Origin of the sequence: Algibacter sp. (assembly GCF_039977455.1) — a bacterium.
Taxonomy (GTDB): Bacteria; Bacteroidota; Bacteroidia; order Flavobacteriales; family Flavobacteriaceae; genus Algibacter_B.
On record NZ_JBDWDG010000016.1, the window covers coordinates 403701 to 450262 of the forward strand.

The following is a 46562-nucleotide window of genomic DNA, read 5'->3' on the forward strand; positions in this document are numbered from 1 at the left end:
CCAAAATAAAATGTCTAAGATGCTTTAGACATAAAAAATCATTTTTTAAAAATAAAGTTTTTGCCTTTGTAATACATGCCATAGGTTTTTTATTAAGGAGTACTACACTAAAGCTTATAATATAAAAAATGCTGTTGGAAAACTAAAAGTTTATCCAAGTTTACTACAACGTTTTAGTCGTATTTCTTCTTAAGATTAGCATAAACTTAATATAACCGAACGTTTTTAATATTATATTTACGAAAATTAAAATAAGTTATGGCGGTTCACAAACTTATTCTTGATGATGCTTTTGATGATGCATTATATACCTTAATTGCAATACATTGCAGGCTTGAAGACTACCGATTAGCGTATCTTCTAAATAAATATTTGGGTATAGTGCTATCTAGAAAAGCATCGGATTTGGACTTTAAAAACGGACAAGTTTCTTATTCAATTTACGAATGGGAGGATCAAAAACAATTAACAGTTTGGAGTTTAGTGTCTAATATTTGTAAAACCACCGAGCTTAAAAAATCAGATAATACGTCGTTATTCGACAACCAAGAAAAAATAACTAAAACATTTCAGTTATTACCAGAGTATAAAACTGTAAACTTTTTTTTAAAAATAGACAGCGAAATCAGTTTAAGCAAGGAAAAATATATTATAGATAATATATTAAACATTCCTCAAATTGCAACCGCTTACAGTGTAGATTCTAGTGAATTGAAATCAAAAGAAAATTTAATTTTTAACTAATGTCAATAGATAAAAAAACTAAAATAGTAGCAACCTTAGGGCCTGCTACCAGTACCAAGGAAGTTTTAAAAGGGATGCTTGAAGAAGGAGCAAACGTATTTAGAATAAACTTTTCACATGCAGATTATAATGATGTAAAAGAACGTGTGGAAATGATACGTGAGCTAAATGAAGAATATGGTTTTACGGCTGCTATTCTTGCCGATTTACAAGGTCCTAAGCTTCGTGTTGGTGTCATGAAAGATGAAGTAATTGTTAACCCAGGCGATGAAATAATTTTTGCTACTGGCGAGCGTTTTGAAGGAACAAAAGAGCGTGTTTACATGACTTACGATAGGTTTCCACAAGATGCAAAACCAGGAGAACGTATCCTTTTAGATGATGGAAAGCTACTTTTTACAGTGGTTTCAACTGATGGAAAGTCTGAAGTAAAGGCTAAAGTTGTTCAAGGTGGACCGTTAAAATCTAAAAAAGGAGTAAACCTTCCTAATACAAATATATCGCAACCTGCATTAACAGAAAAAGATATTGAAGATGCTATATTCGCCATCAGTTTGGATGTTGATTGGATAGCACTTTCTTTTGTACGTCATGCCGAAGATTTAATGCAACTACGAGATTTAATAGCAAAACATGGTGATCATAAAATTCCAATTATTGCTAAAATCGAAAAACCAGAAGCTGTAGAGAATATCGATAAAATTGTTGCGCATTGCGATGGTTTAATGGTAGCACGTGGCGATCTAGGTGTAGAAGTTCCAGCAGAAGAAGTACCACTTATCCAAAAGCAATTGGTATTACGCGCAAAAAGAGCAAGAATTCCAGTAATTATTGCAACGCAAATGATGGAGACTATGATTGATAGTTTAACGCCAACAAGAGCAGAAGTAAATGACGTTGCCAACTCGGTAATGGATGGTGCCGATGCTGTAATGTTATCTGGTGAAACATCTGTAGGTCAATATCCTGTTCAGGTTATTAAGAAAATGTCCGACATTTTAAAAAATGTTGAAAATTCGGAATTAATTAAAGTACCGCAATTACCACCGCATATTCGTACTAACCGTTACATAACAAAATCAATTTGTTATCACGCGGCTAATATGGCAAACGAAATTAATGCCAAAGCCATTTCAACACTTACAAATAGTGGGTATACAGCATTTCAAATTTCAGCTTGGAGACCGTCATGTCATATATTAGTGTTTACTTCAAACCACCGTATTTTAACACGTTTAAGCTTACTTTGGGGCGTTCGAGCATTCTATTATGATAAATTTGTAAGTACCGATGAAACTATTGAAGATGTAAATGCTATAGCTTGTAAAAAAGAATATTTAAACGTTGGCGATATGGTTATTAGTTTAGCCGCAATGCCAATGAAGGATAAAGGTATGGTAAACACACTACGTGTTACAGAAATAGAAACTTGTAACTTTTAGTATAACACATATTTGGGCGGCTACCTCCTTGCTAGCAGGTTACTAAAGTGTCCGCTTTACATTATATCTATTAAACATAAAAAAGGCAGGTTTTATAACCTGCCTTAATTGTATATTTATATACGTTGAGTTTTTACCAAGTACCAATAAAGTGGCTACCAGTTGCGTTAACTAACTCTGCACCTTTAGTTACAACACCTGTTTCGGTATCTACAATATAAATATTACCGTTTTTACCAACAGGAGCTTGCGTTAAGTAAATTTCATTTCCATCAACTGCAAAACCTTGGTATTGAAATAATTCGAAATCAACTTCGTAAGGAATATCTGTTATTTTAGTAGCTGTTTCAGCGTTTAAATCCACTAGAGCAAAAAAGCTTTCACCTCTTCCTGCTAAACCTTCTTGAGAATCGTCGTGACGAAAAGCTAATACAGCTTTACCATTTGCTGCTAGTCTCCAGGCTAAAACGTAAGCCCCGGTAACACCTAAAGCATCATCTAAATTAAAATCGTAAGAATCATCATATTCATTGTCATCATCTATTTTTAAAATGTGAGAGCCTTCAGGATCATTTTGGTTTGCTTGATAAACAGATCCGTTATATTCAAAAGCATTAATACTACGGTAACCATTTGTGTCACCATGTCCAACTGTTGAAGTGATAATTGTTGGGTTTAAAAGTGATGGATAGTCTAAAACAATAGTTTTCGACCCTAAAATTTCGAAGTCGCTATCGCTTTCAAGCGTACTTGTATTAACTTTACTTAAACGTGCACCAATATATAATTTATCGCCAGCGCTATTTAAAGTAGGCATATCAATTCTAGAAATATAGTATCCGTTTGCAGCATCTGCATCGTTTAATGTAATGGTGTGTTCTTGGAAGTTTTTAATTGAAGAGTTAACCAAGTCTAAAGTAACAACCCCAATTGTAGAATTGGTGTGTGTATAAGTATCATCGGTAACATCATCGGGAGTTCCATTGTCATCTACTTGATGTTCTGTAGATACGTAAACAGCAGAACCTGTTTGGTCGCCATCAAATAATTTTATCCATCTTGGAGCTGTACCCACATAAGGTGCAATACTAATTTCCGAACCTGTTTGTTCAAAGCTGTTACCACCATTAACCGTATATTTAGTGTAATTTCCACCAGTATCTCCAGCGTAGCTAATGTTAAAAACAGTACTTCCATCTTCAGAGGCTTGAAGTCTTGCCGTTCTGTTTGAAGGTGCAACAAATCCATTATTAAATGGGTCTATTTGTACGGTTTCGTCTTTGGCGTCTTCTTTACTTACCGAGTATATTAATGTACCTCCGTTTCCATCTCCAGGATCGGTTCCCATTAAAGCGCCAGCAACGGTAATCCACCTGCTGTTATCTTCAATTTCTTCTTGTATAATATTTGTAGGATTGTCCTCGCTACAGCTAAAAGTTAATAGTAAAGAGCTAATTACTACCGCTACGGTTTTTAAGTTAAAATTAGGTTTTTTCATTTTCAGAATTGTTTAAAATTTATTGATTGAATAATTGAGTTTTAAATAAAATGCACGACCTGGTTTTTGTACCGATCGGTTATCGTATGCGGCTTTGTTAAACATGTTTTTAACATCGAAACTTAGCACAAATGCTTTATTGGGAAATGAGTAACTACAACCAAAATCTTGGATAAATTGACGTGGTATAACAAACTCGTCGTAACCGGTATTATTGGTTCCTGGAGTGTTTAAATACAAAAATTCGTCGGTAAAATAGTTGCTGTAAAAAAGGTTTAAACGCGATTTGTTTTGAATTACGTTTTTAAATGAGTAGCGTAGGCTACCATTCATGGTAAATAAAGGCGTATTTGGGATATCTACGGTGTTACCAAATCTGTTTGTTGTTTCTAAGGTTAAACGCGATAAATTAAAGTTTAAGCCAAAGTTTTTCTTGAAATTATAATTAAGTTGAAACTCTAAACCTTTGGATGTTGTTTTTTCATTAAAGTTGGCATACTGTACGAGTTCGTCGTTTTCCCAACTGTCTTCACTACTTGCAGGAAGGCCAATTAAATTTTTAATATTTCTTGCAAAAAAATTACTAGATATGGTAAAATCATGTTTTTTAATAGTGAATTTACCTAAGCGGAATCCTAAATTAAAATTTTCGCTTATTTCTGGTTGTACCGTTAGATTTGCAATAACATTTTCTCCGGCATCACCAAAAACCTCAATTTCACTAGGTAACCTTATAGCTTTTTCGGCAGATGCTAATAAAGTAATGGTTGGGTTAATAGTGAAAGACGTTGCAAAACCATAGCCATTATAGCTTTTGTCACTTTTATAAACGTCGTTTACAACGGCAGTCTCATCATCGTTAAATTCTGGGGCGGTATTGAGTACTTTTTGGCGATAATGTTTACCAAAAACATTTAATTTTAATTTATTATTGAACGTGTTTAACTCGTAACTTAATGACGATATATTTTTATATAAATCGCTAGTTTGTTCAAACGTGTTTTCAAGTAACGTTACCATCTGGTCGCTGTCTTCACGATCTGTACCACTATAAAAATGGTTTAATAGAATTTTATGATTGTTGTTAATTTTATATGACGTGCCGGTTCTAAATGAGGACACTATTCTTTTAATGTGAAGTAAGGTTGGTCCTTGCTCACTCTGCGAACCCCAGGTATATTCGTATTCATCACCTTTGTAATCTGTTGCTCGATCTCCGGTCCAACTATAGGCAATGGCAGTGGTGTCGTTAACAATTCGATTGCGTTTACCAAAAAGTCCGGTAATATTAATATCTAGTCCTGCTACAAATAAATCCTTTTTAATATACGACAGGTTTGCAAGGATAGCATCCGACTCTAAAAACCGTCCTTTATATGGTATTTTATTAACAAAAGCACCATGTTGAACTTGTTTATAGTCATCGGAAGCAGTAACACCAACAAAAAACTGATCTGCCCATTTAACATCGGTATATCCAATATTAAACATTCCTCCGGTAGAGCGATAAGCATCGTAAAAGCGTTGTGCGGTTATAGGTGTTTCGGTTCCTCCAAGACCAATATCTACTATGGTTGGACCCCAAACTTTATAATCGTTATCCGAATAATTATGAAATGCTGAGGCTTTAACTGTAAAACCAGTTTTTTCAAAACGATATAAACCATTAAAATTAGTCTGAAATGTATTGAAAGAGCCATAGGATACCGATGCGTTAAACATTGTTTTTGTACCCTTTTTTAGTACAATGTTTATAGCGCCACCAAGAGCATCGTCTGCTAAGTGTCCTGGAATAACACCTTTATAAACCTCAATGTGTTTTATCATTGATGGCGGGATGCTGTTTAGGCTAATTGACGAACCATACATTGACATAGGAATACCATCAATAAAAATGCTTACAGAGTTGCCGGATAAGCCATTTAAGCTATATTCTACATTAGAGCCTAACCCTCCATTTTGCCTTAGTTTTACCCCTACTGTTGTATTTAATAATTCGTTTGTTTGTATATTTCTAAGGCTCGCTACTTTGGTTTCTATTACATTAACCGAAAAACCTTTGTCTTCAATTTTTCTTTTTTCTGTTTTACCATGAAGATTTACTTGTTGTAAACTCTCAATTTTTTCAGTTAAGGTAAAATTTAAATCTAGGTTTGTTCTTCCTTTGTTACCTACAATATGTATTTCTTTAGATTCAGAGGTTAACCCCATGTAGGACGCTTTTATTACATGTTTTCCGTTAGGCACATTTTTTAGCCTATATATTCCATTTTCATTGGTAATTGTTGCTTGAATATTTCTATCAATAGTAACAGTAGCACCAAATAAGGGCTGCCTTGAACCATCTGTTATTTCTCCCGAAATAATAGTTTCATTATTTTGAGAGAACGCAGATACAGAAATTATAAGGGCTAATAAAAATAATCTTACTTTCATTTATTTAGACTGGATAAAAATAATACATTTGCAAAAGTATATTGTTTAGAATAATTCTTAATAACGCAAAAAGAAATAATTATAACGTAAAAAGAATAAATGGAGTTTCGATTTAAAAGTTCAAAATTAACTAGTGAAGAATTAGTTCGGCGCTTTAATAAGGATTTTGAAACTTCCTGTTTGTCGGAAAGAGAATTTACAGGGTTTAAGAAAGGGGTTAGCGGCTCGATTAAAGAAATACATTTAAATAATGCCTATGTGTTTTTTCAGGATTTTGACAATGATGCCAAGGAACATCATACATTACAGGTTATAAATTATCAATCGGTTTTTTTACTGCAATTTGTAATACATGGAGATGTAACTTTTTCCCTTAGTGATAAATCAAATAAGTCATTCAGTTTAAATCAAAACATGTATAACTTATATTATATTCCAGCATCAGAATATTTATCTAAATATCTTAATCATAAAAAACAGGTTTTAAATATTTTTTTTACCGAGCCTTATTTAGTTAGCAAAATGGGAGCTTGCTTTATAGTCAATTCAAAAAAGTATCAGAAATCAAAAAAAGAAAATCAGATTTGGTCCTTTTTTAATGGTGGTTTGTTGATTAATGGACAACTTAGGGCTATTATAAATGAATTTCTAAGTTGTTATTTTGATGGTATTACGAAACAATCGTATTTAGAATCGAAGTTAACAGAGTTGGTTTTAATTGCATTAGCTACTAACGATTCAAAACCAGAAACCAATAAGTTACGAAAAGGGGATCGTGAGAATTTGATGAAAACAGAACATTATATTCAAACACATTTAAAAGAAGAGCTTAGTATAGAGAAATTATCCCTTTTAGCAGGTTTCAATACTTCAAAGTTTAAAAATGATTTTAAACAGGTTTATGGTATGCCAGTTTTTAAATATATAACTGCTTTAAGGATTGAAAAAGCAATAGTTTTAATATCGAAGCATAATTATACCATTGCTCAAGCCTCATATGAAGTAGGCTATAAAAACCCTCAACATTTTACTGTAGCCTTTAAAAAGAAATTAGGGTATCTGCCTAGTAAGTTATTCAAAAAATAAGTGCTATTTGAGTTTTTAGAACCCAAAACGTAATTGAACATTAATACTTTTATTGAGGACGGGGTTTGCTTTTTTTTCCGTATTTAAATTAGACATAGAAATGCCTAATAATCGCACAGAATTGTTTAATTTTTCTTGATATAACAGGTCTTTTGCTGTTTCTAAAATAACAGCTTTATCACGGACAAAATAAGGTAAGGTTTTGCTACGCGTTTGCAAGGTGAAATCACTATACTTGATTTTTAAAGTTACTGTTTTACCTGCAACTTTACTTTTTAATAGCCTACGCGATACCTCGTCTGCAATGTGATTTAATTTTTCTAGCATAAATATTTCCGACGATAAATTTTCGTTAAATGTGCGTTCGGCAGCTAAACTTTTTCTTATTCGATCTGGTTTAACCTCGCTTTCTTGTATTCCTCTTACAATGTAATAATAGTATCTTCCTGATTTTCCGAAGTTCTCATCTAAATATTCTAAAGACTTATTTTTTAAATCTAAACCCGTAAAAATACCTTTTTGGTACATTTTTTCGGCGGTTACTTTTCCAACCCCGTAAAATTTCCGAATATCCAATTGTTCTAAAAACACTAAAACCTCTTCTGGGTTTACTGTTTTTTGTCCATTTGGTTTATTATAATCACTAGCTACTTTAGCAATAAATTTATTAATAGAAATACCTGCAGAGGCCGTTAACCCGATCTCATTAAAAATTCTAGCTCTAATTTCTTTAGCTATCAACGAGGCACTAGGGTTTCCTTTTTTGTTTTTTGTAACATCTAAATAGGCCTCATCAAGAGATAGCGGTTCAACCAAATCTGTATAGTCGTGAAAAATTTTTCTAATTTTTTTAGATATTTCGGTATACCGTTCAAAATTGGTTTTTACAAAAATAAGATGCGGACATAGTTTAATAGCCAAAGAGCCAGACATAGCACTTTTAACTCCAAATTTTCTAGCCTCGTAGCTAGCGGCACTAATAACACCGCGCTTTCCTCCACCTCCAACAGCAATTGCTTTTCCTTTAAGATCTGGGTTATCCAATTGCTCTACAGAAGCATAAAATGCATCCATATCCACATGAATTATTTTTCTTAATGGTAAATTGGTAGACATACCGTAAATTTAGGCATTAAATGCCTGTTTATTAAAATAAGAATCGGATAAAAATGATAGAAATTGAACGTAAATTTTTGGTAACTTCAAATGCTTTTAAGGCAGAAGCTTTTAAAGCTACACGGATTATTCAAGGCTATTTAAATTCTAATAAAGAAAGAGCAGTTAGAGTAAGACTTAAAGGCGAACAAGGTTATTTAACAATAAAGGGCGCATCTTCAAAAAATGGATTATCGCGTTTTGAATGGGAAAAAGAAATACCTAATAATGAAGCTCAAGAATTGTTAAATTTGTGTGAGCCAGGAGTTATTGATAAAATACGTTACGAGGTAAAAGTAGGTCTACATATTTTTGAAGTCGATACTTTTTTTGGCGATAATGAGGGATTAATTATAGCTGAAGTCGAATTAAAAAATGAAAATGAAGCTTTTGAAAAACCAAATTGGTTAGGCGAAGAGGTTTCTGGACAAATAAAATATTATAATTCACAGTTAAGTAACAATCCGTATAACACCTGGGATACTACCTGTGAAAATTTATAAATAAACTAAAACTTATGAAAAGAGCCCTAGTAATATTTACGCTTAGTTTAATGCTATTGGCGTGTAAAGACAATACAAAAGCATCACAAATAGAAAAATCGGTTAGTGAGGTTTCTAAAGTTACAAAAGATTCTTCAGTAGCTAATAAAATGGATTTAAAACCAGTAGCTCCCAAAACCATAAAAGAAATTAAAGATGAACTTACGGCTAAAGGTTATAAGACTTTTGATTATGTTGATGAATCCACGCAAGACACAATAATAATGCAACAATATTTTATGGCGTTTTTAAAAAAAGGGCCTATTCGTATGCAAAATGAAGAGGAATCTGCGAAACTCCAAAAACAACACTTGGCCCATTTAAAAAAAATGTACGATTTAGGTTATGCCGATATTTCTGGTCCTTTTGGAGATGATAGCGATATGCGTGGCGTTACTATTTACAATGTTCCAACTTTAAAAATGGCCGATAGTTTAGCCAATTCAGATCCTATGGTTATTGCGGGTCGGTTAGTAATTGAAATCCATCCTTGGTGGGCTGCCAAGGGCTATTTATTACGATAATGCTAAAGTTTTTTAGAGGGGGTTACCTCATTTTAAATATTGTAATTATAGTAGTCCTATTGGTTATTCACTTTGTGGTTAAAGAAAACAGTCATCAAAGTTCGCTACTTTATTACATGTTACCTTTACCCATTATAATTTTTGCAGTTTTAATTTTAAGTGTTTTTCTATCCAGAAAATACAGAAAGTTTAATCTCATAATAGCAGGATTGCTTCTTGTAATTTGGTTCGGCCGAAGTTTTAAAATTAATAGTCCCGAAGACGCTCAAGAAAACGATTTAGAGGTTGTTTTATGGAATGCATCACGAGAAAATAATTTTAAGGAAGCTTTTATTGAAAATGAAAATGTTCCTGATGTTTTTGTGCTAGTTGAAGCGCGAAGAATGCATATTGAAAGACTTCAGCTAGATTTTCCTGATTACCATTTTTATTTTTCTGGTGAAGAGATTTCTGTTTTTTCAAGAACTCCTATTCAAGATATTGAAGTAAAACGAAATAAATTCAAAACAATAATTGTAAGCTTTAAAGTGAAAGATATTCATTTTTATGCTGTGGATGGGGTAGGAAGTTTGGATGTTCCTAGAGCATGGGGCTTAGATTTTATGTATTCGCAAATAGAAAACAAGGATCATGTTGTTTTGTTAGGTGATTTTAATGTGCCTTATGAATCGAAATTTTTAAAAACGTTAAAATCTAATTTTAATCATGCCTTTAATGAGAAAGGTAATGGATTTCGAGAAACTTGGTTTTGGAATATTCCGTTGCTTTCTTTAGATCATATTTGGGTTTCAAAAGACTTAGAGGTTATAGCCACAAAAAAAATAAATACTTTTAAAAGTGATCATTGCATGATTAGAACAACAATAAGACGGTAGTTATTCTGATATTTCAAATCTTCGCTTTGCCTCATTTCCAAAGGCATCAACAACAGTAATAATATGTTTTCCTTTAATTGGCTTAACAGCTATCTCATGAATATCTTTTGTGCTTCCAACAAATGTTTCATCAACATACCAAAACACCGTAATTTCTGGTTTTGAATGGGCAATTTTTAAAATAAGGTCGTTGGTATTCCCGTCAAAATCTTTGGGTAAAAAAACGCTATTATTGGCTTTTGGGTAAATAAAATCTAAAGACACACTGTTTTCTCCCAAGCAATCGCTTCTAAATTTTGGTAATGTTTTATAAAACGGGTTTTTAGTTTTATAGTAATAGGCCATTAGTGGTGGCAGAACAAACCAGGATTTATGATTAATATTACTTAAATCCTCACACGAGGTGTTTACTTGAAAAGTATCGTTGTTATCCAAATGGACTAAAACATGGTACGGACAGGGTTTAGTTTTTAAACCGCTGATTTGAATGTGTTTTTCTTGGGTGTCAATGCAATTTGGTGAGGCTCTATGTCCGCTTTGTTTACATATGATAACGTTCTGCATCTCATCAAACGGTTTAGCAAACCAATCGGAATTTGGTAAGGCATTAAAAACATCAAATAAAATAGGGGCTGCGGTTTGCACGCCTACTAATCCTGGTCGCCCTTCGCCATCGGCATTTCCAACCCAAACACCAACTACATAATCTTTTGTGGTTCCAATAGCCCAAGCATCTCTAAACCCAAAACTGGTTCCTGTTTTCCAAGCTATTTGTTTCGAGCCATCAAAAAACTCCCAACTTTCATCACTTTCAGGTCGGTTTACTTCTTTTAAGCTTTCGTAAGTTAAATAAATAGAAGCGGCATCAAAAAGGGTTTTATCAGTTGTTTTATTTCCAAAATCAATTACTTCAGAAATCAAAAAAGTAGGTTCGCAAAATTCATTTGAAAAGTAATCACTAGAATGTTCAGAAAAATGATTTAGGGTTGAAGATAATGCGGCATAGCTTTTACATAAATCCCAAAGGTTACTTTCTGCACCGCCTAAAACTAAGGATAACCCGTAATGATGGGCATTATATTTTAAATCCTTAAGATTAAGTTGTTTTAAATAATGGTAGAATCTATCCAAACCAAAATCTTGAAGCATTCTTACGGCAGGCACATTTAAAGATCGTGATAAAGCACGACTTGCAGGAACGGCACCATCATAGGTTTTGTCGTAATTTTCAGGGTTGTAGCTACCAAATTGAGTGGGCACATCGGCAACTAAGGTATTAGGGAGTAAATCGCCTGAATCTAACATTGCAGCATATAAAAAGGGTTTTAAAATACTACCTGTGCTTCTAGGTTTATCAATAATATCCACATCCTTTTGATGCGCTTTATCTGTTGGTGTATTGCCAACATAAGCTAAGACCTGTCTCGTTTTTACATCTAAAATTAAAACAGCGGCATTGTGAATTTCATTTTGACTAAGTTGATTATAATGTGTTTTTACAATGCGGTTTACACGGTCTTGAAGTTTCGTGTCTATGGTAGTTTGGATGCGTTTTCCATGATGCTTTTGTGTTACTTTTTGCAGTAAATGAGGCGCTATTTGAGGCAGCGGATAAGGCTTTTGTGGTAAACCTTCGGCAATAGAAAGTTTATAGGTAAGTGAATCTAAAATCTCATTATCTAAGAGTTTTTTCAGCAGGCGATTTCGTTTCTTTAATAAGCGCTCTTGGTTTTTCCCGGGATAAATTAAACTAGGTGCATTGGGCAAAACCGCTAATGTGGCACTTTCTGCCCACGATAAATTGTTTGCATGTCTATTAAAATAACGCCACGAAGCCGCTTCGAGTCCTACTACATTTCCCCCGAAAGGGGCATTACTAGTGTAATAGGCTAAAATATCATCTTTAGAATCTCGTAATTCCAAACGCGTAGCTAGAATAATTTCCTTTACTTTTTCAAAATACGTTCTAGATGGTCCTTTTCTAGATAGGCGTATAACCTGCTGTGTTAAGGTGCTTCCACCGCGTTTAATGCTTTTAGATTTTAAATTATCTCTTATAGCTTTTAAAATAGAAATAGGATTAAAACCCGGATGTTTATAAAAATACTCATCTTCAAATTGTATAATACAGGTTTTAAATTTATCGGGAATAGAATCGTTATACGGAAAACGCCATTGCCCATCATTAGCTATTTGCGCACCCAAAAGTTCATTATTAGAACTTGTAATTACAGTGGCCGTAGGGTCTTTAAAAAGCTGTTTTGGTAAGCAAAAAACATAAGCAATAATTAGCACAGCAATAATTGCCGTTTTAATTTTATGCTTCTTTATGTAGTTTGTAAGTCTTGTCATTAACCCTTCTGTTTTCTTGACACCGCCCCTTATAAAGGGAAAGAATTGTGCAGGGATTCAATTATAAATTTATTATTAAGATTCCTGATTTCCAAGATACTCATACTCGCGTTCTACTTTACAAATTCTTACCTTATACCAACTGTACCAATCTTGTCTTCCTTTTTGTTGCGCTTGTAAATGCTCCGTTTGCTGTTTCCAGTTTTTAATGGCTTCAATGGTTTCCCAATAGCTTACTGTAATTCCTATATTATCTCTTGCACTTTCCATTCCTAGAAATCCTTGTTGGTGTTTGGCTAGATGTTCCATTTTATCGGCCATTTCTGCGTAGCCTTCTATATTTTCATTTTGAGTGGATGTAAAGATTACCGCGTAATAAGGTTTAAAGTTTTTTGTCATTTTACAGCATCATTTAATTAATTGCTAATTTCTTCTTATCCCATGTTAAAACTTGTACGCCAGAAGAGTATTGCACTCTATCTGGTTGGTTATTTATTAAGTGATTAAATCGCGTATAGTTCAATTCCAAACTATTAATGTCGATTTTTTGCATAGGCCATTCCACATGGTGCACATCGTATTCAATAATATGGTTTTTATAATCTTGAAAAACTGCATAGCGTTCGGTAAGCCATAGGTCTGTATCATCTTTTTTAATGGGCTCTTCAGTTAAAGTGTACGCCATATTAATACCATCATTAAAGGTTTTATTTTCAGATTGAAATTTAAATTCACTTCTTTGCATCTTGGAAGGTCTATAAGGAAATTTAGAAAGCGTTTTTAAAATCTTGCATGATGATTTTTTGCTGCCTTCCATACTCAAAAAATAAACACTTGGCTTACCATTACAAACCACATAAACTCTAATGTTTATTTCTTGAAAATCTGAGATATGAGGTAGTTTAGGAAAGCTTCTAACTCCTATATTGTTCATATCAAAGGCTACTAAACTTACCCATGTTTTTTCGTTAATAGTATCTAGTTCTATATATTTAGGAAGTAGTGGTTTAATTAACTCTGGGTTAACTTCCCAATGTAAAAAAATAGCCTTATTCCATTCTTGATAAAACATCCAAGAGCGTTTAGGGTATTTAAATGGCCGGTGTGTCTTTTGTCTTAAAATTTCCTTTGCTTTCATTTTATTTCTCTACAGTAACCCATTCCCCTTTAGTTCTAACCAAAAACTCATTATCATACATAGCTTCTGCTTGTACCCCAGGTAAATAATAAGTGCCTAAATACGATGCGTTTAGCATGATGTTAAATGTTTTGGTGCTATGTTTTCCCTTTTCTGGTAAATCAAAATAGAAATTCACGCGGTCGTCTCTAATATCGGTATGTCTTGCTGCGCTTGTTATGGTGCTTCCAAAGGTTGTAAAACGGGTATTTACAATTTCCCAACCCGATGGGAAAATTTGGGTTAATGCCACATCATTTACCGCTGAGGTTCTTAAATTACTTACGCTAACTGTAGCCATAAAATCTTGACCTTGCATGAGCTTAGAAATTTCAATTGGATTTCCTTTTAAATCTTTGTATTTAACAGATACGGTTAAACCACGTTGCTCTACCCATTCCTGACCGAGCGGTAATTTTCCAGAATTTAAAATTCTAACATAAACTACATTGTCTTTGGCGTTTGCAAATGCTAAATTGTTAGTACCTTCAACAACGTTTATTTCACGTTGGGCAATGGCGCTTTTGGTTTCTATGCTTTCCGTTTTTCCGTTTATGGTGTAATTTACTTTTAATGCTTTTCCGCCATTGGCATTAACCATTTTAGACATAGCCAATAAGCTGTATGCTGAGGTTTGTGTACTCATCCAACGGTTGCTCGATAAATCTTTGGCAATAGTTTCGGCTAGTTCTCGCATTTCAGAGTTTTTGGTTAGCACCATTGTTTCTAAGGCCATGGCTCGGTTTCTATCGGCAGAACCATAGGTATAATAATTATAAGACTGAGGTTTAAAATTAATATTTGCAGATTCCGAAATCTTATTGCTCGCTTCTTGCTGTCCAACTAAGGCATAAGCCGCTGCCAATCGCCATTTAGCTTCGTTTGAAATTTCAGAGAACTCTCGAAGTCTGTTCATGCTCCCCAATTCCGGACTTCCAGCCAACGCCAATGTGTAAAGTCTGTAGGCTTGAGCCAAATCAGAATTATAGGTTTTATAACTTGGGCGCCAATTTCTAGCTGCTTGCTTTTGGTATTTTAGCCAATTGCTTTTAAACGTTAGTGGTAGCACATAACCTTTCTTTTCGGCTTCTATCATAAAATGACCCGCATAACTTGTTCCCCAATCATTAGCGTTAGGTTCTCCAATCCAATAACTAAGTCCGCCATGTGCACGTTGAAAATGTCCTAGTCGTTTAATGCCATTTTCTACATTACTTTGAATTTGTTTCTTATTATTAGAGGTCAAATCAAAAATATCAGCTAAAAATAATTGCGGAAATACACTCGAGGTGGTTTGCTCTACACAACCATGCGGATATTGAATTAAGTATTGCAATCTGCGAGAAAAATCCATGGGAGGTAAGGTCGAAAACTCAATAGTTGCAGTGTTTGTTCCTGCTACTCCAAAGGTTGTGAAATTAAGAGTTTCAGAGGTGTTTGCTGCCAAGGTTTTATCTAGAACTTTTGATGTTATTGGGTTGGTGTTTAAAACATCTAACTCCACTTTGAAAGTTGATCTCTCACCATTTCCAGTAGCAATCACTTCAACGGTGTTAAAACCTTTAGCTTTACTAACATCCAATTTAAAATAAGCCATTTGTTCGTCGGGTTGGGCAAAACTCAATGTCTTTGATGTTTCTCCAACAATCGAAATACCATCACTCAATTTTAAACTAATGTTTACGTTTTTCACTTTAGGTTCCATAGCAAATACGGTTACGGGCAAAGTTACTTTTTCACCTGGGCTCAATTTCCGCGGAAGCGTTGCTAAAACCATAAGCGGTTTTTTAACTTCTATGGCTTTATCGGTACTTCCGTACGCTTCATTTACGTTGTTTCCGGCAACCACCATTGTGCGAACCGAGCCTATATAATTAGGAAGTTTAATTTGATGTGTTTTTGATTGTCCTGCATCCAGTTTAAATGGGCCTAAATAAGTGACTACAGGTTTAAAACGGTTTGCTTTTTTATTTTTTCCACCACCAGCACTTCCATCGCCACCAATAGCAAATACTTGGTCTATGCTACCAGAATAGGCACCAATAACATCATCGAAAACATCCCAGGTTTTTACACCTAAAGCTTCACGTTTATAAAATTCATCCCAGGCATTTGGGGTTTTAAAGCGTGTTAAATCAAGTAAGCCTTCTTCAACCATAGCAATGGTATAAGTCATGGCTTTCTTGTTTTTTTCAGATATTTTAACCTCAAAAGTTTGCTTTGGACGTAACTTTTCTGGCATTTGTAATTGGGGCTCCAATTTGGTGTTAGGGTCTTCAACCATAATTGGAATTACGCCATACAAACGAATTGGTAAATCGTTACTAGTAATTGCATGAGGTTGTAATAATGAGATGTTTACAAAGACATTTGGAGCCATGTCGCTGCTAATTGGAATATCAACCATTGTTTCACCTTTCGTTGTTTTTACCCATTTATAATCTAAAACTTCAGTGCCATTTTCTATGCTAACCAAAGCGCGACCTTCACTTCCTGAGGCAAACGATACTTTAGCTGTTTCGCCAACATTATAGTTTTCTTTATCTGCAGAAAAGACTAACATTTTAGCTGCTTCTTTATCGCTAGATGGGGCTTTTTGCCACCAGTTTTTATAAAAATAAGCGGTTCGTCCTGTGGCATGTCCACTTACAGGATCGGTAACTCTTATTAAATATCGGCCTTTATCATTATCAGGAACCTTAATGTTAAAAGTCGCTTTTCCCTTAGCATCTGTGTTTATTTTCGTTGTGGTGTATGGCCTGTGATAGTTGCTAGATACATAGCTTGATAAATTATCGTAAGATGAATTCCACCACCAACGCCATTCTATTTTATAGATTTTAACTTCTAGATTATTTCGTTTTATAGGTTTGCCATTTTCATTGACTAGAACGACATCAAAAGTTTGATTTTCGTCTGTAAAAAATGAACCGTATGCATTGCCTTTTGGAGAGCGTAATCCAACAAAAGACTCGTAAGGCGCGTATTGTTTAATAAAGGTATCCATTGAGAAGTCGCCACCATTTTCGAAGGCACGTACTAAAAACTGAACGTTTAGCATACCTGGTGCGTTTTTACCAATACTCAGTTTTTTATTAATTGTTGCTAAGCCTTCTTGATTTACTTTGCCTTCAAAAACATTTATTTCTTCGGTTTGAAAGTTTCGTGTTGGGTCATTAAATGTATATTCTTTATAGTTGTTAAAGGCAGTATTAGCGGTACTAAATTTAGCTTTTACTTCGGCTTTTAAATTTTTTCCTGGAGCGCCATGAAGCCATTTAACATCTAAGTTGCCTTTAAGTGGTGCTTTGTTAGAAAGGATTTCATTTTCAAAATCGACTTTAATTTTTAGGCGATTGGGTTTTACGGTTTCAATTTTTAAAGTTTTATAAAATGTGGCACCTCCAACAGATACTTTGGCGTTATAATTTCCTGTTTTATCTTCGGTTGAGGTGGTTACAGTAAACTTGTAAAAATTATCAATTGAATTGGTGGTTACGTTTTTATGGACCAATTTGCCATTTGGATCCGTAATTTCAAGTTTAACTGGATGGTTTTTTGGAAGCGGATTTGCTCTATCATTCAGCATAAAGGTTAGGTGCAACGTGTCCCCCGGTCGCCAAACACCACGTTCGCCATATATGTAACCTTTAAGTCCGCGTTGTAAACGATTTCCAGAAACATCGAATTTGCTTAATGATAACGAGTTACCGTCATGAAGTTTCACATAGGTTCTGTTTTTTCCTTTCGAAACAATAGCAAAAGCCGCATTTTTATCAGAATCTATTAAGGTTAAACCTTGCTCGTCTGTATTTCTACTTGCTAATTCTTGCTGCTGAAAATTATAAATAGCCACCTTAGCTCCCGCTTCTGGATTTGTGTTAAGGATATTGGAAACCGCAAAATAATAGGAATTGTTTGCACCTTGTTTAGCTATAACTCCCAAGTTTGAAGCCAATAAATTTTGGGAAACTATTTTATTTTCACTGTAATAGGCATCATGACATGGATTTTGTTCTTCGCGCCAATTATAGGTGTAGTTTTTGTAACGATATGCTTTGTTATCCCAATAAGCCTCCTCTAGTAATTCTTCATCGTCACTATCTATTTCTAGGTGATCGCCTTCATAATAGTCGTCTTCGTAATACTCGTCATAATCATCATTTTCAGAGTTTGAAGTTGCTGTATTAGCTTCGCAATCGTATAAAGAATAGTTTTTATTAAAACTTAATTCTACGCGGTAAATGGCCCCAGCGTCTGCGTTGAAATATTGAGATAAATCTATGCTATAAGCTTTCCATTTTCCAGAATTTTCGGCTGCTGTTTGTAATGGTATAGTTTGTTTTGCAATACGACGGCCAACCTTTTTTATATCGTAAGTATTGTTGCTGTTTAAATTATTGTCTTGTAGAAATTGCAGAATATTGTCTTCGAAAATTTTAATAATACGAACATCTATAGTGCTTAAATTAACAGCTTCAAAATTGAATTTTAGTTGTTCGGAATTTGGTAGAATGATGCCGTTACTAATTAATCGAACTTGTGGTTTTAAAGATTCGAAAGCTATGGTTTCAGAAAATGGTTTTTTCAATTTAAAGTCATCGGTGTTTTTTATACCTTGAAATACATCTACTTGTATGTTGCCAACTAGTTTAGTATTTGGATAGACTTTTAACACATTTCCATCCACAACATATTTTGGGTTGTTCACTTTTTGAATAGTTACTAAACCATCAAAATTTTGTTGCTTTTTTAATGGGTCTGAGAAATTTAAAGATAAATATTGTTCCGGCGATTGAATGACATCTACATTTACAATACTAAAATTATTTATACCGGGAATAGCCATTGTATTTTCGCCTTCGTTTGATGCTTTTATGGCTTTACCGTTCCATTTTATAAGGATTTTATCATCTTCAACCTTACGGTTAATGCTGTCAATTTTAAACTCGAAGTACTTAGAAGATGTGTTGGCTTCATTAAAAACAATGGATAAGTTTTTACCATTTTGAGACGCATTAACTAAAGTTTTGGCATCTTTAATAGCGATGACATCGGCCAATTTAATAACGCCTTCCAAGTATTGCCAATTTTTGCTATACGATTGTAAATGGTTGGTTTCAATGTTAAAACTTGGTGTTATAGTTTTAAATTGAAAGGTGTAATCTTTAAAACCTTTTGGTATGTTTTTGTAAATGTCGGCAAGTTTTATGGTTACTGTGTATTCGGTGTCTGGTTCTAGATTTTCATCGGGTGTAAAAAGGAGTGTGTGTGTATTTCCAGCGGTTAATTTGCCATCGACATGTGGTTTGATACTAAAAATGTTATCTGTGATTTCTTGGTCTAATTCCCAACCGTCAACTTCGTTAGCTAAATTAATTTGGATAGGATTTGCAACCGATGTTATGCCTGAAGTTGTGTAACTTATGTAAGCTCGATACTTAAAAAGGTTGTCGGTTTCTACGATTTTATTTTTACAAGAAACTACTAATGAAAGTATAAAAACTAAGGCGATAAGCTTTTTCGGTATCATGGATAGATGAATTTAAATGAACAAAATTAGTTTAAAAAAGAAAGCGTAGGGAGTTTCTCGTTAATAAAGTTACGTTCAAAATTTGGTGTTTGGGCTGTTATAAAACGTTAAATAAGTCTTAAGGTTTAAATTTAATCCAAAATGTAATGAATAAATTAGGCTTAAGGTATTGGGTAAAACGATAAGTTATTTGAATGATTTTATTTTTTAATTTAAACACTAAATCATCCATTTTATGATTTGTAAATTTCAGTAAAAACGACTTTTAATTGGTATATTCGTAAAGATTGTTAGTATAACTCATAACTCAATAATTAATGAAAAATAATGAAGCAAATTTTGGTATCGATAACGCACTTAAAATACTTGGAGTCACAGGAGTAAATAAAGGCTCGTCTATAGGATTAACTAACTTTTCTTCTGGTGAAATTATTGAATCTTATTCGCCTGTAGATGGATTATTGGTTGGTAAAATTGAACAGACTACTAAGGCAGATTATGAAAAAGTATTGGAAGCTGCTACATCGGCTTTTAAAACTTGGAGAACTATACCCGCACCTCAACGTGGAGGAATTGTACGTCAGTTTGGTGATAAACTACGCGAAAAGAAAGAGGCATTAGGGAAACTAGTTTCTTATGAAATGGGAAAAAGTTACCAGGAAGGTTTGGGAGAAGTGCAAGAAATGATTGATGTCTGCGATTTTGCAGTAGGCTTATCACGTCAATTACATGGTTTAACTATGCACTCTGAGCGCCCAGGACATCGCATGTACGAACAATATCATCCGCTAGGTGTGGTTGGTATTATTTCGGCTTTTAATTTTCCTGTGGCCGTTTGGGCATGGAACACGGCTTTAGCTTGGGTTTGTGGTGATGTTTGCGTGTGGAAACCCTCAGAAAAAACACCTATGTGTGGTGTGGCTTGCCAAAATATAGCGGCCGAGGTTTTTGCTGAAAATGATTTACCAGAAGGTATTTCGTGTTTAATAAATGGCGATTATAAGGTTGGTGAATTTATGACCAAGGACACACGTATTCCATTAATATCGGCAACAGGTTCTACTAGAATGGGTAAAATTGTGGCTAAAGAAGTAGCAGGACGCTTAGGTAAAAGTTTATTAGAGTTGGGAGGAAATAACGCCATTATTGTTACACCTGATGCCGATATAAAAATGACTGTTATTGGTGCTGTTTTTGGTGCTGTTGGAACTGCAGGACAACGCTGTACCAGTACACGTCGATTAATAATTCATGAATCGATTTATGATAAAGTAAAAACTGCAATTGTTGATGCTTATAAGCAATTACGGATTGGAAACCCGTTAGATGAAGATAACCATGTTGGCCCTTTAATTGATACCCAAGCAGTAAGCCTGTATAAAAACGCGCTTGAAAAAGTAGTTGAAGAAGGTGGTAGTATTATTGTTGAAGGTGGTGTGCTTTCTGGCGAAGGTTATGAAAGTGGATGTTATGTAAAGCCTGCAATTGCGGAAGCTAAACCGCATTTTATGATTGTACAACATGAAACCTTTGCGCCGGTATTATACATGATAAAGTATTCTGGAACGGTTGCCAATGCTATTAATATTCAAAATGAAGTCGCTCAAGGATTAAGCTCTGCAATTATGACCAACAATTTACGTGAAGCAGAACGCTTCTTGTCCGTTCAAGGTTCCGATTGCGGAATTGCTAACGTTAATATAGGGACTTCTGGAGCCGAAATTGGTGGCGCTTTTGGCGGTGAGAAAGATACTGGAGGCGGACGTGAATCGGGATCTGATGCTTGGAAAGTATATATGCGACGTCAAACCAACACAATTAATTACACTACAGAGTTGCCGCTAGCACAAGGTATAAAATTTGATTTATAATACGTATTTGTAAATTAGATTATAAAGTAAGTCATATTCTCTAATTTTATGAAATGTAGAACGTGTTACTAGTGTTGCAGAAATATGGGAGTCATAGTTACTAAATGTGAAATTTATTTATTCTATAAGCCGTTTCAAAGTTGAAACGGTTTTTTGTATCTTCATAAATCAGATTAAACCATTTTAATTAATTGAAGTCTAAGTGTTTACTACGTTATTGATTAATTGGATTTATTTCTTAAAACCATTGCCCTATGAAAACAAAGCACATACAACATTTGTACAGACGAATAGGTTTTGGAATTTTACCATCAACTTTAAATAAGTTATCAAAAAAAAGTGATAAAGCAATTATTAACGGGGTGTTTGAAGCTTCAAAAAAAATTACACCTTTAGAAGTTGATACATCAGAATTAATAGCCATTTATAGTGGTGCTACGATGATGGATTTTAAATTAGATTCAGAATCCCGTAAAAAAGTTCAGAAATTAAGTCGAAAAAAACAGTTTGAACTTAATGTAAGTTGGATTGATAGATTAACTAATTCACCTGAAATATTAAGGGAGAAAATGACGCTTTTTTGGGCAAATCATTTTGTGTGCGAAGATAATAGTATTACCTATATACAACAATTCAATAACACTCTTAGAAAGCATGCCTTGGGCGATTTTAGAGCTTTTGTTAATGCTGTTTCTAAAGAAGCAGCAATGACCAAATATTTAAATACTAAGCAGAACAAAAAACAAAGACCTAATGAGAATTTTGCACGAGAATTAATGGAATTATTCACTTTGGGTGTTGGGCATTATTCCGAAGAAGATATAAAAGAAAGTGCCAAAGCATTTACAGGTTATAGCCATAATATACAAGGTGAGTTTGTGTTTAAAAAACGAGCACATCACGATGGCGAAAAAACGTTTTTTGGAAAAACAGGTAATTTTTCGGGTGAAGATATTATTGATATCATATTGGAGCAAAAGCAATGTGCTAAATATATATGTGGAAAAGTATATCGTTATTTTGTGAATGATGTGATTGATGAGAGTCATGTAAATGCCATGGCTAATGTGTTTTATAAGGATTATAATATTGAAAACCTTATGCGCTACATGCTCATGTCTAATTGGTTTTATGATGAAAAAAATATAGGCACGAAAATTAAATCTCCAATAGAGTTTATAGTAGGTCTTAAAACATTGGTGCCAATTGATTTCAAGAACCCTCAACAACTGTTATATATTCAAAAGCTACTAGGGCAAATCTTATTAAAACCGCCTAATGTTGCTGGTTGGAAAGGGGGTAAAAGCTGGATAGATAGCAACACAATTGTTTTACGTTTAAAACTACCTTCTTTATTATTAAACAATGCCTATATATCTATAGAAAAAGTCGGAGAGGTTGATGCTTACGCAGAAGTTAAAAAACAATTTTTTAAGAAAAATTTTGGCAAACGTTTTAAAACGGAGGTTAATTGGAACTATTTCAATGCACAATTTAAAAATGTTGAATTAATCGATTTCCAAAGCCATATTTTGGCTTGTGAAGTTAATGAAAATGCCAAAGCATATTTACAATCTTTAGAAATAGTCTCTAAAAAAGAATATTGCGTGCAGCTTATGTCGTTACCCGAATATCAAATGTGTTAATTATGGACAGAAGAAAATTTTTAAAACAATCATCTTTAGCTAGTAGCCTGTTTTTTGTTCCTAGTTTTATAAGAGCGTTCGAGGAAGTTGCAAGTAGTAAATTAGGCTACAAGCGCTTAGTAATTATACAATTATCTGGAGGTAACGATGGATTAAATACCATAATTCCTTATAGAAACGATTTGTATTATAGAGAGCGTCCTACATTGGGGATTTCAAATAAAGAGATTATTAAATTAAATGATGAGGTTGGTTTAAACTCTAGTTTAGAGCCACTAAAACGCCTGTACGATCAAGGCTATTTATCCATTATAAATAATGTAGGGTATCCAAACCCTGTTCGGTCCCATTTTAGGTCTATGGATATTTGGCAAACTGCTACCGATTCCGATAAATATTCGCAAAGCGGATGGGTTGGCCGCTATTTAGATCATTTTGGTAAACAACCGCATAGCGCTATTGAGGTCGACGAAAGTTTGTCTTTGGCCATGAAAGGCGAACAATTTAATGCCATTGCAACACAAGATGCCAAAGCGCTATATAATTTGTCTAAAGATCCCTATTTTAAAAACATTCATAACCACCAAAACGATGCGCATTTAAGCGAGCACAATTTGGGATATTTATATAAATCTATGATTGCTGCCGAGTCTTCTGCTAAATATATTTTCGAAACCAGTAAAACGGTTACCAGTCAAAAAGAATACCCAAATAATAAATTTGGAAAGCAAATGAAAACCACTGCGCAGTTTATTAATTCGCACTTAGAAACCAAAGTGTTTTACACCTCATTAGGTGGTTTCGATACGCACGTAAATCAATTAAATACCCAAAAACGTTTATTAGGTGTATATGCAGATAGTGTTGAAGCTTTTGTGCAAGATTTAAAAGAAAACAACACTTTTAAAGACACCTTAATTTTAACCTTTTCAGAATTTGGTCGTCGTGTAAAACAAAATGCGAGTGTGGGTACAGACCACGGTACAGCAAACAATGTATTTGTAATTGGAGAAAACCTAAAAAGGCCAGGATTTTATAATAATATGGCTAGTTTAAGTAATTTGGATGCTAACGGCGATTTAATATTCGAAATAGATTTTAGAACTATTTACGCTACTGTTTTAGATAAATGGCTCGAGGTAGATGATAAAAAAGTGCTCAATAAATCTTTTAATCAATTGGATTTTATTTAGAACTCATTTTAAAAATTGGCGTTACCATAAGGGTTGGCTTTTATTCATTAGTTTATATTTTAAATTATTGAATTCCTATATGAAAGTATTTCAATATTCGATGCTTCCTTAGGTCGGGGAGTCAAACATGCCAACTAACCCCTATTTTAAATCCTAGAGCTAAAACAATACCTTTTTAATAAAATTTAAGCATAAAAAAACCTTGACTCTGATTCAAAATCGATTTGGAGCACAAGGTTTAATTAAATGATTAATAGCATTACAAATATATAAAAATCAAGGATATAATTGTTGTTTTAATGTTAATAAAATTAAAAATCTAACTGTTATACAATTGTATTTCGGTGAACTAAAACTATGTAATACCTTGATTTTATTTATTGTATACAGAGGGTAAGTTAGATAAAGAAGTTTTTTGAAGTAGTAAAGGGGGGCTTGATAGCAATTATATTTAGCTATATTTTACTTTGCGTAATATTCGTAAAGATTCTTTGTATAGATCATAAACCTCTTTATTATAGTTTTTTAAATAAGGTTTAGCCTCGTTCAGTTTATCTATGGCTTGATGAAATAAATTTAAGTAGCAAATTAAATAAGTAGCAGGTAGGTTTTTAAGATCCATTTGCTCACTTACCGTTAATGTTAATCCTTTTTTTAACTTTTCTAAAATAGCATTATTGGTGTTGTAAATATGATGTAAGTCTTTTTTATCAAATTGAGGGGGCTCAAACAATAGTTTTGTGTCTATGCTATAATTGGCGTTTTCTTCAAAGGTTATTAGTGTTTCTTCCAACTGATAGTATTTTTTTCTGCCTTGAAAACCTAGGTTTACATATTCTATAATTTTAAAACTATCTTCATTAATAGAAATAGAAACTTCATCAAGAGCAGAAAAAAATAAGCGTACTTGTTCGTTAATTAATTCGATGTCAACCCGCGAATAAAAAAATTCTTCCTTTATTTCTTTTTTTAAACCCGCCCAACACACCACGAAATATTCTTTAAAAACCTTGTATTGAGCGTTTACATCCTTTCGTTTATTCAAAAAATCGAAAACGCCGTTTAAGGTATGCTCAATATTGTTTTGTGCATGTTTTTCAATGGCCTCAACAATTTTAGAGTTTACATCCTTAATTTCAATATCAAATACTTTAGGCATGCTTATACTGCCATCTCTTAAAAAAACAGAACCTCCGTAATATTTCCAAATATTTTTTCTGAGCGATGTAATTTTTCCTGTTGCCCTAATAGTTACTAATCCAACTACTTTGTCGTCTGATAGGTGCGGAAACGGAATATTTTCGTATTGTACAATTGGTGGATTAGTAAGATAGGCGTTAATAAGGTTTTGTATTTTACTATCATCAAAAAAATCGACACCTATAATAGTATTGTCCTCATCTTCAACACCAATTACTATAAACGAATTGTTTTTGGGGTTGCTGTTAGAAAGGGCACAAACATGTTTTAAGAATTTAGCTTTTCCTTCTTTATGGCTAATATCAACTTTTCGCTTTTTATCATAAAAGCTATTCTCGTCGTTATGAGCAAGTAAGTGTTTTATGAGTAGGCGTTTGTTAATCATTTAAACATAGTCTGTTTTTCATTTCCTCGAAAGCGATGGCCTTTTAGATAGGGCAATTTAAGTTTCTTTATAAGGTAATAAGATTTTTACCATTGTTTTTGAGTTGTGCTTAAACCTTGGTATAAAACAATTTGATTGGCTGAGTTGGGTAAGGTGTTAACATCTTCAGGTCCTGTTGCAACATGCCGTTCTGCAACATTCTTAAAACTAATGCTTTTGTTTGCATATATGCCTAAATAACCCACGTCGGTGGTTGGATTATTACTTCCTTTTAAAACAAAGCAATTGGTACCCACAATATTAGCTGGTAAAACGCTACCTAAATCTATAAAACCATCTGAAACACTTGTGCTCGATTGTTTTACTTTATTTGTAGAACTAACAGCATGGTTATTGGTTTTAAAAGCAAAAACATAGCTGCTACTAGGCATGTTTAAGCCATTATTGTTTGCGGCAGTAAACGATGTAGGGGCGTTAAGGTTAGAGCTTTCGTAAGCGTTATAATCATCATCGGAAGTGGCTACTTTGGTAATGTCATTTAAATTATTAGCTAAAGCATTATACTCTGCTTCTTCAATAATAACCCATTCTCCATCTGCGGCTGCCAAATAATTTGTTTCAGATGTCGATAAAAAAGAAGCAATATCATCAAGGTTGTTAATGTTAATTGTGGCTGTAGAACTTGCTGTATCAATTTGGTCAATAATGGAAATTGAGGCGCTTATTATTGGGTTAGTTTCAAAATCAAAAACCGTAGGGTCTGCTACTGATAATTCACCTGTACTAGGATTAATTTTTAATGCTCCAGAAGGTGTTTGAGAAGTTATTCGAAAGCTTAATGTATAATTACTTGTAGCTTGAATTGTCCCAATAACCTCATTAATACTTGGGTTTTCATCAAAATTAGTAACTAAGTTTTTAACGATTATTTTTGTGCTTGTACTAGAATCGTCTTCACTTCCGCAAGAACAAATAAATAATAAAATGGTTAAAATAAAAAAGCTTGAAGTTTTTAGATTCTTTTTCATAATTAAGAATTTATTGAGGACTGTGTTTTGTATAATTGAATTCATTTATTAATGAATACGTTGGTTTAAATTCTAAAGGTTTTAAAAAGGGTAAGCTGTAAATTTTAAATTAAAAGGTTGTTGTGTTGTAAAGTTATGATAATTAGTGTAATATATCTAATTAAATTGTTTGGGCAAACATTTTTAAGCGTTTAACTTTTATAAAATATCCTGTTTTTTGCTTTAACAAGATTTTTTTACTGTAGTTGAATTTGCTTGTGCTGTAGGAAACACCAATAGATCGGCAATATTAACATGTGGTGGTCTGGTTACAGCAAAATAAATGATTTCAGCAATGTCGTTTGCTTGTAGGGCTTTAAAGCCAGTGTACACATTATCGGCAATGGCATCCCCTTTAAAGCGTACCTTAGAAAATTCGGTTTCTACCAAACCAGGATTAATAGCACCCACCTTTATTCCATAAGGGTTTAAATCAATACGCATCCCTTCAGTTATGGCTAAAACGGCGTGTTTACTTGCGCAATACACATTGCCTTTTGGGTATACTTCTTTACCTGCCGACGAACCAATATTTATAATTTGCCCAGATTTACGCTCGGTCATTTGAGGTATTACAGCTTTACTAACATATAGTAACCCTTTTACATTAATGTCCATCATGGCATCCCAATCGTCAATACTTCCGTTTTGTATAGGATCTAAACCATGTGCATTACCCGCATTATTTATTAAAATATCAATAGTTTTAAAAGAATTTGGAAGCGTTTCAATGGCTTTAAAAGTGGCCTCCTTGTCTCGAACGTCAAAGTTTAAAACATGAACATTGGTTAATCGTGCTAAAGCTTTTTTAATGGTGTTTAGGCGTTCTAAGCGTCTGCCGCAAAGCACCAAATTTATGCCTTGTTTTGCAAATTCATAAGCGGTAGCTTCACCAATTCCGCTTGTAGCTCCAGTAATTAGTGCTGTTTTTTTCATGTGGTGTGTTTGTTGTATGAACTATAAAAATACTTAAAAGTCACTATAAAAAAGAAGCTTTTAAGATTATATAAGTTAGGATGCTTTAACTATTTAAGATAAACTTATAATAATTAATTGTTAAATACTGTAAACATTGAGTTTCTTTAAAATTTTTAACCATTTTTTAACACGGTATCATCAAAAATTTTAACACTTTGCAAACCGAAAATAACTACTGTATTTTTGGATTTATAATAAAACAAAAAATGATGGAAGAAACCAGTACAATTGATATTAAGTCAATTAATGAGAAAATTGAAAAAGAAAGCGCTTTTGTTGATTTACTGATGCTAGAAATGAATAAAGTCATCGTGGGTCAAAAACACATGGTTGAGCGTTTGTTAATTGGTTTATTAGGGCAAGGGCATATTTTGCTTGAAGGTGTTCCTGGGTTAGCAAAAACTTTAGCAATTAATACTTTGGCACAGGCTGTAGATGGTAGTTTTAGTAGAATACAGTTTACTCCCGATTTGTTACCTGCCGATGTTACAGGAACATTAATCTACAATATGAAGGTTAATGACTTTTCAATTAAAAAAGGACCAATATTTGCAAACTTTGTGTTGGCAGATGAGATAAATAGGGCGCCCGCAAAAGTACAATCGGCTTTACTTGAGGCGATGCAAGAAAAGCAGGTCACTATTGGCGATGAAACCTTTAGGTTGGACAAACCATTTTTGGTAATGGCAACTATGAACCCCGTTGAGCAGGAAGGAACTTATCCTTTACCTGAAGCACAGGTTGACCGTTTTATGCTAAAAACAGTTATTGATTATCCTAAAATTGACGAAGAGCAATTAATTATGCGAGCTAATCTAAAAGGCTCTTGGGATAAAGTAAACCCAGTGGTTTCTATAGAGCAGATTTTAAAAGCGCAAAATGCTGTTCGAGAGGTTTATATGGATGAGAAAATAGAAAAATATATTTTAGATATTATTTTTGCAACACGTTATCCAGAAAAATTTAGACTTCCAGATTTAAAACCGTTAATATCTTTTGGAGCGTCACCTCGTGGTAGTATTAACCTAGCAACAGCAGCAAAATGTTATGCATTTATTAAGCGTCGCGGGTATGTAATACCTGAGGATGTTCGTGCTGTAGTTTATGATGTGTTAAGGCACAGAATTGGTATTACTTATGAAGCCGAGGCAGAAAATATAACTTCAATAGATATTATAAACAAAATAGTAAACGAAATAGAGGTGCCATAAAGAGAGGTTCTAGTATTCAGTATCAATAGGCAAATGTTTATTCTGCTGAGTGCTAAAAAATTAACGGTTTATTGATAACTGAAAACTGCGACTGAAAACTGTTTACTAATTAGATGGATACTAAAGAATTACTAAAAAAAGTACGAAAAATTGAGATTAAGACACGCCGCTTGTCTGATCATATTTTTGGAGGAGAATACCATTCTACCTTTAAAGGTCGTGGTATGACTTTTAGTGAGGTGCGTCAGTATCAATTTGGCGATGATGTTAGAAATATAGATTGGAATGTTACTGCACGGTATAACGAACCTTACGTAAAAGTTTTTGAGGAAGAGCGCGAACTTACCATGATGCTAATGGTCGATGTTTCAGGTTCTGAGTTGTTTGGTACTAACCAGCAGTTTAAAAATGAAGTAGTTACCGAAATTGCAGCAACTTTAGCGTTTTCGGCAACACAGAATAACGATAAAATAGGGCTTATTTTATTTTCAGATAAGGTAGAGCTTTATATTCCGCCTAAAAAAGGGCGCTCTCATGTCCTTCGTATTATTCGAGAGCTTATAGAGTTCGAGCCAGAAAGCAAACTTACAAATTTTGCCGAGGCTTTAAAGTTTTTACAAAACGTCATGAAGAAGAAAGCCATTGTATTTGTACTTTCTGATTTTATTGCAGACGATTATCATCAAACCATGAAAATTGTTTCTGGTAAACATGATGTTACTGGAATTCGGGTTTACGATAAGCGAGAAGAGGAGATTCCAAATTTAGGTGTTGTGCAAATGCAAGATGAGGAAACGGGCGAATTAATGCTAGTTAATACAGCTTCAAAAAAAGTACGCGTTAATTACGGAAAGTTCTACAGCCAAAAAGTAGCATATTATAAAGATAGTTTTACAAAATCTGGTGCAGGTACCATTGATTGTCGTGTTGATGAAAGCTACGTAAAAAAGCTTTTAGGCTATTTTAAAAGAAGAGGGTAATGGGCACGAAGTGTGCAGTTAGAAGAATGAAGATATTAAATATGAATAACGATTTTATGATTAGGTTTAAGGGAATGAGTGCGAAGGCTTCAAGCTTATTTTTTATGCTTCTTTCTATATTTTCATATTCCCAGGTTTCATCAACCATCGATTCAACTACAATTAAAATTGGTGAGCAAATCACATTTTATGTTCAGGTTGAAACAGATTCTACAGATTTAGTGGTTTTTCCAGAAGGGCAGACATTCTCGCCTTTAGAGGTAATTGAATCATACGATATTGATACGCTAAAGAAAAGCGATAAATTTAACCTGATTAAAAAATATGGGTTAACTCAATTTGATTCTGGGGCCTACACCATTCCGAGGCAAAAAATAATTATTGGCGATAAAACTTTTTTTACGGATTCGTTAAAGGTTGAAGTTAACAATGTTGTGGTAGATACTACACAAGGTTTATATGATATAAAGCCCATTATTGCTGTTGAAAAAAGCGGAGGCGATTGGTGGAAATATCTAATATTAGTATTGTTAATTATAGGTGCATTGGCATTTCTGTTATATTGGTTTATTTGGCGAAAAAAGCCGCTAAGCGAAGAAGAAAAAATAGCCTTATTACCGCCTTATGATAGAGCAAAATTAGCAATTCGTAAGTTGGATGAAAGCACGTATTTGGAAAATCAAAATTTAAAGGATTATTACTCAGAGTTAACCTTTATTGTAAGAAAATATCTTGACGAAAAAGTATACGATAAAGCTTTAGAGAGTACAACCGATGAGTTAATTTCAAGATTAAAAATACTAAAAAAGGCAAATCAAGTTGATTTAAGTCAGGAAGATATCAAGAATTTAGAAGACATCTTAAAACGTGCCGATTTAGTGAAATTTGCAAAATCTGCTCCAGATATTGAATTGGCTAAAATTGATAGAGACACTATTGATGTTGAAATTGATCATGTTAAAGAAGCTTTACCAGAACCTACCGAGGAAGAAAAGCTTCTGGATGAAAAATATAGAGAAGAACAAGAACGCAAAAAGAAACGTAAAAAGATTTGGCTAACCGTTGGTATTAGCGTGTTTTTATTACTTGCAACCTTAACAGGGCTCTCTGTAAAATACGGATTCGATTTTGTAAAAGACACCATAATTGGTCATGATAGTAAGGAGCTTTTAGAGGGCGATTGGGTTCGAAGTGAGTACGGAGTTCCTCCAATTACCATTTCGACACCTAAAGTTTTAAAAAGAAGTACACCAGAATTGCCGGAAGAAATGGCGCAACAAATAGAATTAACCCAATTTAGCTATGGAAGCTTAATTGATAAATTTCAAATACAGGTTGCTACAACAAATATTAAAAATTTAGGCGAGAATAAAATTAATCTTGAACAAGCTATGGAAGGCACTTTAAAGGTGTTTGAAAATGCTGGAGCACAAAATATAATTACTAAAAACGAAAAGTTTGTAACACCAAATGGTGCCGAAGGATTAAAGGTTTACGGTACTATGGATTCGCCTGTTTTAGGAACGGATAAACTAGAAAAAGGTAAATATGTTATTTTAGGATTTACATCAAAAAGCGTTGTGCAACAAGTGATGCTTTTTTATAAAGAACATGATGTTTATGCCGAACAAATGGTAGATCGTATTTTAAATTCAGTCGAACTTAAACCTGCGGAAGAATAATGTTAGAAGGTATTGAATTTGTAAATAAAGAGTTTTTTTGGTTGCTTTTAGTACTGCCAATGGCTGTGCTTTGGTATGTTTTAAAACATAATAAACAAACGGCCGAACTTAAAATGTCAAGTTTAAAAGGTTTTAAGGTTACCAGTTCGTGGTTGCCAAAACTTAGGCATTTGTTATTTGGATTACGCTTATTAGCGTTAGCGCTTTTAATTGTAGCCTTGGCTAGACCACAATCGGTCGATGTGTCTACAAAAACTAAAACTACGCGAGGTATCGATATTGTAATGGCAATTGATGTTTCGGCAAGTATGCTGGCAAAAGATTTATCGCCTAACAGATTAGAAGCCTTAAAAAAAGTAGCTTCCGAGTTTATTAAAGGCAGGCCAAACGATAGGATAGGATTGGTAGAGTACGCTGGCGAGAGTTATACTAAAACGCCAATTACAAGCGACAAGTCCATTGTGTTGCGTTCGCTTAAAAGCATTAAATACAATAATATTATTGAGGGCGGAACTGCTATAGGAATGGGTTTAGCAACTTCCGTAAATAGATTAAAGGATAGCAAAGCGTCAAGTAAAGTTATTATTTTGTTGACCGATGGTGTAAACAACTCTGGGTTTATAGATCCAAAAATTGCAAGTGAATTGGCTGTGGAGTATGGCATTAAAACATACACTATTGGTTTAGGGACCAACGGAATGGCCTTGTCGCCAGTTGCCATTTTGCCAAACGGTAATTTTCAATACGGACGAATTCAAGTAGAAATTGATGAAGAATTACTTAAAGAAATCGCTGAGGTTACAGGTGGTAAATATTTTAGAGCTACCAATAATAAAAAGCTTGAAGAGATTTACGAAGAAATAAATAAGCTAGAAAAAACAGAAATCGAAGAGTTTAAATATTATAATTACGAAGAAAAATTTAGACCATTAGTAATTTTAGCAGGCTTATTATTGCTTATGGAATTACTATTACGTTACACCGTTTTTAGAAGTTTTGTCTAAACAATTAAACAAATAACGACTATACAGTTTATGTTTCAATTAGAAGAAAAAATATGGTTTTGGACATTAGGAGTTATTCCAGTAATAATCCTGCTCTTTTTGGTGCTTCAGTTTTGGAGGTACAGAACTCAAAAAAAGTTTGCTGATACTGCATTACTAAAACGGTTAAGCCCAAACAGATCTGTTTTTAAATCCGTTTTAAAAATCATTGTTTTAAGTTTAGCTTTTTTATGTTTAGCTATAGCTTTGGTAAATCCTAAAATTGGGACCAAGCTAGAAACTGTTAAGCGCGAAGGTGTCGATATTGTTTTTGCTGTCGATGTTTCTAAAAGTATGTTGGCAGAAGATATTGCTCCAAACCGACTTGAAAAATCGAAACAATTAGTCACTCAAATTATTAATAATTTGGCAAGCGACCGTGTGGGGATTATTGCTTATGCCGGAAAAGCATTTCCGCAACTGCCAATTACTACAGATTATGCGTCGGCTAAAATGTTTTTACAAAGCATGAATACCGATATGTTATCATCTCAAGGTACAGCCATAAACGAAGCTATTAAATTGGCTAAAACCTATTTTGATAATGAGGAGCAAACCAATCGTGTACTTATAATTATATCAGATGGCGAGGACCATAGCGAACAAGCAGCTGTAGTTGCAGAAGAAGCCAGTAAAGAAGGTATTAGAATTTTTACAATTGGGGTTGGGGACGTAAAAGGTGGACCAATTCCAGAAAAAAGAAACGGAGTCGTTTTAAGTTATAAAAAAGATAGTCAAGGTGAAACGGTAATTACTAAATTAAACGAAGAAACACTTAAAAATATAGCATCAGAAGCCAATGGTGTATATATTAATGGCAAAATCACAAATAATGTTGTAGAGGAAATTCGTGAGATATTAAATGCCATGGATAAAACAGAATTTGAAGCTAAAGAGTTTGCAGATTTTAAAGATCAGTTTCAATGGTTTTTAGGTTTTGGTATTTTCTTTTTATTGATAGATGTTTTACTGTTAGAAAGAAAAACAGGCTGGTTAAAGCGGTTGAACCTGTTTAATGAGAACTTTTAATTTCCGTAAACCCTGAAATCTGTTGAGCTGAAATTATTTTATAATTTTTTTAACGACAAAAACACTAAAGATTCTATAATTTAGAAATAAAAAATGAAGTACATAATAACATTCATATTAATTATAACTTCTGTTTTTTCTTTTTCGCAAGAGGAAAACGAAGCCTTATTATTGGCTGCTAAAAAGGCTAATAATTTTGTTTATGAAGGTAATGAGCTAATTGCTAGCGATGATTTTATTTCGGCAGAAATGGCTTATCGTAAGGCAATTGCAGAACAACCAGCAGGAGCTACAGGTGCTTATAATTTAGGTACATCTTATGCTAAAAGCGGTAATTTAAATGAAGCGTTATATCGATTAGAACAAGCTGTAAAAACAGCTAATACAAAGTCTGATAAGCATAAGGCATTTCATAACATTGGGAACATTTTAATGCAAAATGAAAAATGTAAGGAAGCGGTTGAAGCCTATAAAAATGCATTAAGAAACGATCCTACCGATAATGAAACCCGTTATAATTTAGGTGTAGCAAAAGTGTGTGCGGAACAGCAGCAACAGCAGGACGACCAGAATAAGGACGATAAAGACAATAAAGACGAAAATAAGGACGAGAATAAAGAGAACCAGGACCAGAAAGAAAATCAAGATAACAAAGATAAAGAGGGCGAGGATAAAGAGGATAAAAAGGACGAAGGCGACGACGACAAAAAGGAAGGTGATGATGAGAAAGATGAAGATGGTAAGCCTAAAGATGAAAAAGAAGATAAAGGAAATGAAGGCGATAAGGATAAGGAAGACAATAAAAAACCACAACAGCAACCGGGTCAATTATCCCCTCAACAGATTAAAAGTTTGTTAGAAGCTATGAACAATCAAGAACAAAAAGTTCAAGAAAAAATGAATGCCGAAAAACAAAAAGGTGTTAAAATTAAAACCGATAAAGATTGGTAAAGTAAAACTATAAGTAGGTCGTTAGAAGTTGTAAGTTTGCGACAAGAAATTATAATTCTTGTAAGTGAAAATGAAAGTTGAAAAAGAATCATGCAGTTAATAAAACACACATTAGTATTATTTTTTATACTTACTTCAAGTATTGCAACCGCACAGGTGAAATTTGATGCTAAGCCTAGTAAAACCAAATTAGGGGTTAACGAGCGCTTACGAATTGATTTTGAAATGAATCAAGATGGCGATAACTTTAATCCACCAAATTTTAATGGTTTTACAGTTGTTGGTGGTCCTAATCAATCTGTAAGTAATTCGTGGATTAATGGTAAACGATCTTTTAAAAAAACATACACCTACTTTTTAGCACCTAAAAAGCGTGGAAATTTTACTATTGCTCAAGCTACTATTTCCATTGAGGGTGAAACATATAAAACAACACCTTTAAATATTGAGGTAACGGCTGCAGTCGATATTCCTAAAGATCCTAACGATCCTAATTATTTGGCATCGGAAAACATACATTTGGTTGCCGAAATATCAAAAACAAACCCATACCTTAATGAAGCTATTACAGTAGTTTATAAGCTTTATGTGTCTCCTAAAATAGCTGTCGATAATTGGAATGAAATTGATTCACCAAGGTACAACGATTTTTGGAGTCAGAATATAAATACTCAAGGTCAAAAAGTTCAAAATGGAACATATAAGGGTGAAAATTATCGTTATTTGGTGTTAAGAAAAACGGTATTATATCCTCAAAAAACAGGAAAATTAAATATCGAACCATTAACCTTAGATCTTTCTATGCGTGTACCGTCAAACAGACGTGACATCTTTGGTAGTTTATTAATGACTCGGGTAAATAGAACCGTTTCGGCTGGTAACCAAACCATTAATGTAAAGGGATTGCCTGAAGCAGGTAAACCAGCAGATTTTACTGGTGCTGTTGGCGATTTTAAACTTAATGTGTCCTCTTCTAAAACGGAATTAGATGCTACAGAATCATTATTGTTAAAAGTAAAGGTGTCTGGTAACGGAAACTTAAAACTTTTTAAACTTCCTAAAATATCGCTACCAAGTTCTCTAGAAGTATACGAGCCAGAGCATAATGAGGATGTTACAACCAATTTATTGGGTATGCAAGGAAGTATTTCTGATAGTTATACTGTGGTGCCTCAATTTAAAGGTAAGTATCCTATACCAAGTATTTCATTTTCGTATTTCGATTTGAAATCTAAAAGCTACAAGAGGCTAACATCAGACGAAATTGTTATTAATGTCTTAAACGGACCATCTAACAATTCAGTATCATCTAATACTAATCAGGCTACCAACAGTAATAAACAAGCTGTAGTTTTAAATAATGATCAGTTTGCTTTTATAAAAACAAAAACTAACTTTTCTGCTATAAAGCCAGAGTACTTTTTTAAGACAAGCACATTTTGGAGCCTACTTCTTATACCGTTTTTGGCAATTCCATTGGCTATTTTAATTCGCAAAAAGAAGGCGATAAGAGATGCCGATGTGTCTGGTAATAAAATTAGAAAAGCCAATAAGCTTGCTCGTAAATATTTAAGTCATGCTAAAAAGGCCTTAGGTAAAAAAGAAGCTTTTTATATTGCTTTAGAAAAAGCATTACATAATTACCTAAAAGCAAAGTTACAGATTGAAACAAATGAACTTAGCAAGGATAAAATTAAGAGTTTGTTAGCTGGAAAAGGCGTTGAGGATACGGTTATTAAAGACTTTGAAGGGATTTTAGAAAGTTGTGAGTTAGCCCGATATACGCCTATAGATATTGTTACTATGCAAGAAGATTATGATAAGGCAGCAAAAACAATTTCATTAATCGATAAACAAGCACGTTAATATGAAAAAGATATTATACATACTATCGCTTTTGTTGAGTTTTGGAATTTTTGCACAAAACCAAACAGTATTCGAAAAAGCAAATAACTTATATAACCAAGGTAAATATGCTGAAGCTATAGATAATTATAGTATGATTTTAGACACCGAAAAGCATTCGGCTGAATTATACTTTAATTTGGCAAATGCGCATTATAAACTTAATAATATTGCGCCAAGTATATTTTATTATGAAAAAGCATTACAATTAAAACCAAATGATGCTGATATAAAAAACAATATAGCTTTTGCTAGAAATATGACGATTGATGCTATTGATGTGGTCCCTGATGCAGGATTCTCAAAATTATTAAACACCACCACCAATAAATTGTCGTTTGATGCCTGGGCGCAAGCATCAGTGGTTTTAGTATTTTGTTTTGTAGTGTTGTTTTTAGTGTATTATTTTGCGTATTCCACTCTAAATAAGCGTTTAGCATTTATTGGTAGTATAGTGGCTTTAATATTCGTTTTTATAACATTAGCTTTTGCTTTTCATAAGTTTAATTTAGATAAAATGGATAACCCTGCTATTATTTTTGCTCAAGAAAGTAAGGTAAAAAGCGATCCTAATACAAGAAGTGAGGAGTCTTTTAGACTGCATGAAGGAACTAAAGTTCAAATTGTTGAATCCTATAGTGGTTGGAATAAAATAGAGCTTTCTGATGGTAAAACGGGATGGGTAAACTCTGAAGATTTAAAGCTATTAAAGGCTTTGTAGATTATAGTTTTAATGAAAATTTAACACTATTAAATAGGGATATGTGTTATATTTGCGCTTTATTTTTTTGATGAAAAAACAAATTACAGCAACATTCTTCATAGTTTTATTTATGGGTCTCATGTCAGCCCCATCTGTCATTGCTGTTTTAGACGATTCTGTTGATACATCAATATTTTATTCTTTAGCTGAAGAAGAGGAAAGTGGTAAGGCAAAAAATGTATTATCTCCATTTTCTTTAGAAAATAACGATTATTTAAGTAGTATTGAGTTTAAAAACCTTCAGAAGTTCGGGTATTATTTTAAAAATTACCCTAAACCACATCTCAATTTAATTTCCCCTCCCCCCGATTTAAACATAATTTAATTTCGTTTTCAGGCCTTTACTGTACAGGTCTAATTATTAAGTTTAATCGCTTTTGGTTTTAAAATATTCTAACCAAAAGGAAAATTATTATGTATGTTTAAGAGTATTAAGAACGACTTACCAGCGAGTATAGTTGTGTTTTTTGTTGCATTGCCATTATGTTTAGGTATTGCATTAGCGAGTGGAGCGCCATTATTTTCGGGTGTTATTGCAGGTATTATAGGAGGTGTTGTTGTTGGAGCTTTAAGTGGGTCTAAATTAGGTGTTAGTGGTCCTGCAGCAGGTTTAGCAGCTATTGTTTTAACTGCTATTGTTAGCTTAGGAAGCTATGAGAATTTTTTAGTAGCGGTTGTTTTAGCTGGAATTATTCAAATTATTTTTGGTGTTTTAAAGGCTGGAGTTATTGGGTATTATTTTCCATCATCCGTAATTAAAGGGATGTTAACCGGTATTGGAATAATTATTATTTTAAAACAAATCCCTCACTTTTTTGGTTATGATGCTGAGTTAGAAGGAGCCGATAGTTTTATAGAAAGCTCTGGTGAAAATACTTTTTCTGCTTTGTTAAATATATCCGACCATCTTATATTAGGTTCACTAATAATTGGACTTTTAGGTTTAGGGATTATTTTATTTTGGGATAAAGTATTATCAAAAAAAGCTAAAATTTTTCAAATTATTCAAGGACCTTTTGTAGCTGTTGTAGTGGGTGTTGTTTATTTTGGACTAACCCAAGATAGCGACACATTAAATATTGCATCATCTCACCTAGTAAGTGTTCCAATTCCTGAAGATTTTGATTCTTTTTTAGGACAATTTAGCTTCCCTAATTTTGCATCTATTGTAAATCCAGATGTTTGGGTGGTAGCATTTACAATTGCTTTAGTGGCTAGTTTAGAGACCTTATTAAGTGTTGAGGCTACAGATAAATTAGATCCTCATAAAAATGTAACACCAACCAATCGCGAATTATTAGCTCAAGGAACGGGTAATATAGTTTCTGGATTAGTAGGAGGATTGCCAATTACACAGGTAATTGTTAGAAGTTCGGCAAATATTCAGTCCGGAGGGCTTTCTAAAATGTCTACTATTATACATGGTTTCTTATTATTAATTTCGGTAGTTGTTATTCCTAAATTACTAAACATGATTCCATTGTCTGTGTTGGCTGCAATCTTACTTGTAGTTGGTTACAAATTAGCGAAACCAGGTTTGTTTGTTAAAATGTATAAAATGGGATGGAAACAATTTGTTCCGTTTGTAGTAACTGTTTTAGGTATTGTTTTTATCGATTTACTTTGGGGTATTGGTTTAGGTCTTGCTGTTGGTGTTGTGGTTATTCTTTTAAAGAGTTACCAAAACTCACACTTCCTTCATATAGAAGATAAAAGTAATGGTAAGCATAAAATTAAAATGACTTTAGCCGAAGAGGTTACTTTCTTTAACAAAGGGGCTATACTTAAAGAATTAGATAGTTTACCATTAGAATCGTATTTAGAAATTGACTTAATTAAAACCAGGTTTTTAGATAACGATATTATTGAAATTCTAGAAGATTTTCTTTTTAAGGCAAAAGAAAGGAATATTGATATTAAGCTAGTTTCTAAACGTGGAATTGTAGAAAATCCATCGAGTTTTATTAGATTCTTTAATGAAAGACCAAAATCAAGTTTAAGCTTAAGTTAAAACCTATGAAAGTAATTAAGCATAAAATATTGGTTCTTTCAGATTTAAAAAAACATACCGACAGTACTATAAAAAGTGCTGTTGGTTTGGCAAAGATGATTGATGCTGAGGTTGATGTTTTTCACGTAAAAAAACCAACTGATGTTGTAGCTAGCGATAGTCAACTGTCTGCCATTCGAACCATAAATCAGGATCAAAACGAATCAAAAAATAAAATTCAAGAACTTATAAATCCAATTATTGGAGCTTATAATATAGGTATTTCATTTAATTACAGTTTAGGTAATGTAAAGTCTGAAATTGAATCTTATATTAGAGAAACAAAACCGGATGTTATTGTATTAGGAAGACGAAATACAAAGGTTTTAAAATTAGCAGGCGATCATATTACCGATTTTGTTTTAAAAACACACAACGGACCAGTTATGATAGTTTCAAGTAATAACGGGATAGCTCCAGAAACCGATTTGCATATTGGTTTGCTTAATGGGCAGACTCAAGTCTTTAATCAAGATTTTACAAGTAATTTGTTCGCCAAGGCAAAAACACCTTTAAAATCGTTTAATATTGTAAATAGTGCAAACACAGCAGTTATAGAAGTGGAGAAATCTACCAATAAGGCTATCGATTTTGTGTTTGAAAAAAACGATAACACTATTAAAAATATAGATCAATATTTAAGTAAAAATAAGGTTAACTTGTTGTTTATTAACCGCTCTAGTAATAAAGGAGCTGCAATGAAAAACGAGTCGGAAATAAAACAAATAATCAATAATGTAAACGTGTCGTTGTTTATTACTAGTAATACGCAAAAACAAGCCGTTTAACAATTAATAAAATAATATATTATGAAAGCACATACTAAAGAAACGCAGTCTACAATGACGCCAGGAAAAGCAATTCAATTCTTAAAAGAAGGGAATCAAAGGTTTCAAAATAATTTAAAAGCTAATAGAAATCTTTTAGAACAAGTTAATGATACTAGCGAAGGGCAATTTCCTTTTGCAACCATTTTAAGTTGTATTGATTCTAGAGTTTCAGCAGAATTAGTTTTCGATCAAGGATTAGGTGATGTATTTAGTGTTCGTATTGCAGGTAATTTTGTAAATGAAGATATTTTAGGAAGCATGGAATTTGCATGTAAACTAGCAGGAACAAAAGTAATTGTTGTATTAGGTCATACAAGTTGTGGTGCGGTTAAAGGTGCTTGTGATGATGCTAAATTAGGGAATTTAACGGCTATGTTAAGTAAAATAAAGCCTGCAGTAACAGCGGTTTCAGAACCTGCTGATGTTAGTTTAAGGAATTCTAAAAATTTAGATTTTGTTGATAACGTTTCTAAAAAGAACGTGGAATTAACTATAGATAGAATACATGCTGAGAGTCCAGTATTATCGGAAATGGAAAAACAAGGAGAAATAAAAATTGTAGGCGCTATGTATGATATAAATACAGGAGCAGTAAATTTTTATTAAAAACCATTTATGATAGTTAAAAATCTTAAAAAGAATATAAATTTAGTAGTACTAGCAGCTTTGTTGGTACTACCTAAATTTATTAATGCACAGGAAAGCGATTTTGGAAATTGGCTAATTTATATCGGTAATAAAAAAATAAATTCGAAATGGAACATCCATAACGAAGTACAGTATAGAAACTATAATGCTGTTGGTGATTTAGAACAACTACTTTTACGTACAGGTTTAGGGTATACCTTTAACGACAATAAAAACAATGTTTTGTTAGGTTATGGTTATATTTTATCTGAAAACTATATTAATGATACCGATGAGAAAATCTCTGTTAACGAACATCGGATTTTTCAGCAATTTACATCCAAACAAAGTGTTGGGAGTGTAAAATTAAATCACAGATATCGTTTTGAGCAACGTTTTGTAGAGGATGATTTTAAAATGAGGTTCAGGTATTTTTTAGGAATAAACATTCCATTTTGTGCTAAAGCAGATAACCCAAGTAAATTATACTTTTCTGCTTATAATGAGATATTTTTAAATACAAAATCGTCCGTTTTTGATAGAAATCGGGTTTATGGAGGCTTAGGGTATAACCTCAATAAAAACATACGGATTGAAGCTGGGTATATGAACCAGTTTTTTGAAACGACAGGTAGAGATCAATTGAATATTATAACCTTTGTTAACTTTTAAAAAGGGAATTAAAAAAAAATCAATACCTAAGGTGTTGATTTTTTTTTTGTCTAAAGAAGAGTTAACTTAGTTAGCTGAACTAAAAACTAAAAACTAAATATGAAAGATTTATTTTCTAATATTAAGGGAGATGCTTTTGGCGGAATCACAGCAGGTATTGTTGCGTTGCCGTTGGCATTAGCTTTTGGGGTTTCCTCTGGTTTAGGTCCAACAGCTGGACTATACGGCGCCATTTTTATAAGTTTCTTTGCAGCACTTTTTGGAGGTACGAGTACTCAAATTTCTGGGCCTACTGCACCAATGACGGCGGTGAGTATGGTTGTTATTTCTGGTATTATAGCAACTAATGATGGCGATGTAACAAAAGCGTTACCAGTTATTTTAACGGTATTTTTAATTGCTGGCTTAATGCAAGTTGGTTTAGGTGTTTTAGGTTTAGGAAAATATATAAGATACATTCCTTATCCTGTAGTTTCAGGATTTATGACGGCTATTGGCGTTATTATTCTATTAACTCAAATATTGCCTTCGTTAGGTTATTATCCTAAAGAAGACATGGAGTTTGTTAATACTTTTAAGCCGCAAGCACAAGAAGTGATTTTAGAAAATATTTTAAAAGAAGAAGCTGGTGAGGGTATTTTGGTTCTTGAAAATTTTAAAGAAACCGTTAGTCGAGCAAACGAAATTTCGCAAGAAGCTATTTTAAAAGAATCTCAAACCTTAGCAGCAAAAGAAACTTCAGGAGCTTTAGGTGCTGTAAAAGCAATTCCAAGAGCACTACAAAGTATTAATTGGCTTGAGTTGATTTTGGCCTTAGGAACGATATTCATTATTTATGGTTTTAAACGAATTACCAAAGCCGTGCCAAGTACTCTTGTAGCTTTAATTGTCATGTCGGGTATTGCTGTTGGTTTTGGTTTAAATTACAGGCCTATTGAAGAAATTCCTAGTGGATTGCCTGTTCCTAATTTAGAAATATTTACAAGTTTTAGTTTAGCTAATATTACGCCTTATATTTTTACTGCTTTAACTTTAGCGTTATTAGGTGCTATAGACTCCTTACTTACTAGTGTGGTGGCAGATAATATGACCAAAACCAAACACAAGCCTAATAAAGAGCTTGTAGGTCAGGGTATTGGTAATAGTATAGCTGCCGTATTTGGTGGGCTTCCGGGCGCAGGTGCGACAATTAGAACGGTTGTTAATATTACCTCTGGTGGAAAAACAAAGTTATCTGGAATGATAGCTGGTATTATGTTATTAATTATCCTTTTAGGTCTAGGGCCTGTAGCGTCCCAAATTCCTGCTGCTGTATTAGCAGGAATATTAATTACTGTAGGTATAGGTGTTATGGATTATAAGGGATTAAAGGCTATTCCTGCTTTGCCTAAGGATATGAAAATAGGACCATTAAAAATGAGTTCGGAAGTGTTAATAATGATCGTTGTTTTATTACTATCTACATTCTGGAATCTAGTTTACGCAGTAGGCATAGGACTAGTTATTGCATCTTTAATGTTTATGAAAAAAATTGGAGATTTAACTGCAGAACGTTCAGATGTCAAAGCGCTTAAGGAAGAAGCTTGGGATGATGAAATAGGATTTCCTTCAAATTTAAAAGAAGAAGTTTTTATTAAACATCTAAAAGGACCGTTGTTTTTTGGTTCAACTAGTGATTTTCAGGTGCTAACGCAACAAATTCCAAACACTGCAAAAACGGTTGTTTTAAGGTTAGGGCGTATGCAGTATATGGATCAGTCTGGATTGTATGCTATGGAAGACATGCTTCAGGAGTTAAATAAAAATAATATGAAAGTATTATTTGTTGGTTTATTAAAGCAGCCAAAGTATATGATGGAACGCATCGATATTATCCCAGATATGGTACCAAAAGAACATATATTTAGTACTTTTAAGGAATGTATGACTTGGATAAAACAAAACGTTAAAGACGAAATTTAATGAATTTAAAAAAAGTTTTTAAAAACAACGAAGCGTGGATTAAAAAGCAATTGGCAACTTCCGAAAGCTATTTTGAGGACTTAGGAAAAGGTCAAACCCCAGAGTTATTATATATTGGTTGTAGTGATAGCCGTGTAACTGCCGAAGATTTAATGGGGCTTGGTCCGGGTGAAGCCTTTGTGCATAGAAACATAGCAAATATGGTTTCTGGAATAGATTTAAATGCCATGAGTGTGGTGGAATATGCGGTGTCTCATTTAAAAGTAAACCATGTGGTAGTTTGCGGTCATTACGGCTGCGGTGGTGTAAAAGCAGCAATGCAATCTGCAGATTTAGGCGTGCTTAATGGCTGGTTACGTAATATTCGCGATGTGTATAGAATTCATAAGTTAGAATTAAATGCTATTACAGATCAAGAAAAAAAATATGAAAGACTAGTTGAGCTTAACGTTAAAGAACAGTGTGTTAACCTTATTAAAACAGCTGCAGTTCAAAAAGCTTATAGAGATAGAGATTTACAAGTACACGGTTGGGTTTTCGATATTCATACCGGTAAACTCATCGATTTAAAAATAGATTTCGAAAAGTATTTACATGATATTATGGAAATCTATCATCTAGATTAATCAAATAGGTTTAATATAAAAGCTACTTTAAAAAGTGGCTTTTTTTATGCTTCATGTTCTAAGGTGTTATCTTCCTTCAAGTCTTCATTAGGAGTCAAAATATTCGGGAAGATTAATGGTACCAAGCTTTTTACTGGATTGTAAAGCACGGTGCTATCTATGTTTTCTTCATCTATAAATGTTATGGTATTATTCATTTTATCAAAAACATTCAAAAGAACACTTAAAATTAAAGCTATTTTCAAGGCTCCAAAAATGCCGCCAGCCAATTTGTTAATTATTCCTAAGGCAGCAAAGTCAGCGAGTTTAGTTAGTGCTTTTCCAGCTAGTCCAATTGCTAAAACTATAATAACAAAGGTTATAGCAAAGGCAACAATATTAATGGTTTTTTCCTCCCATACTGTTTTGGTTTGCAAAAAATCGGCAGCAAAGTTGCTAAAATGTATAGCGCCATAAACACCGGCTACTAATGCAATTAATGAGGCTACTTCAACAAAAAGTCCTTTCATAAAACCACGAACAAGACCAAATAAAATTAATGCACCTAAAACAATATCAATAACACTCATATTTAAAGTAATTTAAAACAAATATAAAATAATACTAACACTTAGGTTTATTAACTTTGCCACTTTCAAATTATTATGGCTAGAGACGAACAATTAAAAGAACGCTGGGAATTGGTGGTAAAAAAACTATCCAATCAATTTGCCGATGGGGACACCCTAGATCTTGATGCGATTATTTATTTAATAGGTGTGCAAGAACTTGGGCAATTAGAACGTGACTTTAAAAAAGACCAAAAACTAGACCTCATGCATATTGCTATATGCAAATTACTTGTGCCTTATGGGTATTATGAACTCGATTTTGTCGATAATGATGGTTGGCCGCATTATAAAACGTTGGCAGAATTACCGCATTTAAAAGCCGGCGAGCAAAGCGTTTTAATGAAAGAGGCTATAGTAAACTACTTTATGGAAACGGAATATATTAATTAAATTGGGTTACTTCGAGTGATTTTTATTCCTTTAAAAATTCTATCGAGAAGTAAGGCGTTACCGCAAGGGTCGGGCTTTCACTACTCGCTCTCTGCGAGGAGCTCAAACAAACCGTTCAATCCCTAACGCAATTCACGTAAAAAATAGTAAATTTGCCATCATTTTGTAATAGGTCATGATAGATAAGATAAACCAACTCATAGCAGAAGCCGAAGCTTTTAAGGCACAATCAAAAGACGAGGTAGAAGCATTTCGTATAAAATATTTAGGTAAAAAAGGATTACTAAACGACTTTTTTGCTGAGTTTAAAAATGTAGCAAACGACCAGAAGAAAGAATTTGGTCAAACTATAAATAAGCTTAAAAAAACAGCCGAAGATAAGGTTAATGCTCTTAAAGAAGAGCTAGAAAGCAAAGAAGAAGTAAAAGGTGTTTATGGCGATTTATCGCGTCCAGGCGAGCCCATTCAAATAGGAGCAAGGCACCCTATTTCAATTGTAAAAAATCAAATTATCGATATCTTTTCACGCATTGGTTTTAATGTAAGTGAAGGTCCAGAAATAGAAGACGATTGGCATAACTTTACAGCATTAAACTTGCCAGAATATCATCCGGCAAGAGATATGCAGGATACTTTTTTTATTCAAACAGATCCAGATATTTTATTACGTACGCACACCAGTTCGGTACAAGTACGTTATATGGAAAACAATAAACCACCTATTAGAACCATTTCTCCTGGTAGAGTATATCGTAATGAAGCTATTTCGGCACGTTCACACTGTTTCTTTCACCAAGTTGAAGGATTATATATAGATAAAGATGTAAGTTTTGCAGACCTAAAGCAAACACTACAATACTTTACAACAGAAATGTTTGGTAAATCCAAGATACGTTTACGTCCGTCTTACTTTCCATTTACAGAGCCTAGTGCAGAGGTAGATGTGTATTGGGGACTAGAAACAGAAACCGATTATAAAATTACCAAAGGAACAGGTTGGTTAGAAATTATGGGTTGTGGTATGGTAGATCCGAATGTTTTAGAAAACTGTGGTATCGACTCTAAAGAATATTCTGGTTTTGCATTTGGTATGGGAATAGACAGAATTGCCATGTTACTAAATCAAATTAGCGATATTCGCTTGTTAAGTGAAAATGATGTACGCTTCTTAGAGCAGTTTAAATCTGTGCTATAAACAACAAGAAAATATATAAAAAAAGCCGACTGTTAACAGTCGGCTTTTTTATTTAACAATAAATTAACTTCGTTTAGTTCGGTTTGTTCCGAACTAACTTGTAATTTTGTTTATCGTTTTACTGAGAATGATTTATTTGTTTTCAGAAAACAGGAAAAAACAATTAAAAATGAAAGATAATATCTGCAAAGAAAAAATGGCTTTGGTTGAAAAACTAGGAGTGCATTTAGAAAACAGAGAGCAAATAGCTCCTGTAGCAGCACGTATTTTGGCTTACATTATTCTAACTGGTAAAAGTGGAGCTACTTTTGAAGACATGGTGAGTGTGCTT

The 46562-nt window shown here is 33.5% G+C and carries 38 protein-coding genes and 1 pseudogene (1 of these 39 only partly in view); 28 read left to right on the forward strand and 11 right to left on the reverse strand.

Features of this window, described 5'->3' with window-relative positions; all coding sequences use genetic code 11:
• The 3 genes from rnc to pyk all read left to right on the forward strand — a co-directional run.
• Positions 1 to 28 carry the 3' end of a ribonuclease III gene (gene rnc / locus ABJM36_RS07725; protein WP_348450871.1) on the forward strand. Its footprint begins 713 nt before the window's first position, so 28 of the gene's 741 nt are visible here — the last part of the coding sequence; the start codon falls outside the window, past its left edge; it ends in the stop codon at positions 26 to 28.
• 230 nt (positions 29 to 258) lie between these two features.
• Entirely contained in the window at positions 259 to 744 is a 486-nt protein-coding gene (locus ABJM36_RS07730; protein ID WP_348450873.1) for an IPExxxVDY family protein, read from the forward strand.
• Positions 744 to 2186, forward strand: a complete 1443-nt coding sequence (gene pyk, locus ABJM36_RS07735) for a pyruvate kinase (RefSeq protein ID WP_348450874.1) — start codon at positions 744 to 746, stop codon at positions 2184 to 2186. The genes ABJM36_RS07730 and pyk overlap by 1 nt, the downstream gene beginning before the upstream one ends.
• A gap of 133 nt (positions 2187 to 2319) precedes the next feature.
• On the opposite strand, the gene ABJM36_RS07740 is transcribed toward pyk, so the two are convergent.
• Positions 2320 to 3684 carry a hypothetical protein gene (locus tag ABJM36_RS07740; protein WP_348450875.1) on the reverse strand — a complete coding sequence of 455 codons (1365 nt, stop codon included), beginning with the start codon at positions 3682 to 3684 and terminating at the stop codon, positions 2320 to 2322.
• 12 nt (positions 3685 to 3696) lie between these two features.
• The gene (locus ABJM36_RS07745) at positions 3697 to 6120 is read right to left on the reverse strand and encodes a TonB-dependent receptor (protein ID WP_348450876.1); all 2424 of its coding nucleotides are present in this window, start codon (positions 6118 to 6120) and stop codon (positions 3697 to 3699) included.
• Between the two features lie 99 nt (positions 6121 to 6219).
• Here ABJM36_RS07745 and ABJM36_RS07750 point away from each other — a divergent pair, with 99 nt between their 5' ends.
• Positions 6220 to 7206: an AraC family transcriptional regulator gene (locus tag ABJM36_RS07750; RefSeq protein WP_348450877.1), complete on the forward strand. Its 987-nt coding sequence runs from the start codon at positions 6220 to 6222 to the stop codon at positions 7204 to 7206.
• 15 nt (positions 7207 to 7221) lie between these two features.
• Here the strand turns inward: ABJM36_RS07750 and dinB are convergent, their stop codons facing one another.
• Positions 7222 to 8322 (reverse strand): DNA polymerase IV, encoded by a 1101-nt coding sequence (gene dinB, locus ABJM36_RS07755; protein WP_348450878.1) that lies wholly within the window; start codon positions 8320 to 8322, stop codon positions 7222 to 7224.
• A 53-nt stretch (positions 8323 to 8375) separates the two neighbouring features.
• Here dinB and ABJM36_RS07760 point away from each other — a divergent pair, with 53 nt between their 5' ends.
• From ABJM36_RS07760 to ABJM36_RS07770, 3 genes are read left to right on the forward strand one after another with little or no spacing between them, the layout of a single operon-like run.
• The gene (locus ABJM36_RS07760; protein WP_348450879.1) at positions 8376 to 8864 is read left to right on the forward strand and encodes a CYTH domain-containing protein; all 489 of its coding nucleotides are present in this window, start codon (positions 8376 to 8378) and stop codon (positions 8862 to 8864) included.
• Between the two features lie 14 nt (positions 8865 to 8878).
• Positions 8879 to 9427, forward strand: a complete 549-nt coding sequence (locus ABJM36_RS07765; RefSeq protein ID WP_348450880.1) for a YciI family protein — start codon at positions 8879 to 8881, stop codon at positions 9425 to 9427.
• Positions 9427 to 10302 carry an endonuclease/exonuclease/phosphatase family protein gene (locus ABJM36_RS07770; protein ID WP_348450881.1) on the forward strand — a complete coding sequence of 292 codons (876 nt, stop codon included), beginning with the start codon at positions 9427 to 9429 and terminating at the stop codon, positions 10300 to 10302. The genes ABJM36_RS07765 and ABJM36_RS07770 overlap by 1 nt, the downstream gene beginning before the upstream one ends.
• Here the strand turns inward: ABJM36_RS07770 and pbpC are convergent, their stop codons facing one another.
• The 4 genes from pbpC to ABJM36_RS07790 all read right to left on the reverse strand — a co-directional run bounded on the left by pbpC (position 10303) and on the right by ABJM36_RS07790 (position 19364).
• A complete protein-coding gene (gene pbpC, locus ABJM36_RS07775) occupies positions 10303 to 12654 on the reverse strand; it encodes a penicillin-binding protein 1C (protein ID WP_348450882.1) in 2352 nt (783 codons plus the stop codon).
• A 75-nt stretch (positions 12655 to 12729) separates the two neighbouring features.
• A complete protein-coding gene (locus ABJM36_RS07780; protein ID WP_348450883.1) occupies positions 12730 to 13053 on the reverse strand; it encodes an antibiotic biosynthesis monooxygenase in 324 nt (107 codons plus the stop codon).
• A gap of 13 nt (positions 13054 to 13066) precedes the next feature.
• Positions 13067 to 13792 carry a DUF2071 domain-containing protein gene (locus tag ABJM36_RS07785; RefSeq protein WP_348450884.1) on the reverse strand — a complete coding sequence of 242 codons (726 nt, stop codon included), beginning with the start codon at positions 13790 to 13792 and terminating at the stop codon, positions 13067 to 13069.
• Between the two features lies 1 nt (position 13793).
• Complete coding sequence (locus ABJM36_RS07790; protein WP_348450885.1) at positions 13794 to 19364, reverse strand: MG2 domain-containing protein; 5571 nt, start codon at positions 19362 to 19364, stop codon at positions 13794 to 13796.
• 317 nt (positions 19365 to 19681) lie between these two features.
• Between ABJM36_RS07790 and ABJM36_RS07795 the strand changes: the two genes are divergently transcribed.
• The 3 genes from ABJM36_RS07795 to ABJM36_RS07805 all read left to right on the forward strand — a co-directional run bounded on the left by ABJM36_RS07795 (position 19682) and on the right by ABJM36_RS07805 (position 24074).
• Positions 19682 to 21235 (forward strand): aldehyde dehydrogenase family protein, encoded by a 1554-nt coding sequence (locus ABJM36_RS07795; protein ID WP_348450886.1) that lies wholly within the window; start codon positions 19682 to 19684, stop codon positions 21233 to 21235.
• A 254-nt stretch (positions 21236 to 21489) separates the two neighbouring features.
• Positions 21490 to 22881 carry a DUF1800 domain-containing protein gene (locus ABJM36_RS07800; RefSeq protein WP_348450887.1) on the forward strand — a complete coding sequence of 464 codons (1392 nt, stop codon included), beginning with the start codon at positions 21490 to 21492 and terminating at the stop codon, positions 22879 to 22881.
• A gap of 2 nt (positions 22882 to 22883) precedes the next feature.
• Positions 22884 to 24074: a DUF1501 domain-containing protein gene (locus ABJM36_RS07805; protein ID WP_348450888.1), complete on the forward strand. Its 1191-nt coding sequence runs from the start codon at positions 22884 to 22886 to the stop codon at positions 24072 to 24074.
• A gap of 451 nt (positions 24075 to 24525) precedes the next feature.
• On the opposite strand, the gene ABJM36_RS07810 is transcribed toward ABJM36_RS07805, so the two are convergent.
• From ABJM36_RS07810 to ABJM36_RS07820, 3 genes are all read right to left on the reverse strand, one after another.
• The gene (locus ABJM36_RS07810; protein ID WP_348450889.1) at positions 24526 to 25659 is read right to left on the reverse strand and encodes an ATP-binding protein; all 1134 of its coding nucleotides are present in this window, start codon (positions 25657 to 25659) and stop codon (positions 24526 to 24528) included.
• A gap of 86 nt (positions 25660 to 25745) precedes the next feature.
• Entirely contained in the window at positions 25746 to 26687 is a 942-nt protein-coding gene (locus ABJM36_RS07815; RefSeq protein WP_348450890.1) for a cadherin repeat domain-containing protein, read from the reverse strand.
• 222 nt (positions 26688 to 26909) lie between these two features.
• Entirely contained in the window at positions 26910 to 27662 is a 753-nt protein-coding gene (locus tag ABJM36_RS07820; RefSeq protein ID WP_348450891.1) for an SDR family NAD(P)-dependent oxidoreductase, read from the reverse strand.
• Positions 27663 to 27913: 251 nt separating this feature from the next.
• Between ABJM36_RS07820 and ABJM36_RS07825 the strand changes: the two genes are divergently transcribed.
• From ABJM36_RS07825 to ABJM36_RS07895, 15 genes are all read left to right on the forward strand, one after another.
• On the forward strand, positions 27914 to 28915 hold the full coding sequence (locus ABJM36_RS07825; protein WP_348450914.1) for a MoxR family ATPase: 1002 nt from the start codon (positions 27914 to 27916) through the stop codon (positions 28913 to 28915).
• A gap of 113 nt (positions 28916 to 29028) precedes the next feature.
• Positions 29029 to 29895, forward strand: coding sequence for a DUF58 domain-containing protein (locus tag ABJM36_RS07830; protein ID WP_348450892.1), 867 nt, complete (start codon positions 29029 to 29031; stop codon positions 29893 to 29895).
• Positions 29896 to 29936: 41 nt separating this feature from the next.
• The gene (locus tag ABJM36_RS07835) at positions 29937 to 31577 is read left to right on the forward strand and encodes a hypothetical protein (protein WP_348450893.1); all 1641 of its coding nucleotides are present in this window, start codon (positions 29937 to 29939) and stop codon (positions 31575 to 31577) included.
• The gene (locus ABJM36_RS07840) at positions 31577 to 32581 is read left to right on the forward strand and encodes a VWA domain-containing protein (protein ID WP_348450894.1); all 1005 of its coding nucleotides are present in this window, start codon (positions 31577 to 31579) and stop codon (positions 32579 to 32581) included. The genes ABJM36_RS07835 and ABJM36_RS07840 overlap by 1 nt, the downstream gene beginning before the upstream one ends.
• A gap of 30 nt (positions 32582 to 32611) precedes the next feature.
• Positions 32612 to 33649: a VWA domain-containing protein gene (locus tag ABJM36_RS07845; protein WP_348450895.1), complete on the forward strand. Its 1038-nt coding sequence runs from the start codon at positions 32612 to 32614 to the stop codon at positions 33647 to 33649.
• Positions 33650 to 33742: 93 nt separating this feature from the next.
• Entirely contained in the window at positions 33743 to 34600 is an 858-nt protein-coding gene (locus tag ABJM36_RS07850) for a tetratricopeptide repeat protein (RefSeq protein ID WP_348450896.1), read from the forward strand.
• 90 nt (positions 34601 to 34690) lie between these two features.
• Entirely contained in the window at positions 34691 to 36466 is a 1776-nt protein-coding gene (locus ABJM36_RS07855) for a BatD family protein (protein ID WP_348450897.1), read from the forward strand.
• Between the two features lies 1 nt (position 36467).
• Positions 36468 to 37226 carry a tetratricopeptide repeat protein gene (locus tag ABJM36_RS07860; RefSeq protein WP_348450898.1) on the forward strand — a complete coding sequence of 253 codons (759 nt, stop codon included), beginning with the start codon at positions 36468 to 36470 and terminating at the stop codon, positions 37224 to 37226.
• A 121-nt stretch (positions 37227 to 37347) separates the two neighbouring features.
• Positions 37348 to 37593 carry a hypothetical protein gene (locus ABJM36_RS07865; protein WP_348450899.1) on the forward strand — a complete coding sequence of 82 codons (246 nt, stop codon included), beginning with the start codon at positions 37348 to 37350 and terminating at the stop codon, positions 37591 to 37593.
• Positions 37594 to 37686: 93 nt separating this feature from the next.
• The gene (locus ABJM36_RS07870; protein WP_348450900.1) at positions 37687 to 39279 is read left to right on the forward strand and encodes a SulP family inorganic anion transporter; all 1593 of its coding nucleotides are present in this window, start codon (positions 37687 to 37689) and stop codon (positions 39277 to 39279) included.
• 5 nt (positions 39280 to 39284) lie between these two features.
• A complete protein-coding gene (locus ABJM36_RS07875; RefSeq protein ID WP_348450901.1) occupies positions 39285 to 40106 on the forward strand; it encodes a universal stress protein in 822 nt (273 codons plus the stop codon).
• 21 nt (positions 40107 to 40127) lie between these two features.
• Positions 40128 to 40754, forward strand: a complete 627-nt coding sequence (locus ABJM36_RS07880; protein WP_348450902.1) for a carbonic anhydrase family protein — start codon at positions 40128 to 40130, stop codon at positions 40752 to 40754.
• 9 nt (positions 40755 to 40763) lie between these two features.
• Complete coding sequence (locus ABJM36_RS07885) at positions 40764 to 41447, forward strand: DUF2490 domain-containing protein (protein WP_348450903.1); 684 nt, start codon at positions 40764 to 40766, stop codon at positions 41445 to 41447.
• 99 nt (positions 41448 to 41546) lie between these two features.
• On the forward strand, positions 41547 to 43409 hold the full coding sequence (locus tag ABJM36_RS07890) for a SulP family inorganic anion transporter (RefSeq protein ID WP_348450904.1): 1863 nt from the start codon (positions 41547 to 41549) through the stop codon (positions 43407 to 43409).
• Entirely contained in the window at positions 43409 to 44035 is a 627-nt protein-coding gene (locus tag ABJM36_RS07895; protein ID WP_348450905.1) for a carbonic anhydrase, read from the forward strand. The genes ABJM36_RS07890 and ABJM36_RS07895 overlap by 1 nt, the downstream gene beginning before the upstream one ends.
• A 44-nt stretch (positions 44036 to 44079) precedes the next feature.
• Here ABJM36_RS07895 and ABJM36_RS07900 read toward each other — a convergent pair whose 3' ends face one another.
• Complete coding sequence (locus ABJM36_RS07900; protein ID WP_348450906.1) at positions 44080 to 44604, reverse strand: CvpA family protein; 525 nt, start codon at positions 44602 to 44604, stop codon at positions 44080 to 44082.
• A 75-nt stretch (positions 44605 to 44679) separates the two neighbouring features.
• Between ABJM36_RS07900 and ABJM36_RS07905 the strand changes: the two genes are divergently transcribed.
• From ABJM36_RS07905 to ABJM36_RS07915, 3 genes and pseudogenes are all read left to right on the forward strand, one after another.
• A complete protein-coding gene (locus ABJM36_RS07905) occupies positions 44680 to 45036 on the forward strand; it encodes a hypothetical protein (protein WP_348450907.1) in 357 nt (118 codons plus the stop codon).
• A 175-nt stretch (positions 45037 to 45211) separates the two neighbouring features.
• Entirely contained in the window at positions 45212 to 46231 is a 1020-nt protein-coding gene (pheS, locus tag ABJM36_RS07910; RefSeq protein WP_348450908.1) for a phenylalanine--tRNA ligase subunit alpha, read from the forward strand.
• Positions 46232 to 46400: 169 nt separating this feature from the next.
• Positions 46401 to 46562, forward strand: a pseudogene (locus ABJM36_RS07915) (transcriptional regulator); the annotation flags it as partial.

Excerpts from the sequence above, each read along its gene's own strand:
- ABJM36_RS07730 (WP_348450873.1), top strand. The coding sequence starts at position 259 with ATGGCGGTTCACAAACTTATTCTTGATGATGCTTTTGATGATGCATTA.
- pyk (WP_348450874.1), top strand. The coding sequence starts at position 744 with ATGTCAATAGATAAAAAAACTAAAATAGTAGCAACCTTAGGGCCTGCT.
- ABJM36_RS07740 (WP_348450875.1), bottom strand. The coding sequence starts at position 3,684 with ATGAAAAAACCTAATTTTAACTTAAAAACCGTAGCGGTAGTAATTAGC.
- ABJM36_RS07745 (WP_348450876.1), bottom strand. The coding sequence starts at position 6,120 with ATGAAAGTAAGATTATTTTTATTAGCCCTTATAATTTCTGTATCTGCG.
- ABJM36_RS07750 (WP_348450877.1), top strand. The coding sequence starts at position 6,220 with ATGGAGTTTCGATTTAAAAGTTCAAAATTAACTAGTGAAGAATTAGTT.
- dinB (WP_348450878.1), bottom strand. The coding sequence starts at position 8,322 with ATGTCTACCAATTTACCATTAAGAAAAATAATTCATGTGGATATGGAT.
- ABJM36_RS07760 (WP_348450879.1), top strand. The coding sequence starts at position 8,376 with ATGATAGAAATTGAACGTAAATTTTTGGTAACTTCAAATGCTTTTAAG.
- ABJM36_RS07765 (WP_348450880.1), top strand. The coding sequence starts at position 8,879 with ATGAAAAGAGCCCTAGTAATATTTACGCTTAGTTTAATGCTATTGGCG.
- ABJM36_RS07770 (WP_348450881.1), top strand. The coding sequence starts at position 9,427 with ATGCTAAAGTTTTTTAGAGGGGGTTACCTCATTTTAAATATTGTAATT.
- pbpC (WP_348450882.1), bottom strand. The coding sequence starts at position 12,654 with ATGACAAGACTTACAAACTACATAAAGAAGCATAAAATTAAAACGGCA.
- ABJM36_RS07780 (WP_348450883.1), bottom strand. The coding sequence starts at position 13,053 with ATGACAAAAAACTTTAAACCTTATTACGCGGTAATCTTTACATCCACT.
- ABJM36_RS07785 (WP_348450884.1), bottom strand. The coding sequence starts at position 13,792 with ATGAAAGCAAAGGAAATTTTAAGACAAAAGACACACCGGCCATTTAAA.
- ABJM36_RS07790 (WP_348450885.1), bottom strand. The coding sequence starts at position 19,364 with ATGATACCGAAAAAGCTTATCGCCTTAGTTTTTATACTTTCATTAGTA.
- ABJM36_RS07795 (WP_348450886.1), top strand. The coding sequence starts at position 19,682 with ATGAAAAATAATGAAGCAAATTTTGGTATCGATAACGCACTTAAAATA.
- ABJM36_RS07800 (WP_348450887.1), top strand. The coding sequence starts at position 21,490 with ATGAAAACAAAGCACATACAACATTTGTACAGACGAATAGGTTTTGGA.
- ABJM36_RS07805 (WP_348450888.1), top strand. The coding sequence starts at position 22,884 with ATGGACAGAAGAAAATTTTTAAAACAATCATCTTTAGCTAGTAGCCTG.
- ABJM36_RS07810 (WP_348450889.1), bottom strand. The coding sequence starts at position 25,659 with ATGATTAACAAACGCCTACTCATAAAACACTTACTTGCTCATAACGAC.
- ABJM36_RS07815 (WP_348450890.1), bottom strand. The coding sequence starts at position 26,687 with ATGAAAAAGAATCTAAAAACTTCAAGCTTTTTTATTTTAACCATTTTA.
- ABJM36_RS07820 (WP_348450891.1), bottom strand. The coding sequence starts at position 27,662 with ATGAAAAAAACAGCACTAATTACTGGAGCTACAAGCGGAATTGGTGAA.
- ABJM36_RS07825 (WP_348450914.1), top strand. The coding sequence starts at position 27,914 with ATGGAAGAAACCAGTACAATTGATATTAAGTCAATTAATGAGAAAATT.
- ABJM36_RS07830 (WP_348450892.1), top strand. The coding sequence starts at position 29,029 with ATGGATACTAAAGAATTACTAAAAAAAGTACGAAAAATTGAGATTAAG.
- ABJM36_RS07835 (WP_348450893.1), top strand. The coding sequence starts at position 29,937 with ATGAATAACGATTTTATGATTAGGTTTAAGGGAATGAGTGCGAAGGCT.
- ABJM36_RS07840 (WP_348450894.1), top strand. The coding sequence starts at position 31,577 with ATGTTAGAAGGTATTGAATTTGTAAATAAAGAGTTTTTTTGGTTGCTT.
- ABJM36_RS07845 (WP_348450895.1), top strand. The coding sequence starts at position 32,612 with ATGTTTCAATTAGAAGAAAAAATATGGTTTTGGACATTAGGAGTTATT.
- ABJM36_RS07850 (WP_348450896.1), top strand. The coding sequence starts at position 33,743 with ATGAAGTACATAATAACATTCATATTAATTATAACTTCTGTTTTTTCT.
- ABJM36_RS07855 (WP_348450897.1), top strand. The coding sequence starts at position 34,691 with ATGCAGTTAATAAAACACACATTAGTATTATTTTTTATACTTACTTCA.
- ABJM36_RS07860 (WP_348450898.1), top strand. The coding sequence starts at position 36,468 with ATGAAAAAGATATTATACATACTATCGCTTTTGTTGAGTTTTGGAATT.
- ABJM36_RS07865 (WP_348450899.1), top strand. The coding sequence starts at position 37,348 with ATGTCAGCCCCATCTGTCATTGCTGTTTTAGACGATTCTGTTGATACA.
- ABJM36_RS07870 (WP_348450900.1), top strand. The coding sequence starts at position 37,687 with ATGTTTAAGAGTATTAAGAACGACTTACCAGCGAGTATAGTTGTGTTT.
- ABJM36_RS07875 (WP_348450901.1), top strand. The coding sequence starts at position 39,285 with ATGAAAGTAATTAAGCATAAAATATTGGTTCTTTCAGATTTAAAAAAA.
- ABJM36_RS07880 (WP_348450902.1), top strand. The coding sequence starts at position 40,128 with ATGAAAGCACATACTAAAGAAACGCAGTCTACAATGACGCCAGGAAAA.
- ABJM36_RS07885 (WP_348450903.1), top strand. The coding sequence starts at position 40,764 with ATGATAGTTAAAAATCTTAAAAAGAATATAAATTTAGTAGTACTAGCA.
- ABJM36_RS07890 (WP_348450904.1), top strand. The coding sequence starts at position 41,547 with ATGAAAGATTTATTTTCTAATATTAAGGGAGATGCTTTTGGCGGAATC.
- ABJM36_RS07895 (WP_348450905.1), top strand. The coding sequence starts at position 43,409 with ATGAATTTAAAAAAAGTTTTTAAAAACAACGAAGCGTGGATTAAAAAG.
- ABJM36_RS07900 (WP_348450906.1), bottom strand. The coding sequence starts at position 44,604 with ATGAGTGTTATTGATATTGTTTTAGGTGCATTAATTTTATTTGGTCTT.
- ABJM36_RS07905 (WP_348450907.1), top strand. The coding sequence starts at position 44,680 with ATGGCTAGAGACGAACAATTAAAAGAACGCTGGGAATTGGTGGTAAAA.
- pheS (WP_348450908.1), top strand. The coding sequence starts at position 45,212 with ATGATAGATAAGATAAACCAACTCATAGCAGAAGCCGAAGCTTTTAAG.